Source organism: Nonomuraea sp. NPDC051941, assembly GCF_044593615.1.
On record NZ_JBIUCF010000013.1, the window covers coordinates 114249 to 169171 of the forward strand.

Sequence of the window (54923 nt, forward strand, 5' to 3'; positions counted from 1 at the left end):
CGAACGAGACGTTCCTCGGCTTGAGCGCCAGCTCGCTCTCCGGCACGCACACGTACTCGGCGAAGCCGCCCTGCTTGGGCATCGCGTACACCTCGTCGCCGGGGCGGAACCCGGTCACGTCCTTGCCGACCGCCTCCACCTCCCCGGCCACGTCGGCGCCCAGGACGCTGAACCGCGGGGCGCGCAGCCCCGGGCCGCCGCCGCCCATCACGCGGGCGACGTACGGCTCGCCGCGCAGGAAGTGCCAGTCGTAGGGCTGGACGGAGGTGGCGCGCACCCGGACCAGCACCTCGTCGTCGCCGGGAACGGGCTGGTCGATGTCGGTCAGGACGAGGGGTGAGCCGTACGCGGGAAGGACGAACGCTTTCATCGGTTTCTCCTTGTGGGGGACTCGCGACCAGTGTCGCCAGACCCGCCACGCCCGCTCTACGGCCGAAAGTACGACCTCTTCCCTGGCCGATCGGCCCGATCAGAGCCTGACGCGCTTGGTCTCGTACGCCCACATGGCGATCTCGACGCGGTTGCGGACGCCGAGCTTGAGCATGAGGCTCGCGATGTGGCTCTTGACCGTGCTGAGGGAGATGTGCAGCTCGTCGGCGATCTCGTTGTTGGTCCGCCCGCGGGCCACGGTGGCCAGGATCTCCTCCTCCCGGGTGGTCAGCGCCTCGCGGGGCTGCGCCGGCGGCGTGGCGCGCCCGGAGTAGGCGAAGGTCTGCAGCAGCCGGGCCGTGATGTTGGGGGCGATGAGCGCGTCGCCGTCGGCCGCGGCGCGGACGGCCTGGGCGAGCAGGTCCGGGCCGGCGTCCTTGAGCAGGAAGCCGCGGGCGCCGGCCCTGAGGGCGGCGTAGACGTACTCGTCGAGGTCGAAGGTGGTGATGACGACGACGGCGAGCGGATCGGCGACGCCCGGCCCGGCCAGGCGGCGGGTGGCCTCGATGCCGTCGAGGCGGGGCATCCGGATGTCGAACAGGCACACGTCGGGACGCAGCCGCTGCGCGAGCTCGACGGCCCGCCGCCCGTCGCCGGCCTCGCCGACGACCTCGATGCCGGGCTGCGCGTCGAGGATCATCCTGAGCCCGGTGCGGGCGATCTCCTGGTCGTCCGCGACGATCACCTGGATGTCGCGGTCCTGGGCGGTCACGTCGCCGCTCCCGTACGGGGCAGTACGGCGGTGACGGTCCAGCCGCGGCCGGGGTCGGGGCCGGCCTCGCAGGTGCCGCCGAGCAGGCCGGCGCGCTCGCTCATCCCGATGAGACCGTAGCCGGGCATCGGGTTCGCGGAGCTCGTCTCGCCGTCGTCGCTGACGCGCAGGCGCACCGACGTGTCGTCGGCGGCGACGCGGATCCGGATGCGGGTGGCGTGCCGGGCGTGCCGCCGGGCGTTGGTGACCGACTCCTGCGCGATGCGGTAGATCGCGGCGTCGACCGCCGGAGGCAGGTCGTCGAGGTCGCCCAGCATCTCCACCTCCACGGACGGGCCGAGGCGGACGCGCCCGGCGAGCTCTTCGAGATCGGTGATCCGCCGGCCGGGCGCCAGGTCCGCCGGCTCGTTGCGGCGCAGTACGCGGACCATGGCACGCATTTCGGCAAGGGTACGCGACGCCTCGGCCTCGATCACGCGGAGCGCGTCGATGGCGGCCTCCGGCTTCGAGGGCGCCGTGGCCAGGCCCGCCTGCGCCCGGATCGCCATGGCGGAGACGTGGTGGGCGACGATGTCGTGCAGGTCGCGGGCCAGCTGCTCGCGTTCGAGCAGCTTGACCTGGTCGAGCTCGCGCATCCGCGCCCTGGCCCGGAACCGGAACGCCGCCCCCAGCGCGACGGCCGAGAAGATGACGGCGAACGCGCCGACCGCGTCGGACGGGGCGAGGTCGTAGAAGGACGCCGAGACGCCGACGGACAGGAGCATGATCCCGAAGCCGAGCACGATCTCGTGCCCCGACCCCCACCGGTAGAGCGCGTACACGATGATCAGCAGGAACGCCATCGTGTACGTCTCGGCACGGTGACCGCCCGTCGCCAACGGGGCCAGCATCGTGGTGACGAAGGGGATCGCGAGCATCAGCAGCGGCCTGGTGCGCCGCCAGAGCAGCGTGAACACCAGCCCGACCGTGACGGTCACGGAGACGGCCCGCCACGGCAGGTCGGGGCGGACGACCCCTTCGAGCACCGCGAGCGGCACGAGCACCCCTACGAGCGCCCAGTCCCGCCAGACGCGTAACGGAGGATCGGGAGGACGGGGCTCGTTCCACAAGGAGCGAAACACGCCTTCATGGTAGTCACCACAGCAGGACGGCCGGGGCCCGTGACGATGGCGACGCCGTGCTCGGCCGTTTTCCGGCGCCGCGCTCCTCTGATCGCCGGCGTCAGGACGGCGGGTCTTCGGAGGCGGGCATCGTGAAGAATCTGAGGAACACCGGCCGCGCGCTGGGCGACGCGTCTTCCGGCGTCCGGCTGAATCTGGACAGCAGTTCCATGTACGCCTCGAAGAACTCGTCGAGCTCTTCCAGGGTCAGGTGAGTGAGCCCGCGGGACGCCTTCGCCCACTCGCCGTACCGCCGATGGTCGCGAAAGAAGCGCCGGGCGAGTTCCAGCTCCTGCTCGACCTTGAACTCGGTGATCTCGTCGAGGAGCTTCTGCGACTCCTCGTCCATCTCACCCGCCGAGGGCCACCTCAGGTCGGCGCTGATCTGCCGCCACCAGCGCTCCCTTCCGGTCGACCGCTCGGGGATCTCCTCGATGAACCCGTTGTGCTCAAGCTGGCGCAGGTGATAGCTGAGCGTCCCGGTGTTCTCGCCGAGCGCCCGGCCGAGCGTGGTGGACGTGGCCGGGCCGTGGATGCCGAGATGCTGCAGGATCCGCTGTCGCAGCGGATGGCCGAGTGCCTTGTGCGCACCTGGATCACTGAGCTGCCGGGTCGCCCGTCTGTTCGCCACGCCGCGAGCCTACAACCTTCAGCAACGTTGCAGAATTTTCACTGCAGCATTTTTTCTGCAGCATTTTTTCTGCAATACTCGGCCGCGATGCTCCCGATGCCGCCACAAGGGGACATTTGGGACGCGGAACACGGGAATGGACGAGGATGACATCAGACGAGCACACATCGGGACGACGCCCACTCGCTGCCGGACTCATGGCCCTGTGCGTGCTCCTGCTGATCGCCGTCGGCGCGATCAGGGACACCACCCCCACCGCGGTGAGCCCGGCCGACGCCCCCGTCCGGGAGTTCAGCGCGCAGCGGGCCTTCACCCAGGTCGAGCGCATCGCCGTCGCACCCCACCCCGTCGGCACGGCCGAGCACGCCCGGGTCCGGGACTACCTCGTCGGCGAGTTGCGACGGCTGGGCCTGCGGCCCGAGGTGCACGAGGCGGTGGGCATCTCACCGATCGACGACCCGGGCGACCCCGTCACCGCCGGGCGCGTCTTCAACATCGTCACCGTGATACCCGGGACCGCTTCCACCGGCCGGGTCTTCGTCACCGCTCACTACGACTCGGTCCCCGAGGGGCCGGGCGCCAACGACGACGGGGCCGGTACGGCGAGCGCGATCGAGACGGCCAGGGCGCTGGTCGCGGACGGCACCCGGTTGCGCAACGACGTCGTGTTCCTCATCACTGACGCCGAGGAGGCCGGGCTCCTGGGATCGGAGGCGTTCGTCAAGGACCACCCGCTCGCACAGGGGCGGAGCGTGGTGATCAACAACGAGGCGCGCGGCTCCAAGGGCCCGGTGCTGATGTTCCGGAGCACGGAGCCGAACTCCGGCCTGATCTCCATGTTCGGATCGGCGGCGCCCATGCCCGTGGCCGACTCCGTGTACGCCGAGCTCATGAAACTGCTCAACAACGACACCGACTTCACCGCCTTCCAACCTGGCGGGATGGACGTGCTCGACTCCGCCTACGCCAACGCGGGCACCCTGTACCACAGCGTTCTCGACGACCCCGCGCACGTTGATCTCGCGGCACTGCAGCAGATGGGCGACAACACGCTGGCGCTCGTGCGCGCGTTCGGCGGCACCGACCTTGCGCGGCTGACCACCGGGAACGACCTGGTCTACTTCAACGTCCCGCCCGGCCTGCTGGTCCGCTATCCGGCCTGGGCGGCCACCCTGCTGGGCGCGGTCGCCCTGCTGGCGGCACTGGCACTGATCTTTCTGACCCGCCGCCGCGGCGTGGTCACGTTGCGGCGCACGCTCCTTGGCACCGCGCTCGCCGCGATCCCGATCGGACTCGGGGTGGGTGTCGGTGTCTTCTTCTGGGACCTGCTCAAGGTGATCCGGCCCGAACTCGGTGGAACTGCCACCACGACGCCGTACCGGCCGGAGCTGTTGTGGCTCGCCGTACTGATGCTCGCGGGCACGATCCTGGCCGCGTGGTACGCGCTGCTGCGCCGTCGCGTCGGCACCACCGAACTGGCCCTCGGGATGCTGACCTGGGCGGCCCTGATCGGTCTCGGACTCGGCATCGTGTCGCCCGGAGCGTCACACCTCGCCGCCTGGCCCGCCTTGGGGGCGGCGCTGGGCGGGCTGGCCGCGCTCCGCCGCCCGCCGCGGTGGCGTGTCCTCGTCCTCGCCGCCGGTCTCGTCCCCGCCGCCCTGATCCTGCTGCCCAGCGCGTGGAACACCCTGCCGACGGGCCTGCAGTACGTGGGCTACGCCCCCATGCCGTTGGTGATCCTGTTCGGCGGCCTCCTGCTGCCGATGGTCGAGGCGGTGTGGCCTCGCAGGCGTTCCCCGCTGATCCCGCTGACCGCGCTGGTCATCTCGATCACTCTGGTGGCGGCGGGCCTGCTGGTCGAGCCGATCGACAAGGAGCACCCGCGGCGAACCAGTCTGGCGTACGGCCTCGACGCGGACACCGGCAAGGCCGTCTGGCTGACCGCAAAGAAGCCCGACCAGTGGGCCCGCCGCTATGGCGGCGCCGACGCGACCGGCCGGCCGCAGGCGGAGCTGTGGGGTGGCGGGTCCAAGCTCCTCAGCCCGGCGAAGGCCGCCGCGCTGCCGGCGCCCTCGCTTCGGGTGCTCGCGGACACGACCCGGCAGGGCATACGAACCGTGCGTGTCCGGATCCGCTCCGAGCGCGGAGCGGACACGGTCGGCTTGCGGGTGGACGGGGACACCGCGAGGGTGCGCTCGCTGACCGTCGAGGGCCGCTCCATCAAGGCCGATCCGGCGGGATTCGTCTTCCACGCCCCGGGGGCGGAGGGCGTCGAGGTGTCGCTGACGGTGACGGGCGGCAAGATCCGGCTGAGGGTCACCGATGTGAGCCCGAATCCCCGTGAGATGTCCGCACTTCCTGGCTTCATCACGCCACCGGATTGGCTGTTCCTCGGCGACGCCAAGATCTCCGTCACCAAGGCCTACACCATCTGACGCTGCTGCCCTCCGATTCGGGTACGCCCGCGCCTCCACCGTCCGCCGGTCCCTGGACACCCAGCTCGACCCCCTCACCCCGGCGGGTGCCGATGTCCTCTTCCCGGATCTCCGATCCCATGCCATCAGCCCAGGACCGCGCCGATCGCGGTCATGATGGGGATGGACAGGCCCGTGGTCAGCAGGACCGCGCTGCGGGCCAGGCGCCGGGCGGTGTCGTAGTTCACCGCGTACACGTAGATGTTCTGCGCCGTCGGCAGGGCGGCGAAGAGGGTGGCGGCCAGGAGCGCGCTGCCGTCGAGGCCGAGGATCAGGCGCGCGGTCAGGTAGGCGACGGCCGGTTGGACGAAGGCCTTGAGCGTGACCGCGAGAAAGATGTCCTTGCCGACGCCGTTCGCCTCGGGGGCCGCGGGGGTGCGCTGGGAGCCGTACAGGCTGAGGCCGTACGCGACGAGGGCGACGGGCACGGCCGCGCCGCCGAGCAGCTCGACCGGGCGCATGACCAGGACGGGCAGGGAGATCCCGGTGATCGCCAGCACGAGCCCGAGGAGGGAGGCGACCGTGAGGGGGTTGCGGAACGGGAGGAGCAGGGCCGCGCGCACCGAGCGGGCCCCCTTGTCGAGGATGAGGAAGGAGACCGGGGTGAGGACGATCAGCTGGAAGAGCAGGATCGGGGCGACCAGCGCGCCGTCGCCCAGCACGTAGATCGCGATGGGCACGCCGAGGTTGCCGGCGTTCACGTACGACGAGGCCAGCGCGCCGATCGTGGCCTCGCGGCGGTCGCGGCCCCAGGCCAGCCGCGCCACCAGCACGTAGACGAGCTGGACGCACGCCACCGCCACCACCTCGGTCAGCAGCACCGGCGAGAAGAGGATGTGGAGGTCCGCCTTGGACACCGTGGCGAACATCAGCGCCGGGGTCGCCACGAAGAAGGCCAGGCGCGACAGCACCAGCTCGTCGCTGGCCCGCAGCAGGCCCCCCATCCCGATCAGGTAGCCGATCACGGCAACGGACACCAGGGCGGCGAACGCCGCGACAACCCCCGACACTGACCAACCTCCGAAATGGGACGTTCAGCAGCGTATCGGGATAGTTGACCGGCGAAGCAGCGGGTCTACGCTGGCCCCATGCGAGTAGCGGTGATTGGCGCCAGCGGTCATATCGGCACGTACCTCATCCCCAGGCTGGTCGAAGGCGGACACGACGTCGTGGCCGTGAGCCGGGGCAAGCGGGAGCCCTACAGCCCGCACGGGGCCTGGCAGCGGATCACCCAGATCGCCGCCGACCGCGACGCGGAGGACGCCGACGGCACGTTCGGGCGGCGGATCGTGGAGCTGGAGGCCGACGTCGTCATCGACCTCATCTCCTTCACCGAGACCAGCGCCCGCGACCTGGCGGCGGCGCTGACCGGGAAGGTCCGGCAGTTCCTGCACTGCGGGACGATCTGGACGCACGGGCCGAGCAGCCGGGTGCCGACGACCGAGGACATGCCCAAGCGGCCGCTCGGCGAGTACGGCAAGCAGAAGGCCGCCATCGAGGCCCACCTCCTCGAACGCGCACACCGCGACGGCTTCCCCGCCACGATCATCCACCCGGGCCACATCACCGGCCCCGGCTGGGTGCCGGTCAACCCGGCGGGCAACGTCGATCCGGCCGTGTTCCAGACGCTGGCCGACGGCGGCGAGCTGGCGCTGCCGAACTTCGGCCTGGAGACCGTCCAGCACGTGCACGCCGACGACGTGGCGCGGCTGTTCGTGGACGCCATGGTCAACCCGTCGGTCTCCGTCGGCGAGAGCTTCCACTCCGTGGCCACCAGCGCTCTGACGCTGCGCGGTTACGCCGAGGCGGTGGCGGGCTGGTTCGGGCAGGAGGCGCGGCTGACGTTCCTGCCGTGGGAGCGGTGGCGCGAGACGGTCTCGGAGCGGGACGCGCAGATCACGCTCGACCACATCTCCTACAGCCCCCACTGCAGCATGGAGAAGGCCGAGCGGCTGCTGGGGCACCGGCCCCGTTACGCGCCGCTCGAGGCCATCTCCGAGGCGGTCGACTGGCTGGTCCGGGCGGGCACCATCACCCGCTGAGGCCGGTTCGGGGCCTCACCCCGCGCTGATCTCGTACGTACGGGTGACCGCCACGAGGTCGCCGTCCTCCCGGGTCGCCGCCACCACGCCCTTCGGCCTCGGGACGAATCCGGGCACCCGCTGGAGCCCGTCGGTCTCCGCGACGGCGGTCAGCCGGAACCGGTCCGCCCCCGGGACCCGCAGCGAGATCTCCGCTCCCGTGTCAGGCAGGCCGCGGAAGCGGATCTCGCCCGGCCACGTGTTGGAGCGGACCCCGGTGACGTCGACGCTCACCGGGGTCAGGCCGTCGGCGGCGGCCGTCGCCGCGGCGATCGGGCGCTCGACCCGTAGCGTGACCGAGCGCGCCGCCCTGCCGGCGGTCACGCGGAGCCGGACCGTGTCGCCGTCGCGGCCGAGCACGGTCACCCGGGGTTCGGCGGCGCCGGCCGCCGCCGGTGCCCGTCCCGTCCAGAGGGAGGTGCCGCGGGCGTAGCCGGGGGGCAGCGGCGTGGTGTCGTGGCCGGACACGTACCTCCTGGTCCAGGCGGGCGGCTCCGCGTCGGCGCTGACCCAGCTCGCGGTCCTGGTGTCGGCGTCCATCACGTACGCGAGGTGCGTGCGCAAGGGGTTGGCAGGGTCGAAGCCGTCCCGGGCCAGGCCGGTCGGCACCAGCAGCACCGCGAGCCCGGCGGCGGCGAGCGGGACCAGGGACTGCCTGCGCTCCGGCAGGCACAGCTCGGCGATCGGCAGCACCGTCAGCCCGAACACCGCCAGCACCAGCGCGGGCACCCCGCCGAGCGCGAGGCCCATCCCGTCGAACGCGGTCCTGGCCAGGGCGGGCAGCAGCGCCGCCGCCACGACCGCGCCCAGGGTCACCGCCGTCACCTGGAGCACCGCCGCCTGGCGGGCCGCGCCGCGCAGCAGGATCGCGGCCGTCCCGCCGAGCGCGCAGAACAGCGCGGGCAGCGTCAGCACGTACGACATGCCCGGCGCGACCTGGGCGCACAGCAGGCCGAGCGCGGCCGGCCAGGCCAGCGCGCCGACGGCCAATGCCGCGGGGCCGAGGCGTCGGCGCAGCGGCAGGTACCAGCAGAGCAGCGCCAGCGCGGCCAGGACCACGACGGCCGCCTGGAACGCCTGCGGGCGGTGCAGCAGCCCGCCCATCCCGTCGTAGGCGGGCCGCCAGGCCACCAGCACCTCCCACAACCCCTGCGCCAGGGCCGCCGCGAGCAGCAGCGGCACGACCCCCGACGCGGCGGCGACGGCGAGCCGGGGCAGGCTGAGCAGCCGCCTCCTGCGGGCCAGCACCGCCAGCCCCGCGACCGCCGCCGCCGCGAGCCCGGCCAGGGGCCAGACGAGCGCGTTCGGGTACGTGACCATGGTCCCGAAGATGCGGAAATAGGTGAGGTCGTGGTCCGCGTCCAGCGTTTCGAGGTCGGCGCCGCCGAGCGCGCGGGTCAGCGCCAGCATGTTCGAGCCGTGGTGCTGCAGGCTGCCCCGGTCGAGGTGGGCGAGGGAGTCGTCGGCGGTGTGGTAGCGGGAGGAGCCCTCGATGTAGGCGAAGTTCATGCCGGTGAAGCCGCTCTCGGCCATCGGGGTGAAGTCGGTGTTGTTCGGGAGCAGCCGGTACAGCTCGCCCATCGTGGAGTCGCCGCGCGGGTGCGGCACGGCGTCGGCGAACGTCTCGACCAGCCCGGCGTTGTTCCTGGACGTCTGGAACATCAGCGACGGCCCGCTCACGCCCCGGGCCTCCCAGTTGAGCAGCACCCCGCCCTTGCGGCCCAGCGGGTGCTCCCTGACGAACGCCTCGGCGCCCAGCACGCCGTCCTCCTCGCCGTCCGACATCAGCAGCACGAGGTCGTTGCGGAGCGCGGTGCCCTTGAGCGCCCGTACCGTCTCCAGCATGGCCGCGACCGCGGCGGCGTCGTCGGAGGCGCCCGGGCCCATGGCCGCGGAGTCGTAGTGCGCGGCGATCACCACCGTGCCGGTCGGGTCGCTGCCCTTCGCCGTGGCCACGATGTTGTCCACCTGCCCGAACGACGCCAGCCCGGCCGACGTGTTCGCGCCGATGGCCCGCTGCACCCGCACGTCGAGCCCCGCCGCGCGCAGTTGCCCGGTGAGGTAGTCCCTGGCCCGCTCACCGGCCCGGCTGCCGATCGGGCGCGGCTCGGTGGCGAACCTCTCCAGGTGGCGCAGCGCCCGCTCCGCGCTGAACTCCCCGTCCGGCGCCGAGGCGGGCAGGGGCTGCATGGTGCTGTCCGCCATGGCGGTCAGCATGATCACGCCGGCCAGCGCGAGCAGGGCGCACAGCCCCGCCAGCGCCCGGCGGGGGACGTCGAACAACTTTCCCGTCATGGCCAGGAACGCTAGGTACGCGGGCCATGGCGGCGGAATGATGCGCGCGCCCGGATCGACCTGCGGTTTTCCGCAGGTCTACCAGGCCACCTCCAGGGAGCTCATGCCGTACACGATGTGGGAGGAGCGGAAGTCCGCGGCGCCCGCCTCGCGCAGGCCCGGGAAGCGCTGGAGCAGCGCCGGGAAGGCGATCCGCAGCTCCATGCGCGCCAGCGGGGCGCCCAGGCAGTGGTGGATGCCGTGGCCGAAGGCGACGTGTCCGGGAGCGCCGCGGGAGATGTCGAACGTGCTCGCGTCGGACATGAGGGCGGGGTCGCGGTTCGCGGCGGGCAGGGCGCAGAGGACCAGCTCGCCGGGCTGGATGGTACGGCCGCTCAGCTCGACCTCCGCCGTCGCGACCTTGGTCGTGCCCGAGTTGACGATGCTCAGCCAGCGCAGCAGCTCCTCCACCGTGGCGTCGATGCGCTCGGGCTCCTTCCTGAGGAGTTCGAGCTGCTCGGGGTGGCGCAGCAGGGCCAGGGTGCCCAGGGCCAGCATGTTGGAGGTGGTCTCGTGGCCCGCGAACAGCAGCAGGCTGCCGATGCCGACGAGCTCGTCCGTGCTCAGGTCGTCGCCGTGCTCGCGTACCAGCATGCCGAGCAGTTCCTCGCCCGGGTCCTGCTGGATGCGCTGGACCAGGGCCTCCATGTACGCGCGCGCCTCGAACTGCAGCCCCAGCCGCTCCTCGCCGGGCACCGACAGGTCGAGCATCCTGCTGGTGCGGCGCTGGAAGCCGTCCCGCTCCTCGTACGGGACTCCGAGCAGCTCGCAGATGACCAGCGACGGGATAGGCAGCGAGAACGACGTGACCAGGTCGGCCGGCGAACCGGCGGTCTCCATGGCGTCCAGGTGGTCGTCCACGATGCGCCTGATCCGGGGCTCCAGCCGCTGCATCCGCCGGTTCGTGAACTCGGGGGTCAGCATCCTGCGCAGCCGCGTGTGCTCGGGCGCGTCCACGCCGAGGAGGTTGCCCGCCTGGATCTTGGCTAACTGCTCGGGAGTCATCTCGGGCGCTCCGGGGAGGCGCGCCACCGTCTGCTGGGCGATCCTGAACCGTTCGGCGTCGCCGAGGACCTCGCGGACCTCCGCGTACCTGGTGACGAGCCAGACGTCCAGGCCGAACGGGGTCGTGACGCGCCTGATCCCCTCCTCCTCCCTGAGCGCCGCCAGCTCGGGAGCCGGGTCGAACCCCACCCGCCGCATGTGCAGCGGCATTGTCGAGGACTCGGTCATGCAAACCCCTTGATGATCGTCGGTTGAGGCGTAAACCGTAACAACCCCCCAGGCCGGTCTCCAGTGCGCCCGCGCGGGGGTTGCGGTGGTGCGGGGGAAGGGACAGCATGCCCCTGTGGATGTGCCCGTGTTGGTCGCCGGAGGCGGGCCCGTGGGGCTGGCGGTCGCGGTGGAGCTGGCGTACCAGGGCGTGAGGTGCCTGGTGGTCGAGCCGCGCGAGGAGGTGTCGTGGCTGCGGCCCCGCGCGAAGACGACGTCGGCGCGTTCGATGGAGCTGCTGCGGAGATGGGGCCTGGCGGAGCGGGTGCGGGAGCGCGCCCCGCTGGCGGTCGCGTGGTCGGACCAGGCCGTGTTCGTCAGCAGCCTGCTCGGACGGGAGGTCACCAGGATCGGCGGGTGCTTCGGGCTGGACCTGGTGGGCTCCGACCTGGCGGCCGAGCCGGGCCAGCAGGTGCCGCAGCCGCTGGTGGAGGAGGTGCTGCGGGAGGCCGTCGGCGACGCGCTGCTGACCGGATGGCAGGTGGCCGGGCTGCGGGAGGACACCGACGGGGTGTCGGTGCGCATCGCGTCCGCCACGGGCGAGGAGCGTGAGGTACGCGCCCGGTACGTGGTCGGCTGCGACGGCCCGCGCAGCGTGACCAGGGCGGCCATCGGCGCCCGCTACGAGGGCCGCCAGGACGCCAGGCCCAACTTCAACATCGTCTTCCGCGCCCCCGGCCTGGCCGAGCGGATGCCGCACGGCCCCGCCGTGCACTACTGGGTGCTGAACCCGGCCCAGCCCGGCATCGTCGGCCGCCTCGACCTGGAGGACACCTGGTGGTGCATCGCCCAGGGCGTCTCCGCCGCCGGCGCGGATCCGATGCGGCTGGTCCGCAACCTGGCGGGTGCCGACATCGAGGCGGAGATCCTGGCCACCGACCCGTGGACCGCGCGGATGCTGCTGGCCGACCGGTACGGGAGCGAGCGCGTGTTCCTGGCGGGCGACGCGGCGCACCAGAATCCGCCGTACGGGGGACACGGGTTCAACACCGGGATCGGGGACGCGGTCAACCTCGGCTGGAAGCTGGCCGCCGTACTGCACGGATGGGCGCCCGCCACGTTACTGGCCACCTACGAGACCGAGCGCCGCCCGGTTGCCGCCGACACCATCGAGGCCGCCGCCGCGAACATGGCCACCCTCGCCCCCGAGCTGGCCGACCCGGCGCTGATGGGGGAGGAGGCCGAGTTCGAGAAGGTGCGGCCCGCCGTGGCGGAGGCGGTGCGCAGGACGAAGGACAGCGAGTTCCACAGCCTGGACCTGGTGCTCGGCTACACGTACGAGGGCTCGCCCATCGTCGCCGAGGGCACCGGGGAGCGGCTGCCGCACCGGTGGCTGGCACCCGGCGTGTCCCTGTACGACCGGCTGGGCCGGGGCTTCAGCGTGGTCGGGGACCAGCGCCTGCCGGGGGCCGTGGCGCTGGCCGAACAGGCGCGGGAGCTGGGGGTGCCGCTGCGGGCGGTGGACCTGCCGGGTGTTCCCCTGACGCTGGTCCGCCCCGACCAGCACGTGGCCTGGCGTGGCGACCACCCCGACGGCGCTCTGAGGCGGGCGCTCTGTCACCGGCCCGTCAGCAGCCACCCTTGACGATGGCCCGTCGTTCGACGCTGCATTGGGGCCCGTTGACGTTGTTGCCGCCGCTGATGGTGTTGTTGCTGTTCGCGGAGAAGTTGGCATTCTGGAAGTTGCCGCTGTTCACCTGCCGGCCCTTACCCCGGAAGTTGCCGCTGTTCCAGGAGTTGCCGCTGCCCTTGGGAAATCCGTGCCCGAGAGCGGGAAGGGCGGGCGGGAGCGACAACATCAGCGCGAGCTGCGCCGCGACCATCCCGGTCCGCCGCCTGAAGGCCGTCATCGCCGGTCACCGGGAAGTGGATTGGGAGCCATTGGTGTTGTTCCCGCCGTCGATGGTGTTGTTGCTGTTCACGGCGCCGTTCGCATTGTCGAAGTTGCCGCTGTTGATGGGATTTCCCTCATTGTGGTAGTTCCCGCTGTTGGTGGAGTTCCCGCTGTTCTCGGCGCCATTAACGCACTTGGTCGGAGAATTGGGTGACGGCGAGTTGTAGGCGATCAGCCGATTTCCGCAGAAAACTCCGGGAAGCGCTCTGAGTACCGTACCGAGATCCGCGCCGACCAGCTCGGTGAGCAGGGAGCTCCCGTCGGGTGGCGGCGCGGCCGACGCGGCGGTCGGGGCCAGCAGCACACCGCACCCGACCGCGACGCCCGCAACAATCCGCACCAATGCCCTCAATGCGTTTCCCGCCATTTCTCGCGACATGATCCACTGAAAGGTAGCACCGGGGGACGCCTTTTCATGGAAAGCCCTCGATAAACTCGGCGCAAAAACTACTTCCGGGTCCGGCCCGGCGGCAGGCTGAGCGTGAACACCGTGTTCCCCGGCTCGCTGCGTACCTCGACCCGCCCGTCGTGGGCCGCCGTGACCGCCGACACGATGGCCAGGCCCAGCCCGCTGCCGCCGGCCAGCCGGGAGCGCGACCCGTCGCCCCGCGCGAACCTGCCGAACACGTGGGGGAGCACGTGCCCGGGAATGCCCGGCCCGTCGTCCGCGACCTCGACGCACACCCGCTCCCCGAGCCGGACCGTCGCGGTGACCGTGGTGCCGGGCGGGGTGTGGGTACGGGCGTTCGCGAGGAGGTTGGTCACCACCTGGTGCAGGCGGTCGGCGTCCCCCAGGACCAGGGCGGGCTGGTCGGGCAGGCTGATCAGCCAGCGGTGGCGGGGCGCGGCCGCGTAGGCGTCGCCGACCGCGTTGACCACGATCGGCGACAGGTCCAGCTCCACCCGCTCCAGCGGGCGGCCCGCGTCCAGCCTGGCCAGCAGCAGCAGGTCCTCCACCAGCGTGGTCATCCGGCCCGCCTCCGAGCGGATACGGCCGAGCGCGTGCTCCGTCTGCGGCCCGTGCCACTCGCCGCTGCGCCTGGTCAGCTCCGCGTAGCCGACGATGGAGGCCAGCGGCGTGCGCAGCTCGTGGCTGGCGTCGGCGATGAAGCGCCGCAGCCTCGTCTCGCTCTCGTGCCGCACCGCGAGGGCGGTCTCGACGTGCCCGAGCATGCGGTTGAGCGCGCCGCCCACCTGCCCGACCTCGGTGTGCGGGTCGGTGTCCACCTCGGGCACGCGGGCCAGGCGCACGACGTCCCCGGTGGCCAGCGGCAGCTCCGACACCCTGGAAGCGGTGGCCGCGAGCCGCCCGAGCGGGCGTACGGCACGGCGTACGAGCAGGGTGCCGGCGGCGGCCGTCAGCGCGACGCCCGCCAGCGTGACGGCGGCCTCCACCACGACGAGCCTGGTCAGCATGGAGTCCACGGCGGTCATGGGCAGCCCGGTGACCAGCACGTCGCCGTCGGGCGTGCGGGCGGAGGCCATCCGGTAGGCGCCCAGCGGACCGAGGTCGACCGTCACGGGCTCGCGGGTGACGGCGGCGAGCGACGGCGGCGCCGGCAGCTCCCGCACGGTGGCGATGCCGGTCAGCACGGCGGCCCGCCGCACCACCCCCTGGCGGATCCGCGCGCCGAACGTGCCCTCGGCCTGACCGGGCGACAGCAGGAACGACACCTCCCGGGCCTGCGGCGGCGGGGCGTCCCGCTGCGCCGCCGCGCTGGTCGAGCGGCGGGCGGCCGAGGTGACCTGGCTGTCGAGCCGGTCGGTGAGGAAGTCGTGGAACAGCAGCGTCGTCGCGGTGGCGATGACGGCGCAGACGGTGACCAGCAGCGCGATCGAGGAGACCACCAGCTTGGTCTCCAGCGACATCGTCATCCGGCGGGTCGGAGCGTGTAACCCACTCCGCGCACGGTGTGGATCATCGGCTGCCGCTGCGCGTCGATCTTGCGCCGGAGGTAGGAGATGTACAGCTCGACGACGTTGCTCTGGCCGCCGAAGTCGTAGGCCCACACCCGGTCGAGGATCTGCGACTTGCTGAGCACCCGGCCCGGGTTGTGCATGAGGAAGCGCAGCAGCTCGAACTCCGTCGGCGTGAGCCTGATCTCCTTGCCGTCCCGCCGTACCTGGTGGCTGTCCTGGTCCATCGTGAGATCGCCGACCACGAGCCCGGCGTCGGCCCGCGCCTGGGCCGCGCCCGAGCGGCGCAGCAGGCCCCGCAGCCTGATGACGACCTCCTCCAGGCTGAACGGCTTCGTGACGTAGTCGTCGGCGCCGGCCCGCAGGCCGACGAGCCGGTCCTGGAGCGAGTCCAGCGCGGTCAGGAACAGGATCGGCACGCCCGGCAGCACCGCGCGCAGCCGGGGAAGGAGCTGGATCCCGTCCATGTCGGGCAGCATGACGTCCAGGACGATCGCGTCCGGGCGGAACCCGCGCGCCGCGCGGATGGCCTCGCTGCCGTTGTGCGCACTGCGGACGTCCCAGGACTCCTGGCGCATGACCATGGAAAGGAGCTCGGTCAGTGGAGGCTCGTCGTCCACGACGAGGATGTTGATCGAGCTGCCGTCCGATCGGCGCACGGGCTCGGACCGGGAGTTCGGGCTGGTCGTGTGCATATTCGTGACGATGACCTCCCTCTATGAAGGTTTGATGATGCCTGCTTGTGAATCGCCTGTGAGCTGGCGACGCGTGGAAGGGCCCGGCGGCGTGCCGGGCCCTCCCTATCCCTTTGAAACGCAATCAGAGCTATGCGAAGCCGTCAGTCACCTCTTATTCGGTCAGAAGAGCTTCCCGGACCAGACGTTGGCCGCGGAGGAGTAGACGCTGTAGGTCTCGGCGTCGAAGTACGGCGAGCTGATGTAGTCGACCCGGTCGTTCTCGTCCTGGTCGTAGAACGCGCTGGTCACGCCGTTGAGATAGCCGAGCCGCTTGGCGCTGCTGTACTTCAGCAGCCACGGCCCGCCGTCGGCGCCGGCGGTCATGGAGCACTTCAGCCCGACGTGCTCCTCGATCTTCTTGGCGGCCGAGCCAACGGTCTTGGCCGTGGTCGTGCCGTAGCACCACTTGGGCGTGACGCCGGTGAACGGCTTGTTGCCGTCGGGCTGCGCGGCCTGCGGGTAGCCGAACACGTAGTGCGCCTTCTTCAGCGGCTGGTTCCAGGAGATGCCCTGGCCGCCGACGTTGTCGCCCAGCCGGCCCGCGTCCGTGGCGTCGATCACGTGGTACGTGTTCGACGACCGGTCGTAGTAGCCGTGGTCGGCCTTCGTGGTGTCGGTGCCCGGCTTGGCCCGGTCGGCCTCGTACTCGGACCTGGTGACGGTCGAGTCCTTGACGGTCACGCCGTTGTAGACCGAGACGAACGCGTAGTCGCGGTCGTAGTCCTCGTACACGCTGTAGTCGTAGTGCACGAACGCCTGCTTGCCGACGTAGACGCCCCACGGGGCCTTGCCCTGGTAGTAGCCGGGCACGAAGACCCAGTTGTCCATGAGCTGTTCGTCGTTGGCGGTGTCGTACACGCAGTGGCCGGCCGTGGCGACCACGTTGGCGTACTTGCCCTGGATGGAGGAGGCCGAGCACCAGCGCTTCTTGCCCGCCGAGTCGACGAAGAAGACCTTGCCGACGGTCTTCGGCAGGTTGACGTTCTTCGACTTGCCGGTGGTCGTGGTGGTGCCGGTCGGGGCGACCGAGCCCGCCTTGGTGTCGGTGGACGGGGTGCCCGTGGAGGTGAGCTTGTCGACGTCGGTGGTGTCCTCCTCGACGTAGGTGGCGGCCTTCAGCGCGGCGCCGTTGTTCTCCAGCCAGTAGGCGGCGATGCCCTTGGCGGTGGTGATGCTGACGCTCTCGGTCGGCTTCACGTGCGGGGCGGCCTGCGCGCCGCCCGCCAGCGAGGCGCCGAGCAGCGCCGTGGCGGCCAGCCCGCCGCCGACGGGGGCGAGGGTGTGCTTGATCTTCAAGGGGATGCTCCTTGCTCGTCGCGGGAACGCCATGAGCGTTCGGTGCGTCTGTGAGGCAGGAAGGTATCCCTCTCAGCCCAGCCTTTATGTCCTCCTATGTCCGGATTTAGCTGGCACACAGCTCGCCGTGATCGTGCCGTGATCTCACGAAGATCGCCTCGCCGCGCCGATTCCCCAAGGCGGCCGCCGATCCTGAGAACGAACCCGGGAAGAATCTGAGAATCACATAAGAGAAATTATGTGTTGCAGATCACCGACCCCAGGTCGAGGCCGCTACCTGCGCTTATCCAATACATAAGGTGAGCACAGGCGTTTCTCAGGTTGGCTCGGCAGGGTGATTGGCGAGGGAAGACCTTCGGGGCTGAATTCAGATGTTCGGCCAGGTCCGTCCCGGATTGGATTCGTATCCAGTGCGCTTCTCCAAGCCTTTCGCCGTGACCCTCGCCAGCGCCGCTCTGCTGACGCTGCCCCTGTCGGGCGCCGCGTTCGCCGACGCCAGGCCGCAGCCGGCGGCCACCGCCAAGGCCCCGCAGCCGACGCACTCGAACCCCGTCACGCCCACTGTTACCCAGGACCAGTGGGTCAAGGGCCGCGACGACGCTCGCAGGTTCGCGCTGGAGGTCTCCGTCGACCCTGACCGGGTGCGCGCCGGCGACTCGTACGACGTGACGATCGCCGCCAAGGGCCTGCGCTCCGGCACGGCCGTCGTGACCAGCCCCGAGGGCAAGAGCTACCGCGTGACGCTCTCCGACGGCGAGGCCACCAAGACCCTGACCGTGCCGTCCAAGACCAAGCCCGGCAGCAAGACCGTGACCGTCAAGGTCGGCAACAAGACCGCCACGGCCTCCTTCGACGTGGTGGCCCCCCGCCCGCAGCGCCACCGCGACCACGACGGCAAGTAGTAGGTGCGCCAGGGGCCACCCACCCGTCACCCGTCTGGGTGGTGGGCCCGCTGACACCCGCCCCGGGACAAAGGGCTTCGCCAGGGGCGCTTCGCGCAGGGGCTCAGACGCCCTTATCCAGGCGCCTCCGGCACACCCCCCGCGCCTCCGGCGCCATCGGTCCCTGCCCGTTGACCGGTTGGACAGTGGGCCGTCTGCTGCCCACCCCGGACCGGCTCGCCTTCGGAGAATTCGTGGGCCGGGGAGCATGGGGAGATCCATTACCAGAGAACCGACGCGTGGGACCTCTCGGTCGCGCTCATGAATAAGCGTCACGCATAGGGCGCGACACCCATCATTACGGCCTCAGCTTTGACCCGAGCAGCGTAAGAATTCACGCGACAGCGATCGGGCCTGCCGGGTGGTGGACCCGTCTGATGCTGTTGGTGGTCGCACTTCATTTCGCGGGATAAATCAGGCTCAGGCTGCGGGAGCACGTGGACTGATTCGCACCTCCAGCTCGGCATCCAGAGCCCTGGCCAGTCGCTCGAGGACCGGCAGCGTCGGCACGGTGCCTCCTCCTTCGAAACGGGCCACTGCTGACTGCGTCATGTCAGCCGCACGAGCCAGCTCACTCTGGCTCCACCCACGAGATTCCCGCATCTGTCGTACCGTCCGACCGAGTTCGAAGGTGAGACGAGCCGCATCGTATGCCTCGGCCGCCCCGGGCTCGGACAGTCGTCGGTCACGGAGATCAGCCCAACCGGTCCGCTCGGTCATCACCACTCCTCGTCCACCGAGTGCGCCTCGCCCTTGCAGCAAGACAACGCCCGCCGCGCCCGGTCCACTTCTCGATCTTCCCTCATTCGCGTTTTTGCTAGAGCGTTCTACGGCACATGGCGGCTACGGATGGCCTGGGTTCAATCAACGTGAGGATGCCTCTGCTCTAGGTAGTCGTTGAGCTGCCGCCACTGCGTGGGGTGAATGTCCAGCAAGTGCAGTTCGCCCGGCTCAACCCACCGCACATCGCTCGCCTCGTCGTTGACCTCCGGCTGACCGCCGACCGGGCGGGCGATCAGCATGACCTCGTACTCCTGGCGGATCTCGCCGTCCGTGTAGGCGACAATGTGACCGGGGTCGGAGTAGATCCCAAGGATGCCCACCGGCTCGACCAAGACCCCGGTCTCCTCCTCGGTTTCCCGCACGGCGCACTGCGAGGGCGTCTCACCGATCTCCATCTTGCCCATCGGCAACGCCCACTGGCCCGTGTCGCGACGGCACTGCATGAGGATGCGCCCCGCGTCGTCCACGGTGACCGTCCCACAGGCCGGTACGAGACTGTTCGCCTTGGGTGCGCTCGGGTCGTTCCAGTACTCAACTCGTCCCATGAGATGCCTCTCAGATCTCCACGCCGGACCACGGAACGGCTCCGGCCCAGACGCGCTCGAACGACGACATGTAGTGCTCGGCCATCGTCCCGCCATCGAGGCGGCGGAAGTGGAAGGTCGGGTTGGCCGAGGCCGGTTCTCCGTATACGTGTGGATTGACCAGGACGTCATCGTCATAGCGGAACAGCAGGTTCTTCTTGAGTATCTTGGGCGCCGCGTCTGGGCCGATGCGTCGAGGGCCGTCGACCGCCGGCGCCGTGAAGACGACGTCGGATACGTTTACTCGTCGTCCGGGATGGCGGCCAGCGAATCGCGAGTGTGCCCGAAAGCGGCCAGCACCTCATCGAGCGAGATCCGCTCCCCCGTGTCAGTGGCCGACCGAGCGAGCACCAGCGCCAGATCCCGCAGATCGGCCGCCGCCTCCTCCAACTCGTTGAGCCGGCGGATGCTCACCACGGCCGCCACCGGCTGGTGCCGGCGGGTGACCACCAGATCGCTCCCCTGCTCCGCCCCGGCCACCAGGCGGGCAACCCCTCGCTGGGCCGCCTCGGTGACGCTCAACTCAGTAGCGTCGTGCAGGGCAGTCACGCACCAACTGTAACCGCGCGGTCCCTGGCCGCCGCCATCCGATCCGCCCACGAAGCGGTGGTCACGACGGCCGGGCCGGGGCGGTGCTCGAGCGCGTGACCAGCGCCGTGGGCAGCTCGATCCGGCCCGGAGCGCCGTCGGTGAGCAGTGCCGTCAGTGCCGCCGCGCCCAGCTCGGGCCAGGGCTGGCGGACCGTGGTGAGGGCCGGCGTGACGTGGGCGGCGGCCCAGGAGTCGTCGAAGCCGATCACGCTCACGTCGTCGGGCACGCGGAGCCCGTGCTCGCCCAGCGCCTGGTACACCCCGACGGCCATGGAGTCCGAGCAGGCGAAGACGGCGGTCGGCGGATGGGGGAGGGAGGCGAGCAGGCGGCGGGTGGCTCGTAAAGCGTCGCCCTGCTGAAAGTAGCCGCACACCTCCCACCGGGGGTCGGCCCGGAGCCCGGCGGCGGCCATGGCCTGGCGGTGGCCGGCCAGCCGTTCGGCCGCGCACGGGACCCCGGGACGGCCCGTGACGACGGCGATCCGCGAGTGGCCGAGGGCGATCAGGTGCTCGGTGGCCGCCCGCGCGCCGTCCAGGTTGGCCGAGGCGACGGCGGGCAGGCCGGACGGCGGCTTGCGGCGCGGGTCGACGATCACCGCGGGGATCCCCCGGTCGGCCAGCCAGGCCCGCTGCGCGGCGGTCGGCGACGTGCGCACGAGCAGGACGCCGGCGCTGTCGCGGGCGCCGATCCGGTCCAGCCACGCGGGCGGGGGCTGGCCGTGCTTGGTGCGGTCGCACACGGCCGAGACCACCAGGTCCACGCCTGCCCGCCAGGCCGCGTCCTCCACCCCGCCCAGGATCGCCAGCGCGTACGGTGAGTCGAGGGCCTGCAGCATGACGTCCACCATGCTCCCCCGCGCGGGCCTGACCCGCTGCCTGGGGTAGCCGCGCCGCTCCAGTACCTCGGCGACCAGCCGGCGGGTGTGGGCGGAGACGTCGGAGCGGCCGTTGAGAGCTTTGGAAACGGTTGCAACGGACACGCCGGCCTCGCGGGCGATCACGGCCAGTTTGGGCAACTGCTGGGGCTGGTCCTCGACCGTCATGACCCCCACTCTCCCCGCCGCGCCTGGGAATCGCCAGGCCAGCGCCCCGAAAATTTCGAATTTCAGGCATGACGGCCTGCTCCCGGCCCTCGGCGGGCACTCGGGCCATTTGACGCCAGGTACGTGCGGGTGCGACGTTTCCTGCAACCGATTGCAGCAGGTGCCGCCAAGGAGTGAGGGATGACGACCTACCGCAACCCCGTGCTGAACGCCGACTGGTCTGACCCTGACGTGATCCGCGTCGGCGCGGACTTCTACCTGACCGCCTCCACGTTCACCAAGGTCCCGGGCCTGCCGATCCTGCACTCGCGCGACCTGGTCAACTGGACGATCATCGGGCATGCCGTGACCAGCGGCTATGACGACGTGCGGCCGGGTTGCGGCGTGTGGGCGCCCTCGCTGCGCCATCACGACGGGCGGTTCTGGATCTTCTACGGCGACCCCGACGTGGGGATCCACGTGGTGAGCGCGGAGGACCCGCGGGGTCCGTGGACCGCGCCGCACGTGGTCAAGCCGGGCGCCGGGCTCATCGACCCGTGCCCGCTGTGGGACGACGACGGCCAGGCGTACCTGGTGCACGGCTGGGCCAAGAGCCGCGCCGGCGTCAACAACCGGCTCACCCTGCACCGCATGTCGCCGGACGCCCGCGAGGTGCTGGACGAGGGCACCCTGATCATTGACGCCGACCTGCTGCCCGGTTACCGGACGCTGGAGGGGCCCAAGCTCTACAAGCGCGACGGCACGTACTGGGTCTTCGCGCCGGCGGGCGGCGTGGAGCAGGGCTGGCAGTCGGTGTTCCGGGCGAGCTCGATCTTCGGCCCGTACGAGGACCGGATCGTGCTGGAGCAGGGCGGGACCGACGTGAACGGGCCGCACCAGGGCGGCTGGGTGGACACCCCGTCGGGCGAGCACTGGTTCATGCACTTCCAGGACCGCGGCGCCTACGGCCGGGTCGTCCACCTGCAGCCCATGGCCTGGGAGGACGGCTGGCCGGTCATGGGCGCGGACGGCGAGCCGGTGCCCGGCGGCCCCGTGCCCGTCCCCGGCGGCGCGCCGGCCGGGCCCGCCACCTCCGACGACTTCGCCGGGCCCGAGCTCGGCCTGCAGTGGAGCTGGCAGGCCAACCCCGACCCCTCCTGGTGGGAGCTGCGGGACGGCACCCTCCGCCTGGCCTGCGCGCCGGGGCCGGAGGACCTCAGGGAGCGCCCGTCCGTGCTCGGGCAGCGGCTGCCCGGCGACCCGTGCACGGTCACCACCGGCCTCACCCTGGACGGCGAGGGCAGGGCGGGGCTGGTCGTGCTCGGGTTCACCTACGCCTACGTCGGGCTGGAGCGCACGGCGGACGGGACCGCGCTGGTGTGCGGGGACATGGAAGGGGACATGGAAGGGGGCATGGAAGGGGGCATGGAGCCCCTGCCCGTCAAGGACGGCGCGCACGTCACCGTCGGCGCGCGGATCGGGGAGGACGCGCTCGTCACGTTCCTGGCCGACACCGGCGACGGGCTGCGCGAGGTCGGCGCTCCCTTCCAGGCCACGCAGAGCCGGTGGGTGGGGGCGGTGCTGGGCCTGTTCGCGGCGGGGGACGGCGCGGGCCGGGCGGTTTTCGACGCGTTCACCGTGGACGTCGAGAGGTAGCCTACGGGTACCCCTGAAGAGTAATCAGATGACTACGTCTGGTTACCATGGATGGTGCATATGCGCATCGAATGGTGCGTATCACTCCAGGGGGGCTGGAAATGACTGATGACACCCGGGCCGACAGAGCGGGGCTCGACACTGCGGAGGTGGACGGCGAGGAGGTGCTGCTGCACAGCCAGGACGACCCGGTGGCCGCCGCCGCCGTGGACGCGGCCGTCGAGAGCGAGCTGCTGGACGAGTCGTCCGTACAGGAGGCCGTCGAGGTCGAGTGGTCGGCGGCCAAGCGGGAGAGCGGGCGCCAGATCGCCGGGCTGTCGCCCCAGGCCCAGGACCGCGTACGGCGGCTGCAGAGCGAGCTCGGCACCATGGGCGCGGAGGTCTGGCCCGTCTCCAGGTGGTGGGGTTTCGAGATCCACCTCAACGAGAGCGCCGCGTTGCTGGCCGCCGAGATCCCGCAGCTCGTCGGCGAGACCGCGGCCACCGTGCTGGGCTCCTGGCTCGCCCCACACGTCGAGCGGCAGGTGCGCGCCAAGGCCGACTGGATCACCTCGGTCGCCCGGCCGTACGGCGTGAAGCTGGTCTCGCCGTGGGTCGCGCCCGCCATGATGGTGCCGGCCCGCGAGGACCGGCGCGACGGCGAGCGGCTGTACTGGACGGTTCACGAGCCCGGCGAGGGATGGACTCCTGACCAGACGTTCGTCGAGCACTTCAGCGTGTCGGCCCCGGCCCTCGCGGAGTTCCAGGACGGGCTGGTCCTCGTCCACCGCGGCGAGGCCGACGATCCCAGCCTGTGGTGGACGGTCTACGACGCCCAGGAAGGGTGGAGCGCGGACCGGAGACTGCCCGGGCACGTCAGCGACTCGGCCCCGGCGCTGGCGGCGTACGACGGGCGGCTCTACTGCGTGCACCGCGGCGACGGCGACGACAACCTGTGGTGGACGCGGTGGGACGGCTCCACCTGGAGCCCCGACGCCAAGCTCCCCGAGCACCCCAGCGCCTCCGCCCCCGCGCTGGCCACGTTCGACGGGCAGCTCTACTGCGTGCACGCCGGCACCGACTCCACCCTGTGGTGGACGCGGTGGGACGGCTCCTCGTGGAGCCCCTGCACCCAGCTGCCCCAGCACGCCTGCCGGTCCAACCCGGCGCTGGCCGTCTGGCGGGGCCACCTCTACTGCGTGCACACCGGCAAGGACTCCAGCCTGTGGTGGACGCGCTGGGACGGCTCCGCCTGGACGCCCGACCAGAAGCTGACCATGCACTCGGCCGCCGAGGGCCCCGCGCTGACCGTCTACAAGGACCGCCTCTACTGCGTCCACCGCGGCGCGAGCGACCAGCGCCTGTGGTGGACCGTCTTCGACGGCTCCTCGTGGAGCGCCGACGAGCGGCTGCCCGGCCATCACAGCGCCGAGGCCCCGGCCGCGATCGCCTACCGCGACCGGAACGCCACCCGCGACCAGCTCCTGGTCGTGCACCGCGGCACCCGCTAGACACGAAGAGGCGCCGGCCCGCGTGCGAGCCGGCGCCTCTTCGCCGCCGCTACCAGCCGGCGAGCTGCTCCAGGAACCAGTCGATCAGCACCTCGGACACGTTGCCGTGCTCGGTGTTGGCCGTGTCGCAGCAGAACGCGTCCAGGAATGTCTCGTCCTTCGGCAGCTCGGTGAGGTCCCTGTACAGGTCGGTCTGCCACTGGTACGGGTCCCTGGCCAGGGCGATGGCGCTGACCGCGGGCACGAAGCAGCTGTGGCGGAACCGATCCTGGACGGGCAGCCCGATCGCGTCGGCCACCCTGCCCCACGAGTCGAGCGTGCCGCCCGGCGCCCCGTCGAACGCGGCCACGTGCGAGGTGGCGCTCGTCCACGTCGGAGCCCCGAACTTGACCGTGCCGACGTTCTGCAGCTGGCCCATGTCCGGCTGGATCTTGGCCGTGAGCTGCAGCGGATCGTAGTGCAGGTCGAACACCGGCGTGCCCGGCGGCAGGTCGCGCCCCGTGCCGTCGCCGACCCCGTTGGCCAGGCCCAGCTTGTACGGGCGGATCGGGAACCAGCCGACCCGGCGCAGGTCGTCCAGGAAGTCCGTGCGCAGCGGGCTCGCGGTGGTCACGGGGCCCGAGTAGTCCTCGTTCTCGACCCAGGCCCACAGGAGCTGCTGCGCGGCCGGGCTGCGGATCAGCTCGGCCTGCCCGGGGCCGTTCGCGCTCGGCTCCAGCGATTCGTGCAGGTAGGCGAGCTGCTGGAGCACCAGCGGGATCCAGGCGCCGAGGTGCGGCGTGTCATAGGAGAAGTACTTGTCGGTCTGGTGGTCGGCACCCTCGGTCTCCATGCGCGCCAGCGCGTACCTGGTGACCATGCCGCCCATGCTGACGCCGCCGACGACCAGCGGGAGGTCGCCCTGCCGCTCCCGGATGGCCCGCTGGACGCAGGTGACCGCCACGGCGGCGTTGGCCTGGATGTACGTCTGACGCTGGTCGAAGCCCAGGAGGATGACGTCGATGCCCATGGTCCGGAGCTGGTCCAGGAACCCGGGGCTGCGCTCGCTGTTGAAGTGGGCCCACAACGCGTCCAGGTCGCTGGGCCCGTAACCGAAGCCGTCGGCGAAGATCAGCGGCCGGGTCAGCGCGGCGTGCCCGTCGGCCAGATAGATCGCGGCCCGCCCGGTGGCCGTGCGCCCCAGGTGCGGCTTGTCGCCCACCAGCTCCCAGACGCGGTCGGGCCTGGGCGCCTCGCTCACGCGGGGATGCGGGGTCGAGAACCAGACCCCCTGCTCGCCGAGCGCGTCCACGATCCGCTCGGACTGCTCCTCTGTCAGGCTGCTCCTGACCGACTGGGCTCTGCTCTCGACGTCGATTCTCGGTTCGTGCGCCATGTCGATCCTCTCGCTAGGTGCCGGACCCCAAAAGGGCCACTGACCACACCATATGGTCACTGTGGGTAATTGACCGCGTACCCGAAGTGGGTGGCGCGTCCGGTCAATCCACCTGCGGCCGGAGATCGACGGTGAGCGTGCCGGCCTCCGACCTGACCTCGGTGCCGAGGTCGGCGCAGGCGGCGGTGAAGCGGGCCCGGATCCAGCGGGTCTCCATGTCGTTCGCGATCCTGGTACGGCAGTAGTCCAGCGCGATGGGGACGGCGCGCAGCCGTACCGGGCCTCGCTCGTCCAGGGTGACCAGGAAGATCAGCCCGAGGTCGTTGCGGAGCTCGGGGTCCACGATGTAGTCGTCGATGAGGTCGCCCAGGTCGTACAGGACCGGTCCGGCCACCCCGTGGAAGACGTGCGCGGAATGCCCGGCCACCAGGGACGCGCCGGCCTTCACCAGGGCCCGGGCGGCGCGGCGGACGTGCGTGACGGGCTTGGAGGTCATGTTCGGGCCCCAGTGGACGCAGACCAGGACGAGGTCGGCGTCCAGGCTCCCGATCGTGCCCGTGAGCCGGTCCGGCACCCCGGATCCGAGGTCGGCGTACGCGACGCCGGGCCTGCGCTCGGTGGCCGCGAACTCGGGGGGATGGTCGGTGATACCCAGCACCGCCAGGCGGAGGTCCCCCACCTTCAGCTCGGCGGGCTCCCAGGCCCGGGCCAGGTCGGCGCCCGCGCCCACGGTGCGGATCCCGGCAGCCGCCAGGTGGTCGAGGGTGTCGAGGAGGGCCTCGTGGCCGTAGTCCAGGGCGTGGTTGTTGGCCAGCGTGACCGCGTGCACGCCCAGCTCCGCCAGCATCGCCGCGGCCTGGGGCGGGGCGCGGAAGTGGAACGCCTTGCGCAGCGGGTCCCAGCGCCGGCCGCGGGCCGAGACGCAGCATTCGAGGTTGAACAGGACCAGATCGGCCCGGGAGAGCACCGAGCGCACGCCGGTGTCGAAGAAGTCGGCCGGGTCGGCGGTCAGGCTCAGCCGCTCGGCCACGCCGCGGCCGAGCATGGTGTCGCCCGCGAGCGCCAGCGTGACCGATTCCCCGGCGCCCGGGCCCGGCATGGTCCCCGTTCCGTCGGTCATGTCCACCCAGCTTCCCCGTCCGATGGCTTCGACACGCCCTCTGACCTGCGACGGAACCGTTCATGACGGAAGATTGCGGGTACGGGATGAATTTGGAGGAGGGGGACGACGGTGTCCCTCACGTCACGGAGGTGAGAAAGCAGTGGCTTTGCCGATAAGGCGCAATCGCGGAGCGATGCAGGCGGGTGTTCCCTGGCAGAGGCGGTCCTGGGATCCCTTCACCGAGTTCGAGCAGCTGTGGGATCAGATGGGGCGGCTCTTCGAGCAGGGCGCGGAGAGCGACATGGCCGCCTGGCGGCCGGTGGCGGAGACCGAGGAGACCCCGGACGCCTACATCGTGCGGGCGGAGCTTCCCGGCCTGAAGCGGGACGACATCAACGTCGAGGTCAACGACAGCGAGCTGTGCGTGTCCGGGGAGATCAACGAGGAGGACAAGGGCCAGATGCTGCGCCGGCGCACCGGACGGTTCGTCTACCGGACGATCCTGCCGAGCGACGCCGACACCGAGCACATCGGCGGCGAGCTGACGGACGGCATCCTGATCCTGCGCGTTCCCAAGACCGAGAAGGGCCGCGCCCGCCGCATCGAGATCAAGGGCTGACACCGGGGGAGGCGCATGGCCGGCACGCAGGCGTTCTGGATCGGCGCCGCGCGAGGGCGCGACGGCGCGGAGCCGGGCAGCGCGCAGGAGCGCTACGGCGAGGAGCTGCGCAGATGGCGGCATGCCTTCGAAGCCGTGCACGGCGAGCCGGCCGCGGGCGGCGTCACTCTGGACCCGCTGCACTTCGCACTGGGCGCGTGGGAGGTGGCCACGCGCCCGGTGGCGGAGCACGCCTACGTGCGCCGCCACCCGCGGGTGCTGGACGCGACCTGTCACCGCCCGGAGGAGGTTCCGGGCCTGCTGGCGGTGGTCGAGCTGGCCGCCCCGCTCCCGTTCCCGCTGCCGCGGGGCTGGTCGAGCTGGCAGCGCCAGGAGCCCACCTACGTGCCGCCGCCGTACGAGCGGCCGACCGCGCTGAGCACGCTGGAGCTCCGGGTGCCGCTGCCGGTCGAGCGCCTGCCCACGCCCACCCACGCGCGGGCCGCGGGCCTGCCGAACCTCGACGACGCCCAGGCCTCGCTCGAAGCGCTCCTGGCCGAGCTGAACGCCGTGGTCAACCCGTTCCTGCACGAGCTGGAGGAAGCCGATCCGGTGAGGTGATCCAGGATGAACAGGCGCGACAACGATCCCGAGGACGAGTTCTTCGCTCCCGTGCTGCGCGAGCCGCCACCTCCCGAGGAGATCACCTCCTCCGGCGTGGTGAGCGACACCGGCGTGCCCGACGTGCACGGAGGCGGCCATGGCGAGTGGCCGCAGGCGCCGCCGCCGTCGAACTGGCTCGGCGTGCGCCTGCTGGCGGCCGCGCTCGGGCTGCTGGTGGGGGTGGTCCTGACCGTGCTGGCCCTGCTGGCCGCGCGGCCGCTGCTCGCCGTGCCGCCTGCCCTCGTGGCGCTGGGGGCCGCCGTGTATCTGGTGACGTTCAGCGTGCGGCGCTCGCACGCCGACGGCGGCCCTCCGACGTTCGGATGAGCGCCCTCTGGGTAAGCGCCCAGTTTGAGGTCAGTCGGGGCAGAGGAGCAGAGATGTCTCTCGTCGATCTTGAATGCGTCCGCCGGTTGCTGCAGTCGGAGGAACCCGACGCCACGTTGGTGTTCGTCCAGGGTGACTGCGTGGTCCTGCCGGCCGACGAGGTGGATGACGCGCACAAGGGCCTGGTCATCGCGCACCGCGACGAGCTCGCGGCCCGGCTGCCGGCGGGCGGGCTGAGCGAGGAGGCCCTGGAGGACCTGGCGACCAGGCTGGACAACATCGCCCGCGACCTGGGCGCCTAGCCCGCTATTTCCCGTTCTCCAGGTAGTGCAGGACGGCCGCCACGCGCCGGTCGGTCCGGTCGGTCGGCGCCAGGTCGAGCTTGGAGAAGATGCTGCGGATGTGCTTGTGCACGGCGCCGTCGGTGACGAACAGCCGCTCGGCGATGGCGGCGTTGCCCAGGCCCTCGGCCATCAGCGCCAGCACGTCTCGCTCGCGCGGGCTGAGCCGGTCGAGCCGGCTGTCGGGCCTGCTGCGGGCCAGCAGCTGCGCGACGACCTCCGGATCGATGGCCGTGCCCCCCTCCGCCACGCGGTGCAGCGCGCCCATGAACTCCTCGACCCGCCCGACCCGCTCTTTGAGCATGTAGCCCAGCCGGGCGCTGCCGTGGGCGAGCAGGTCGGTGGCGAACGCCTGCTCCACGTACGCCGACAGCACGAGCACGGCCAGCTCCGGTTGGCGCCGCCGGGCCTCGACGGCCGCGACGATGCCCTCGTCGGTGTGGGTCGGGGGCATCCGGACGTCCACGATGGCGGCGTCCGGCTGGTGGGCGTCGATCGCGGTCAGGAAGCCGTCCGGGTCGGGCGCGGTGGCCACGACGTCCAGCCCCTCCGCCCGCAGCAGCAGCGCGAGACCCTCGCGCAGGAGCGGGTCGTCCTCGGCGATCACAATCCGCATGGGAGGCTCACATTCATGGTGGTAGGTCCGCCTTCTGGGCTGGTCAGCGCGAAGGTCCCGTCGAGGGCCTCGGCACGGCGGCGGATCCCGGCCAGCCCCGACCCGCTCCGCTCGTCCGCTCCGCCGCGGCCGTCGTCGGTGATCCGGAGGTCCAGCCGGTCGTCGTGCCGCCGGATCGTGACGGTGGCGTGCCGCGCCTGGCTGTACTTGGCGATGTTGGTGAGCCCTTCGGCCACCACGAAGTAGGCCGTGGCCTCGACGGACGCGGCGCACCTGCCGGGCATGTCGACGTCGATCCGGCAGGGGACGGGGCAGGCGGCGGCCAGGCCTGTCAGCGCGTCGGCGAGGCTCCGGTCCGTCAGCACCGGGGGCAGGATGCTGCGGGAGACCGCGCGGAGCTCGGCCAGGGCCTGCTCGGCGGCGTCCTGCGCGCGTTCGAGCATGGCGTCGGCGGTGGCCGGGTCGCGGGCCAGCGCGCGGCGGGCCGCGCCGAGCATGACGTTGACGGCGACGAGCCGGTTCTGCGTGCCGTCGTGCAGCGATCTCTCGATCCGCCGCAGCTCGGCGGCGTGCGCGTCGAGCGCCTCCGCGCGGGTCGCGGTGAGCTGGGCGACCCGCAGCGCCAGGTCGGTGCTGGGATCGGCGGCCAGCAGCCGCCGCCCCGGCCACGCCTGCAGGCGCGCCATGCCGGGGACGAGGGCCAGGGTCAGCGCGATCCAGCCCACGCTCAGCGCGCCGACCGCGAGGGCGCCCGGGAGGTCGCGCACCACCCAGAGGTCCACACCCGCCCCGTCCGGCATCAGCCGCCACCACAGCGGGAACGTGAGGTCGCGTACCGCGCTGAGCGGCAGCGTCATGCCGACCGCCCCGAGCAGCAGCCCGAAGAACCCGTGGATCAGCACCCAGTACAGCTCGCGCCGGCTCGCCGGGTTCGTGATCGCCGCCCGCAACTCGGACGGGACCGGGTCGGGACTGATGACGACGTCAGGCCCCCAGCGGGACAGCCGCCCCCGCTCCCGGTCGGCGACGACGCGCAGCACGTGCAGAGCGGTGGGCACGAAGAGCAGGCCCACGCCGACGAGGCAGGCCAGCGCGGTGATGACCACGACGAACACGGCCAGGATCGCCAGGATCGCGGTGCCGACGCCGCCGACGAGGTGTTCGAGGGCGTCGAGGGTGGCGCGGGTCCGGGCCACCATGTCCCGCCGGCGTAAGGGCCCCGCGTCGGGAGTCGGCATCCTCAGACCCTAGGGCATCTCCCAGGACGAAGAGGTGATGGCGGACGAACAGTACAGCCTGCTGTACCTCGGGCTGTCTCACTGGCGGGATCGCCCGTGGCGACGGCGATCCGTAGCGTCTTGGGGTGTCACCCGATCTTGTGAGGAGCACGCCATGAACCCCGTCCGTATCCCCCGCCCCGTGCTGTGGCTGCTGCTGGCGATCTTCGCGGTCGGCAACATGGTCACCTCCACCTCCGATCTCAACATGTTCGTCGGCATCGGGTTTGGCCTGGCCACGATGGCCTGCGCGGCCGCGCTGATCCAGCAGCACTACGCGCAGCGGCGCGGCTGAGCGACGGATTCGTCCTCACTCCTGAGAGGGAGCCGCGGAATCGCCCTCACCGGCGATGCCCGAGGACCCCCGCGAGGCCGAGGATCGTCCCCATGAACTCCCGTATCCCCTTCATCGCCGCGCCCCTGCTCGTGCTCGCCTACGGCGTGATCCGGATCCTCGACGGCCTCGACGGCAGCCGGGGTCCCGGCATCGCGTGGACCACCGGCCACCTCGCCTTCATGGCGGCACTCGTCCTGTTCGTCCCGGTCTTCTGGCAGATGCGGCGGATGGCCGGGGGGAACGCGCTGGCCACCGCGAGCGCGACGGCCGGGACCGTCGGCGTCGTGGCGCTGCTCGCACAGTTCGGCATCGACATCGTGGTCGGGTTCATGTCAGCCGACAACGAGGCGATGGGCGTGCTGTTCGACCGGGTCCAGAGTGTCCCCGGCGTCTCGGCCGTCGTCTACGACGTCGTCCCGCTCCTGTTCTTCGCCGGCCAGCTCGCCCTCGTCGTGCAGCTCGCGGCGCTGCGCCGGGTCAGGGTGTGGACGCCCCTCCTGGTCATGGTCGACCTCATCCTGCCGTTCATCGAGAAGGACCTCATCCCGCTCGGCGCCCTCTGCCTGCTGGTCTCGTTCGTCCCCGTCGCTCGCCAGGTCCCCGCCACGCCCAGGCCCGCCGCCGCGCTCGCATGACGTACGAGGCAAGATGGGATGTCGTGTCCGATCTACGGTTCTTTGCGGCGATTCGCCGGTGGTCGAGCTCGCTGCCGCCGATCTGGGTGGACGCGGCGCTCGCGCTGCTGGTGCTGGTCGCGCAGCTGTGGCCGCTGTTCACCCGCGAGAACCCGTACGGCGGGCCCTGGCACTGGTGGGGCTACGCGGTCGTGGTCACCGCCGCGGTGCCGCTGATCTGGCGGCGCCGCGCGCCGGTGACCGTCCTGGCCGCCAGCCTCATCGCGACCGGCCTCTACGACGTCGTCGACGAGGTGGCCGCGCAGCCCATCTGGTACGGCTCGCTCATGGCGCTCTACACCGTGGCCGCCTACTCCGCCAGGTGGCCCCGCCTGATCATGCTGGCTTTCACGATCGCCGGCGGCCTGCTCATCGTCGGCTCCTCCGAGACCGCGATGCGCGGCGTCGTGCTCTTCACCGCCGCCTACGCCATCGGCCGGGCCGCCGCAGCCTCCCGGGCCCACGCCGCCGCGCTTGAGGAACGCGCCGTCCAGCTGGCCCGCGAGCGCCAGGCCGAGGCCGAGCGGGCCGCCGAACGCGAGCGGGCCAGGATCGCCCGCGACATGCACGACATCCTGGCCCACGCGGTCAGCCTCATGGTCGTCCAGGCCGAAGCCGGACCGGTGGTGGTCAGGAGCGACCCCGCCAGGGCGGAGGCCGTCTTCGACGCGATCGCCGCCGCGGGGCGCGACGCCATGGTCCAGCTCCGCCGCATGCTGAGCGTGCTCAAGGAGGAAGAGGGCCCGCGGGCGCCGCAGCCGACGATCGCCGCGCTCACCACCCTGGCCGAACAGGTCAGGGCCACCGGTCTCGACGTGACATACTCCAGCTCCGGCGAGCCGGGGCCGCTGACTCCCGACACGGAGATCGCCGCCTACCGGATCACCCAGGAAGCCCTCACCAACATCGTCAAGCACGCGGGCGCGGCCCGTGCCGACATCAGACTCACCTGGCAGGACGACACCCTCATGATCGACATCGCCGACGACGGTCGCGGCTCGGGAAGCTCGCTCCCCTCGGGCGGCAACGGCCTGATCGGCATCCGCGAGCGGGCCGCGGCCTGCGGCGGCACCGCCGACTTCGGCCGGCGCCCCGACGGGCCGGGCTTCCGGGTCCTCGTACGGCTCCCGCTGGCCGGCCGGGCGGTGGCGGCATGAGCGTGCGCGTGGTGGTCGCGGACGACCAGGAGCTGGTACGCGCCGGATTCAGCATGATCCTCGACGCCCAGCCGGACATCGAGGTCGTCGCCGAGGCGGGAGACGGCGAGCAGGCCGTCGCCGCCGTCCGTGAGCACAGTCCCGACCTGCTGCTGCTCGACATCCGCATGCCGGTCATGGACGGCATCGAGGCGGCCAGGATCGTGTGCGCGGACAGCGGCTGCCGCGTCCTCATGCTGACCACGTTCGACCTGGACGACTACGTCTACGACGCGCTGCGCGCGGGGGCGAGCGGGTTCCTGCTGAAGGACGTCCGCCGCGACGACCTCATCCACGCCGTACGGGTGGTGGCGGCCGGCGAGTCGCTGCTCGCGCCGTCGGTCACCACGAAGCTGATCGCCGAGTTCACCGCCAGAGCGGCCGCCCGTCCGGCCGTGCCGCCGACGGAGCGGCTGGCCGTGCTCACGGCACGCGAGCAGGAGACGCTGCGCATGATCGCCCGCGGCCTGTCCAACGCGGAGATCGCGCAGGCCATGGTCGTCAGCGAGCACACCGTGAAGACCCACGTCAGCAACGTCCTGACCAAGCTGGGGCTGCGGGACCGGGTGCAGGCGGTGATCGCCGCCTACGAGAGCGGCCTGATCGTCCCCGGGGGCGGGTGATCAGGCGGCACTGGCGATAGCGTATGCGTCGGATCCTTCGGGAAGGAGAACGCTTTTGCTGGGCACTCACGTGCATGCCTACCTCAGGTCGATGGCGGGGGACCGGGCGGTCCGGTGCGGGCCGTTCACGATCAAGTTCGACGAGCACGACGACGCGCTCCCGTTCAACTACGCCGTTCCCGACGACGACGCCGCGCCCACGGCCGACGAGGTCGCCGAGCTGGTCGAGGCGTTCCGCGCGCGGGCCAGGACGCCCCGCCTGGAATACGTGCCGCAGGTGTCCCCGAAGGTGGAGGACGCCCTTCTCGCGGCCGGGTTCGCCCAGGAGGGGCGTTATCCGCTGCTGGTGTGCCCGCCGGACGAGGTGGTGGAGCGGCCGGTGGACGTACGGGTCGCGCTCGTGACCGAGGATGCCGACCTCTTGCGGGTCGCGCGGGTGATGAACGAGGCGTTCGACGCGCCGGAGCCCACCGAGCACGACATCGCGCGGTTCCGGCGGGTCCTCGACGGCGGCGGCCTGATCGCCGCCGCCTTCGACGCCGGGGAGGCCGTCGGCGCCGGGCAGCTCGGCCGCCCGCACCAGGGGGTCGCCGAGGTCGCGGGCATCGCGGTGCTGCCCTCGCACCGGCGGCGCGGCATCGCGGGAGCGGTCACGGCGCTGCTGACCCGCGAGGGAGCGGGCGCCGGGGTCACGACCCCGTTCCTCACCCCGGCCGACGACGGCGCCGCGCGGGTCTACGCCCGCGTCGGCTACCGCAAGGTCGGCGAGGCCCTGTACATCTCCCTCCGCTGACGCTTACTCGGCCGACGCGCTCAGGTCGAGCAGGGCGAGGCGCTCCGGGTCGTTGAGGATCTCCAGGGCGGTGATCCTGCCGTCGGTGATCGTGAAGCCGAGCACCGACCGGGGCCGGCCGTTCTCCCTGCCGACGAGCCCGACCATGCCGTTGACCAGCACCGGCTCGACCGTGTAGGCGCGGCTGAACCGCCGGAAGTTCGTCGCCTCGCCGGCCACGGCCGCCGCGCCGATGATCGTCCGCATCCCGCCTCAAGGACGGGGTGGCCGCCAGGCGGGCCGAGCTGGTCGGGGAGCTGCGTGTCAGCGGGCGCAAGCCGTACACGTTCCTGACCGCGGGGGAGCGGGCGGCGGACGCCTTCGACGAGGGGACCCTGGCCCGGCTGCGCGAACTCAAGCGCGCCCGCGACCCGCAGGGCGTGTTCCGCGCGAACTTCCCGGTCGATGCCTGACCGGGAAGTTCGCGGAAGACGGGTTACTTCTTCTCCTCCATGGTCACGGTCACGGTGTCGGTCTTACCGTCCCGCTGGTACGTGACCGGCACCTGCTGGCCGACCTTGAACCCGCGAACCTGGCCCACCACCGTGTCGCCGCCGGAGACCGCCGTGTCACCGATCTTGGTGATCAGGTCTCCCTGCTTCAGCCCGGCCTTCTCGGCCGGGCTGCCGGCGCTCACCTGGCGGATCAGCGCGCCGGGCACGTCGCCGGTGGCGTCGGTGACGCTCACCCCGAGGAAGGCGTGGGTCACCTTGCCGTTGCTGATGAGCTGCTCGGAGACCTGCTTGGCGGTGTTCACGGGGATCGCGAAGCCGAGATTGACGCCGTCCGCGGCGACCGCGCTGTTGATGCCGACCAGCTCGCCGGCCGCGTTCACCAGGGCGCCGCCGGAGTTGCCCGGGTTGATCGCCGCGTCCGTCTGGATCATGCCGCCGAGCGTGGTCGGCTCCTCCGCCTGGCTCTGCTGCTGCCCGCCCAATCCCGGCGGGAGCTGCTGGTCGCCCCGGCCGCCGCCGGCCGTCACGGTACGGTCGAGCGCGCTGATGATGCCGGACGTCACCGTCCCGTCCAGGCCGAGCGGGCTGCCGATGGCCAGCACGTCGTCCCCCACCTTGAGCTGGTCGCTGTCGCCCAGCGTGACCTTGGCCAGCCCCGACACACCCTCGGCCCGGATGACGGCGAGGTCGGTGGCCGGGTCGGTGCCGACCACGGTGGCCTTGGCCGTCTTGCCGTCACTGAACTTGACCGTCAGCTGCTTGCCCTGGCCGCTCACCACGTGGTTGTTGGTGAGGATCAGCCCGTCCTCCGACAGCACCACGCCGGAGCCCTCGGCGGACTGCCCCTGGATCATCACGACCGACGGCTGCACCTTCTCCGCGACCTGCGCGACCGTGAGCTGGCCGGAGGCCGAACGGAAGACCGGGCTCGCCACGGTCTTGGTGACTGTCGGGATCGGCTGCCCGGCGCCGGCGACGTAGGCGCCGACGGCGCCGCCCCCGAGCGCGGTCGCCGTCAGCGCCGCGAACGCCGCCAGCGCCAGCCCGGCGACCGCCTTGCGCGTGAGCACGAACCCGGCCCGTCGCTGCGGCGGCGGAGGAGGCGGCAGCACCGGCCCGGGCCGGGTGAAGGTCCCGGTGGTGGGCGGCTTGTCACCGAACTGGCTCCAACCGCCGGCGCTGTCCTCGCGAGGGGCGTTCGCGTCCATGTCATCTCCTAGAGTCCCGATGACACCAGCGTGACGAACGGCGGGTAAGTCCTGCTTAAGCCCAAGATCTCGGTGCCCGGCGCACCCTGACGCCCGCCTTATCGCCGCAGGCCGCGACGGTCTCGCCCCGGGCGGAACAGCCGGAAAAATCTAGCCGGCCATCGCCGCGATGCCCGACGTCAGCATGGCGATCACCGACTCGAACAGCTCGTCGGGCGGCTCCGCCGCGGCCTCCCCCGCCAGGCGCCGCAGGTGCGGCAGCTCCGCCGACGCCGGCAGCCCCGTCCAGCTCGCCGGGTCGGCGCCGGCCGGCGGATGGTCGTGCCAGGAGTCCCACACCTCGGCGAACCCGGCGACCTGGAGCACGGTGATCGTCCAGGCCCGGTACGCGTCCTGCGGCGCCAGTCCGATGTCCAGGAAGAAGCCCACGAGCGCGTCGTCGGCACGCAGATGGCCGGGCGCCACCAGGTAGGTGAGGTCCTCCGTGTGGGCCAGGGCCAGCATGCCGCGGTGCGAGCGGTACCAGCCCCGCAGGTCCCTGCAGTAGTCGCCCAGGCTCTCCCGCCAGCGCGCCGGGTCCAGGCGCGGCCGCGGCCGGTCGGCCTGGCAGACGGCCATGACCTCGCGCAGCAGGTCGTCCCGGTCGGCCACGTAGTTGTACAGGGCCCGCGGCGAGACCTCGAGCTCGGCGGCGACGTTGCGCATGGTCAGCTCGGCCGGACCGGACGCGCCGAGGATCCGCAGGGCGGCGCGGGCGATGCGCTCCCTGGTCAGGGTGGGTCTGCCCTTCCGCGATTCGGGACGCCTGCGCCGTTCTTGCACGGGAACATGCTAGCCAGACGCTTGAACTTCACACAGCGTTGACTTTAAGCCGCCAGGCCTCCCAAACTTAGGTGAGGCTGACCAAGGAGGAGCGGCATGGATTGGTCCCTCGTTGTCGGTTACGCGCTCGCCTACGGGCTGGTGATGAGCGTGCTCTTCACTGCCGGGGTGTTCGCCGGGGCGGCGTTGAGCAGGGATTTCCTGCTCAACGACTACCCGGAGGCCGTCCAGGAGCGTTACGGCAGGCCCAAGAGCGAGCGGGGCCGGCGGGTGGCGTTGTGGTTCGGAGTGATCTTCTGGGGCGGGTGCTGCCTGCCGCTCATGGCGGGGGCGATCCTGCACCTGCGGTCGGCGCTGGGCTCGGACCTGGGGTTCGCGGCGGCGGGGGTGGCCGGGGCGGTCATGTTCGCCACGCTGTCGCTGTTCGACCTGGTGGTGCTCGACTGGATCGTGCTCGTGGGGCTGCGGCCCGGGCTCCTGGTGCTGCCGGGCACCGAGGGCATGCCCGAGTATCGCGACCTGGGCTTCCACGCGGTCGAGGCACTCAAGGGCAGCCCGTTGGTCGTGGTCGTGGGGCTGGCCGTCGGAGGCGTGGTCGCCCTGGCCGAGGCGCTCGCCTGAACGATCAATCGCTAGACTGGCCGGGACAACATCAACTCAAGCTTGTCAGCGCCTGGTAGGTCGGTGGAGCGCGCTGGCGTGCTCGCTCGGTCGCGAGCACGGCCAGTCACGCCTCCGGGCGAGATCGCGGCCGTGTACGGACCGAGCACCGTACCGAAAGGACCGCAATGTCCACCGACCAGTTCGGGCTCTCCGACGGCGACTACGTTCCCGACCCCGATGGCGACACCGCCCTCCTCCTCGACGGCTTCTACGACCATCTCGCCCGCGAGCACGGCGATCTCGTCGCCGCCATGCGGGCACGTCACGAGGAGCTCGAAGCGGCGAACCGGCACCTGATCGTCGACGAGCCCGCCCGCCACAACCTGCGCATGACCCTGGCCCTCGTGGCCGCTTACGAGCTGCTGCTGCCCAGGCTGGGCCGGCCGGCGACGATCGACGCCGTGCGCGCGGCGTTCGTCGAGCCGCTCGGCGAGGCCACCCGGCAGGGCACCCTGGCCATGCTGGACACCGCTCCCGACCCCTTCCTGGCCATGGTGGCGGTGTCCAAGTCGCGCGAGGAGCACACGTTCGGCAAGGGGTTCGTCTTCGACCGGCCGGCCGACGACGACCGGCGCTACCACGTCGACGTCCGCCGGTGCTTCTACCACGACGTGCTGACCGCCAACGGGGCTCCCGAGCTGACCCCGGTCATGTGCGCGTTCGACGCCAACTGGATCGAGGCCATCGAGCCTGACAGGCACGGCTTCGCCTTCGAGCGCCGCACCACCATCGGCCTGGGCGGCAGCCACTGCCCGTTCCACTTCACCCGCAACCAGGACTGACCCGGTAGGGGCGGGCCCGCGTCCGGACGCGGTCCCGCCTCGGTTGCGTACGCCACTCCCTTGTGCGTACAGTGTTCGCATGACGAGAACGACGTACTCGCGGTCTGGGAGAGTCTGATGCAAGCACGTGATTCGCGCCGCTGGCTGATCCTGGTGGTGCTGTGTCTCAGCACGCTCGTGCTGGTGATCGACAACATGGTGCTCTCGGTGGCGATCCCGCCGCTGACCGCCGACCTGGGGGCGAGCGCGCAGGACATCCAGTGGATCCTGGACTCGTACATCCTGGTCTTCGCCGGGTTGCTGCTGACGGCGGGCAGCCTGTCCGACCGGTTCGGCAGGCGCAGGGTCATGGTCATCGGGCTGGCCCTGTTCGGGGTGGCCTCGCTGGCGGCCGCCTACGCCGCCGATCCGGTGACGCTGATCGCCGCCCGTACGGTGATGGGCATCGGCGGCGCGCTCATCATGCCGAGCACCCTGTCGATCCTGATCACCGTGTTCGACGAGCAGGAGAGGCGCAAGGCGATGGCCGCCTGGAGCGCGGTCGCCATGGTCGGCCTGGTCGGCGGCCCGGTGCTGGGCGGCGCGCTGATCGCCTGGTTCTGGTGGGGCGCCGTCTTCCTGATCAACGTGCCGATCGCGGCGCTGGCCATCGTCGCCTCGCTGGTGCTCATGCCCGAGTCCAAGGGTCCGCAGACCAAGCCCGACCCGATCGGCGCCGTATTGTCGGTGGCCGGCATGTCGGCGCTGGTCTGGACGATCATCGAGCTGCCGCACGGACTGTCCGTGCCGGCGCTGGCCGTGGCGGTCGTCGCGCTCGCCGGGTTCGTGATCTGGGAGCTGCGTACGCCGCACCCCATGGTCCCGCTCCGCCTGTTCCGCAACCGCACCTTCAGCGGCGGCAGCTTCTCGCTCACCCTGGTCCAGATCGGCAACGGCGGCCTGCTGCTGGTGCTCACCCAGTACCTGCAGTACGTCCTCGGCTACACGCCCACCGAGTCGGGCCTGGCCTTCATCCCGATGGCCGTCGCCTCCCTGGCCTGCAACACCCTCGGCGCGACCCTCGGCGCGCGGATCGGCAACCGTCGGCTGATCGTCACCGGGTTCGCCGTGAGCGCCGGTGGATTCGCGCTGCTGAGCACCCTCGACACGTCGAGCGGCCTGGCCACCGCAGCCGTTTCGCTGCTCCTCATGGGAGCCGGCGGCGGCCTGGCCATGCCCGCCGCTGTCTCCGCCCTCATGGGCACGATCCCGGCCGAGCACGCCGGCGTCGGCTCGGCACTGAACGACACCATCCAGCAGGCCGGCGCCGCCCTCGGCATCGCTGTCCTGGGCAGCGTGCTCGCCAGCGCCTACACCGCGGCCATGCCCGCGACCGCGCCGGCGGCGGCCCGCCTCTCGATCGGGAGCGCGCTCGGCCTCGGCGACGCCGGGATCGCGGCCGCCGCCCGCGACGCCTTCACCACGGCCATGTCGTCCGCCTTCCTCATCAGCGCCGCCGGCGTGGTGGCGGCCGCCGTACTGGCCCTGCTGGTGATGCCCAAGAAGACCGCCTCGATCTAAGGAGAATGATCATGAACCTGAACTGGAACGCCACGGGCGACTGGGGCACGCTGGACTCGACCGGCCGCGCCTTCTACGTCGAGCACTGGCAGCGGCGGCTCGACGAGCTGTGCGCCGCCCACCACGTGCCCGGCGCGACCCTGGCCGTGCTGACCGGCGGGAACATCCACGAGCTGGCCACCGGCGTGCTGAACCGCGCGACCGGCGTGCCGACGACCCCCGACTCGGTGTTCCTGTCCGGCTCGATCGCCAAGGTCCACACCGCGACGCTGATCATGCGGCTCGTCGGCGAGGGCCGGCTGGACCTGGACGCCCGGGTGGTGGACGTGCTGCCGGAGTTCGCCACTCCCGACGAGGAGGCCACCAAGGTGATCACCGTCCGGCAGCTGCTCAGCCACACCGGCGGGGTCACCAACGACTTCAATCACGACTCGGGCCGGGGCGACGACTGCCTGGCCAAGTACGTCGAGGCGGCCCGGGGCGTGGCCCTGGACTGCCGGCCCGGCACGGCCGTCTCCTACGGCAGCCTCGGCTACGTCGTGCTCGGCCGCCTCGTCGAGGTGCTGACCGGCAAGACCTGGGACCAGGCGCTGCGGGACCTGGTGTTCACGCCGCTCGGGCTCGAACGCTCCATGACGCTGCCGGAGGAGGCGCTCCGGTTCCGCGCGGCGATGAGCCACCTGGGGGAGCCGGGCCAGGACCCCGACCCGGCGCCCGCCTGGGACATGATGCCGCGCTCGGCCGGCCCGTACGGGCGGATCATCACCTCGTCCGGCGACCTCGTCCGCTTCGCTCAGATGCACCTGGCCGGCGGCCTGGCCCCCGACGGCACGCGCGTGATGCCCGCGGACGCGGTGGCGGCCATGCAGCGGCGCGAGGTGGACGTCCCGGACAAGTGGACTGTCAGCGCGGACGGCTGGGGCCTGGGCTGGACGCTCTACGACTGGGATGGCGTCTTCGGCTACGGCCACGACGGCGCCGCCATCGGCCAGTACGCCTACCTGCGCGTCGTCCCGCAGGCCGGCGTGGCCGTCGCGCTCATGACCAACGGGGGCGGGGCCCGGCAGGTGTACGCCGCCCTGTTCCGCGAGCTGCTGGCCGAGCTGGCCGGGGTACGCATGCCGGACCCGTTCGGCCCGCCGGCGCAGCCGATCGCGGTGGACATGACACCGTTCGTGGGCACGTACAAGCGCGAGGGCGTCGTCATCACGATCAGCCCGAGCCGGATCCGGTACGAGTTCGTCGATGGCATGAAGGACCTGTCGCCGCCGCTGGAGGCCGATCTGACCCCGGTCTCGGAGACGGTGTTCGCAGCCTCGGGCATCGGGGCTTCGTTCAGCGAGGACTACATGCCCGTCGTCTTCTCGACCCTGCCCGACGGGACCCCGGTGTGCTACGTCGGGATGCGCGCCACGCCAAAGGTGTCCGGCTGACCGACGGCACTGCCTGGCGTCGAGCAGCCCGCCACCGGGGCTCCTTGCCGCTGAGCCACCGGCGTTGGGCCGCCTGCCATCGACCCGCCCGCCATCGACCCGCCCGCCACGGGGTCGCCTGCCGCGGGGTCGCTCGCCGCCGGGCCTTATGGCGTCAGGCCGTTTGCCGTTGGGGCCTGGACCGTTGGGCGGGGGCAGGGGCGTCGTGGGGTCAGACGCGGAGCAGGGACGGCCAGGTCTTCGGGCCGACGACGCCGTCCGCGCCGATGCCCTCCGCCTGCTGGAAGCCGCGGACCAGCTCGACCAGCCCCGGGTCGCAGCGGGTGGACTTGAGCCAGTCCTCCAGCCCCACCTGCGCGTAAGCGGACATGGGAACTCGGCCCCGGGCGAACAGGCAGCCTCTGACGGTCTTGACGTCAAAGCTGTCGTCACCCGGCCGGATCATAGGCAGTTGCTTCACGATCTCCTCCGTCCAGGACGATGGGTCAGGCGCGGGGGCGCCTTGGATGAGGGCGGCGACGGCGGCCCGGAAGTCGTTCATGTCGATGGAGTGCGGGTCAGGCTTGGAGGTGTTGACCTCCCGGTGCGCCTTCACGCGCGAGGCGGGCAGCCCGAACTCGCGGCACAGCTCCGCGCACAGCCGGATGTACGCGTCCTTCTGGACGTCGGGCCAGGGCTGGGTGCCGTCGTTCTCCGCCTCGATGCCGAGGGAGGCGGAGTTGGTGTGCATCGTCGACGTCGAAGGCGCGTTGTGCCAGCAACGCCCGGCGGCGATGACGTAGATGTGGCCGGATCTCCCGAGCCCGAACTGGGACAGCGGCCCGTCGAGGCCGGGGCGGCCGTCGCGGACCACCGCGAGCGACGGGTAGTCGCCGCCGCCGGCGGGGCCCGCGGTGTGGTGGCACACGACGCCCTGCACCTGGGGCTGCGGGCCGTGGCCGCGGGTCTGCCACCCGGCCACTTCGGTCACGGGGAATCCTGTGCGGCGGGCGACGTCGGCCAGCTGGGTCAGGTACGGCATAGGGGACCTCCCTCAAGCTTTTCGATGAGTCTCGCAACCGCCGATTAACGAAAAGTAGTCATGAGATTGCTATATGTGATCACAGCAGGGTAAAGGCGTGATCGCCGCGCTGAGCGGGGTTTCGGGGCGACACGGCACCGTCGCGCGGGCGATGGGCTGGGAGACGTCGTCGCTGGTCAGACGTCCTGTGCGGATCCATCGCCGGGTGCTGCGGGCGGTGACGGGGTGGATGACTACGGCTTTCCTGGTGATGCGAGAGCGGATGCTGACGGATCTTTAGCATGCCCTACTTGCCCGCGATCGAGGGAATCGAACGGGGATGCGCGATGCCGCAGCTCAGCCCGAGGCGGCCCGCCAGGGCGCCGGTACGGTGGCCGCGTAGGCGACCTCGCGAGCCCCCGTGAACGCGGCAAGCTCGGTCGCCGCCGCCCCGACGGCCCGGACGGAGACCTCGTCGCCCGGGAGGCCGGGCTCCGGGAACAGGCCCTCGATCTCCAGCACCTGCTTGCGCCGGTCGAAGCGGGGCACCAGTCGCCCGATGAGCCGCTCGCCGTGCAGGATCGGCATGATGTAGTAGCCGTAGAGCCGCTTGTGCTTGGGCACGTACATCTCCGTACGGAACTCGAAGCCCCACAGCCGCTCGGTGCGCGCCCGATCGCAGATGAGGTTGTCGAACGGCGACAGCAGCGTGGTGCGCGGCTGCCACTCGCGCTCCAGCAGCCCGAGGACGTCACGGTGCACGTGCCAGCGCTCGGTGCCGCCCTCGACCTCGGCGGGCACCACGCGGCCGGAGCGCTGGAGCTCGTCCAGGACCTCGGGGAGCTCGGGGTAGCGGTCGCGGATGAAGTGGCGTTCGATGTCGGCCACGCGGGCCACGCCGAGGGCGCGCAGCGCGTGCTCGGCCGCCAGTGACACCGCCTCCCGCCGGGGCAGCGGCGTGGCGTCGGCCCAGGCGGGCAGCCAGCGCTCGGCCAGGTCCCAGTGGCGGGTGCGGCCCGCCCGGCCGGCCACCATGATGTTGCCCTGGAACCACAGGAAGTCGAGCATCCGCTCGACGCTGCGGCCGTTGGTCCACCCGCTCGACTGCCAGGGCACGCTCGTGAGGTCGTCGAACGCCCCCGGCGGCAGCGGACCGGCCGTGCGTAAGCGGTCGAGGACGTGCCGCCGCAGCTCGTCGTTGGCCTCCATCCAGCCGCGCACCCGCTGCGCGTGCGGGGACTCGCCCGTCGCGTAGCCGCGCATCATGACGTGGTGGATCGGATAGTCCTCCGCCAGCACGATCGACGCGGCGTGCGCCCAGTATTCGAAGAGCCAGCGCTCCTGCCACAGCAGCGTGTCGAGGTCGGCGCGGTCGTAGCCGCCGAGCCTGCTCCAGAGCACCAGGAAGTGGCTGCGGGCCACCGCGTCGATCGGGTCGAGCTGCAGGCACCGCAGCGTGCGCAGCACCTGCCGCAGCCCGTCGAGACCGCCGCCGGGACGCGGGCCGGCCAGGTGCTGGCACGTCACCGCCAGGCGTCGCGCGCTCTCCAGGCTGAGGGCCAGCGGGTTCGGCATGCCGGCAGTTTACTCGAAAACACGTTCGTACGAGACGGGTTCAGAGCATCTTCGACAGCGTCTCGGCGCCCACGGCGACCAGCGTCACGGCCACCGAGACCACGGCCACGACGAGGAACGGAACGGCCCTGGAATCGGCGCTGTTCGACGTCGTATATTCCTGCACGAATCTGGAGCAGACCGTGACGCAGCCGATGGCGCCCGTCACGACCACACCGGCGACGCTCGTCCCCCCGACCATGTCGGCGACCAGGAAGAAGTAGATCAGCTCGAAGGCGGCCAGCGTGATCGCCGTGACCGGTCCCCACTCCCGCCACACCGAGCGGCGCTGCGCGGCGTCCGCCCTGGCCTGGCGCGCCATCCGCCGGCGCTGCCGCTGGGTCAGGCGCCGGCGCTTCTCCGGAGGCACCGACACGAACCTGCCCGCCTGCCGGCGGGCGCGCCTTCTCAGCCGCCGCTCACTCGTGACCATGTCCGCCTTTCCCCCGGGAACCCCGTTCTGATGAGAAAACGAGTCAGGCGAACGCGGGGTTCCGGTCAGAGCCGGCGCAGGCCGCGGATCAGCGCGTCGAGCGCGGCGGGGTAGGAGTGGGCCGGCGGCGTGGCGTACCCGACGACCAGCGACGGCGGGTGCCGGTCGCGGTCGCCGCGCATGTACTCGCCCAGCGGGTGCACGTCGACCGAGGCCGCCCGCGCCGCCTCCACGACGGCCCGCTCCGACGGCGCGGAGGGCAGTTCGAGCAGGGCGTGCAGGCCGGCGTCGATGCCGCGTACCCGGACGTCCGGCAGGCCGGATCGCACGGCGGCGACCAGCGTGTCCCGGCGCCGCTGGTAGCCGCGGCGCATCGTGCGCAGGTGGCGGTCGTAGTCGCCCAGCTCGATCATGCGCGCGAGGGCCAGCTGCTCCAGGGGCCGGGTCTCGCGCGCCCGCCGCTTGGCCTCCGTGAGCGGCTCCAGCAGCAGCGGCGGGCAGGCGATCCAGCCCAGCCGGACGGCGGGGCCGATGGTCTTGCTGGTCGAGCCCGCGTACACGATCCTGGACGGGCGGCGGGACTGGAGCGCGGCGATCGGATGCCGGTCATAGCGAAACTCGCCGTCGTAGTCGTCCTCGACGATCCAGCCGAGGTTGTCGTCCGCCCATTCCAGCAGCTCGGAGCGGCGCTCCGGCGCCATGCTCACGCCCAGCGGGAACTGGTGCGCCGGCGTGCAGACGGCCACCTCGGCGCCCGAGTCGCGCAGCGCGTCCACGCGCAGGCCCGCCGCGTCCACGGGGACGGCGGCGACGCGCAGCCGGCCGGCCAGGAGGCGGACGTGGTCGCCGATGGCCGGGTCCTCCATGCCCGCCGTACGCACGCCCAGCTCGGTGAAGACCTCCGCCAGCAGGCCGAGCGCCTGCGTGTACCCGGAGCAGACGATCAGGTTGGCGGGATCGACCCGGACGCCGCGGGTCCGGCCGAGATACGACGCCAGCGCCGTGCGCAGCTCGATGCGCCCCCGCGGGTCGCCGAACCCGAACACCTCGGTCGGCGCCTCCCGGAGGACGTGCCGCATCGCACGGGCCCACGCCTCGCGGGGGAACGCGTACGCGTCCGGCCGCCCGGGCCGCAGGTCGAAGCGCCCCGACGCGGCCTCTGCCGAGCCCGCCGACCTCCCGGAACGAACCGGGGCCTCCGCGGTGCCCGCCGCCACGCGAGTGCCCGAGCCCTGCCGCGCCGTCAGCCAGCCCTCGGCCACCAGCTGCTCGTACGCCTGCGTCACCGTCCCCCGCGACAGCCCCAGCTGGGAGGCGAGATCGCGGCTCGACGGCAGGCGCGTGCCGGCCACGAGCCGCCCGCCGCGGATCGCGGACCGCAGCGCCTCCTCCAGCGCCCTGCCACGAGAACCCCAGCCGGGCAGCTCCAGCAGGAGCTCGGGCCCGAGCGCGTCGGTCATGTAAATGGTCCAATTTTCCGGCCGATGACTGGACCATAATACTGGGACAGTTGTCTCCTAGCCTGGCCGTGCGAGCGTCGATCCGCCCGACCGCCCACGCCGCCCAACGCAAGGAAACCTCTCGCATGCACGTCTTCGTCGCCGGTGCCGCCGGCGCCATCGGCCGTTACCTCGTCCCCCTGCTGGTCGAGGCCGGTCACCGCGTCACGGGCAGCTCCCGTGCCGACTCCGGCCTCGACCGGCTGCGCGCTCAAGGCGCCGACGCCATACGGCTGGACGTCTTCGACGCCGAGGCGGTCGCCCGCGCGGTGGCCGAGGCCGCGCCCGACGCGATCGTCCACCAGTTGACCGCGCTGAACGGCGGCACCCCCGCCGACAACGGCCGCATCCGCAGGATCGGCACCCGCAACCTGGTCGACGCCGCCAAGCGGGCCGGCGTGCGCCGCATCGTCGCCCAGTCCATCGCCTGGGCGTACGAGGCGGGCGACGCCCCGGCCACGGAGGACACGCCGCTGGACGTGACCGCGCCCGCGCCGCGCTCGGGCGTCGTCGGCGGCGTCCGGGCGCTCGAAGAGGCCGTCGCGGAGCTGGACGAGCACGTCGTGCTGCGCTACGGCCTCTTCTACGGACCCGGCACGTGGTACCGGCCCGGCGGCCTCGTGGCGGACGTGCTGCGCAACGGCGGCCCCACCGGCGACCCGGCCTCGGTCTTCCTCAGCGGCCTGGCCGCCGACGCCGCGGTCAGCTCGTTCGTGCACGTCGAGGACGCGGCCGAGGCGACCGTCGCCGCGCTGCGCTGGCCGAGCGGGACCGTCAACATCGTGGACGACGAGCCCGCCCCCGCCCGCGAGTGGCTGCCCGCGCTGGCCGCCGCCGTCGGGGCTCCCGCCCCCGCTCCCACCGACGGGCGGGCCGGCTGGCAGCGCGGCGCCGACAACGGCCTCGCCCGCTCGCTCGGGTGGCGGCCGCGGCATGCCACCTGGCGCACCGGGTTCGGGAGCTAGGCCGGGTCCGGCCAGACGCGAACGGACTGGCGTTGTCCGGATGTGGCCGGACTTGCCCACGGGCTCGCGCGCACCATGTTGCGGGTACGCGACATCGGGAGGTCCACCTTGCAACCGCCGCTCTTCCTGGAGACGGACCCGGCCGTGGAGGAGCCGGGGTTCGATCCCACGTTCGCCGGCGCGCGCCGCATCCGGCTCGACGCCACCTCATGGGTCGAGCACGTCCCCGGCTGGCTGCGCGGCAGCCGGCACCTGCTCGACTCGCTGCTGGAGAAGGCCGGCTGGGAGCAGCGCGACCGGTGGATGTTCGACAAGAAGTACGTCGAGCCGCGGCTCACCGCCGAGTACACCGACCTGGCCGAGGTGCCCGAGCCCTTGCTCCTCGCGATCACCGCCGCGCTGTCGGAGCATTATGGCGTCCCGTACGACGGGCTCTGGGTGAACCTCTACCGTGACCACCGCGACAGCACCGGGTGGCACGGCGACTGGCAGACGTGCCGGCGCGACGAGTGCGTGGTCCCGGTGCTCAGCCTCGGGGCGACGCGCCGGTTCCTGCTCAAGCCGAGGACCGGCGGGCGCAGCGTCGCGCTGACGCCGGCCGGTGGGGATCTGGTGGTGATGGGCGGGCGGTGCCAGCGCGACTGGCGGCACTGCGTGCCCAAGCAGACGGCTCCGGCCGGGGTCCGGATCAGCGTCAACTTCTCCAGCCGCCTCCAGGCCACGCGCGCATGACGTACATCTAGGGCATGACCACGTACTCCGCCGTCGTCACCACCGGCATCTACTGCCGGCCTGGTTGCGGAGCCAAGCCGTTGCTCCGCAACACGCGCACGTACGAGCACCCGGCCGCCGCCGAGGCCGCGGGGTTCCGGGCGTGCCTGCGCTGCCGGCCGTACCGGGTGGCGGCCTCGATCGAGGCCGGCACGCCCGAGCTGGTGTGCCGTGCGTGGCAGCTGATCATCGACGGCGTGCTGGACGACGGCACCGAGGCGGCGCTGGCGGCGCGCATCGGCATGTCGCCGCGGCACCTGCGCCGGCTGTTCCTCAGGCACCTGGGCGCGACGCCCGACCAGCTCGCGCGTTCGCGGCGGGCGCACTTCGCCCGGCGGCTCCTGGACGACTCCGAGCTGACGGTGCTCGACGTGGCCTTCGCCTCGGGGTTCGGGAGCCTGCGGCAGTTCAACCGGACCATGCGGGAGGTGTTCCGCGCCGCGCCGTCCGACCTGCGCGAGCGGCGGCGGCGCGCCGACCGGCTGGTGGCCGACGGCGGGCTGGTGCTGCGGCTGCCGTTCGTGCCCGGCTACGACTGGGTCGCCGTGCGGGACTTCCTCGCCGTACGGGCCGTGCCGGGGGTCGAGGAGGTGGACGGCGACACCTATCGGCGCACGATCACCGTGGACGGCGCGCCCGGGGTGTTGGAGGTGTCGCCGGGCGGCGAGGGACACCTGCTGCTGCGGGCCCACCTGCCGTACTGGGAGGGGCTGATCCACGTGGTGGGGCAGGTCACGCGGCTGCTCGGCGTGGAGGCCGACCACGGGGCGGGGGTGGCGGCGCTGTCGGCCGATCCGGTGCTCGGACCGCTGATACGGGCCCGGCCGAGGCTCGCCGTGCCGGGGGCCTGGAGCGCCCTGGAGGTTGGGGTACGGGCCGTGCTCGGGCGCGGCAGGACAGCGGGGGAGACGGCGGACCGGCTCGGGGCGTTCGTGGCCACGCTGGGGACGAGGGTGCCCGGGCTGCCGGGCGGCCTCACGCACACTTTCCCGGAGGCGACCGCGATCGCGACGGAGGCGTCCGTGACCGCCGCGGAGGCGTCCATGATCGGGGCGGAGGCGTCCGTGGTCGGGGCGCTCGCGGCCGACGTGGCCGGTGAGCACGAGGCGCTCGGTCACGGCACGGGACCGGACACGATGGCGGCCCTGCCGTACGCGGATCGCGACCTACGCCACGACCTGGCCTTCCGGCTCGGGCACCCCGACGCGTTCCCCCTGGCCGACCCCTCTCTCCGCGCCGCACTCGACGATCTCGGCCTCGACCCCGCCGCCTGCCTGGAACGGTGGAGCCCCTGGAGCTCGCTGGCGGCGGCCCACCTGATGGCCCACGGCGACGCCCTCCAGCGCTCCACCTGCCGGGATGCCCGCTAGTCCGCGCCCCACCAGCCGCGGCGGGCGGCGAGCAGCCCGGCCTGGAAGCGGGTGCGCGCGCCGAGCCGGTCCATCAGCTCGCTGACCCGCCGATGCACGGTCCGCAGGCTCACGCCGAGCTGGCGCGCGACCGCCTCGTCCTTGAGCCCGGCCGCGAGCAGCGTGAACAGCTCCGGGTCGGGCAGCTCGGCCGGGCCGGAGGGGAGCGTCGCGAGCGGCTTGGCGGGCAGCGGCAGCGCCGACCGCCACAGGACCTCGAACAGCGTGACCAGCGCGTCGAGCAGCGTCGAGGAGTGCACGATGACCGCGCTGTCGGCGTGCGAGGTCGCGGCCGTGCTCAGCGGCAGGATGGCGGTCCTCCGGTCGGCGATGGCCAGCTTCATGGGGACCTCGGGGCTGATCCTGGCCTGCTCGCCGGCGGCCACGGCCTCCTGGGCGAGGCGCAGCTTGCCGGGGATCTCCAGGGCCGCGGCGTCGTAGATGCCGCGCACCAGGAGGCCGTGCGCGAGGCGGTCCATCTCGGCGACGTTCTGCTGGCCGGGGTCCTGCGCGTACGGCGGCCGGTCCAGCACCAGGAGCTCCTCGGTCGCGGTCTGCTGCAGCTGGGTGAACCGCTGCACCACCGCCGCCTGACCCTGCACGACCTCGACCAGCTCCTCGGGGGCCTGGTTCTCCGTACGCGGCGTCTCGGCGAGCAGCGCGAGGGCGGCCAGCCGCGCCTGGGCCAGCCCCTCCTCCCGGCGCGAGATCAGGGCGGCCACCGCGACGTCGGGCCGGGTCGGCAGGAACCGGACCGGACGGCCCGCCATGCGGCTGACCAGGCCCAGCGCCTCCAGCCGGGAGCAGGCGCGGCGCAGGGCCACCGTGGTGCGGCCGGTGTGCGCGGCCAGCTCGGGCAGCGTTGCGCGGGGCCGGCGCAGCAGGTCGCGGTAGATCCGCTCGTCCTCGGCGTCCACCCCGACGGCGGCGAGCGCGTTCTCGTCCGTATCCATGATCGGCAAGTGTGTCAGATACCTGCCATGTCACAAATCCGCTCTTCGTCGGCCTAGCCCGTGCGCTCCCGTCCCCGATAGGACGGATCCGTAAGTCCGGCCTGTTCGGGGAGGCAGTGTTGAAGAAGGCATTCACCATCGGAGTCACGACCGCGCTTGTGGTCCTGTCGGCCGCCGGGCCCGCCGCCGCGGACGACGAGCCCTTCGGCCGCTGGCGTCAGCCGGCCTGCGGGACCGTCAACGGCGACGGCTCGGTGACGTACACGCGCAACGACGGCAGGACGATCGCGCCGACCAGCCAGGTGCTGCGGCCGGTCGTCTACACCACCGGGCTCGTCGCCCTCGACCGTCCTGACGAACTGCTCGCCATGTCGAACAACGCGCTGCTGACCTCGCAGGACGCGGGCTGTACCTGGGCGACGGTCGGCAAGGTGAACGGCAGGAACACCGAGCTGGTCGCGGCCCGCGGCGGCCGGGCCTACGCCTGGGACCGCGACGGCAACCTCACCCTCGCCACGTCCGGCGCCGTCACCCAGCTCACCTCACCCGCCGGCGAGGTGGCCGGGCTCGGCGTCGACCGCTACCGCGGCGACCGCCTGCGGGTCTCCGACGGCCGCGGGCAGCTCCACGAGTCGCGGGACGGCGGGCGCACCTGGCGGACCGTCGGGGTGCCCGCCTGGGCGCAGGGCGATCTCGTGCTGGTCTACACGGCGGTGTTCGACCCGTACGACCTGAACCACGTGGTGGTGGGCGGCTCCGATACCGGCGCCCGCGTCACCTTCGACGGCGGCCGGACCTGGACCGCCTCCACCGGCCTGAGCAAGACCGGCGGCAAGGTCAACGTGTTCAGCGCCGCGATCTCCCCGGCCGCCCCCAACGTCGTGTACGCGATGGGCCTCGACATCGGGGAGGCCGACGGGGGCGCGCCGTCCGGCGGGCGGCACATCTACCGCTCGTTCGACGGGGGCCGGCGCTTCGCCCCGGTCGTGGACCACGGCGACGGGGTCACCCTCGCCAACGGCCCGCTGCTCGCGCCCCACCCGACGGACCCGGGGGTGCTGTACTTCGACTTCGGCACGGGATGGGCGGCGACCGGCACCGACATCTACAAGTACGACGCCCGCCGGAACCGGGTCACCGTCAACCACAACGCCTACGACCGGGTCACCTCCATCGCGTTCAACCCGTCGAACCCCGGAGTGATGTACCTGGGGGTCGCCGAGGAGGTCTAGCGACCCGCCCCACCCCGCCGACGCCACCCCTGTCCTCTCAAAGACCCAGGCCACGTGCGGGACACCACGCTGTCTTGTCCCGGTTGCTGCTGAAGCGAATGGTTAAGGAGCGCTTGTCTGTTCTTGAGATACCCGTGGTGCTACGGTGTGTGCCGTTCCCGATCGCATGCGTGAAAAGGGCACACCACCCCCCGCTCTGAGGACTCCCAGAACATGCAAGCAGACGTACCTCAACGGACGACACAGCGAAGGCTCTCCCCGAAGGAGCTGGCGGTCACCGCCTCTCTGGGCACGTTGATCGTCACCGCCGGTCTGTGGCTGTGGGCGATCCTGGCCGCCCCGGCCGGCGCCATGGGGCTGATGGCGACCGTCGGCGGAGGCTCGGCCCTGCTGCTGGCCGGCGCCGCCGGCGCGGCCGTGCACTACGCCGCCACCGCCCGCCAGCTGCGCGAGCAGGCCAGGTGGGCGGAGGCGCGCTATATGTGGCTGCGCCGCGAGAACGCGCGGGTGGCCGAGGAGGCGCTGCCCGCGCTCGGGCGCCAGGTACGCGAGGGCGTGCCGCTCGCCGACGCGCTCACCAGCGTGTCGCGGATCGTGGAGACCTCGGTGCAGCCGCTCGTCCAGGCGATCGGCAGCGAGCTGGACCTGCTCCAGCGCGACCGCGCCGCCGCCCAGAAGGCACGCGCGGTGGCGGAGACCAACGCCCGCGCGGCCCGCCAGGCGATGGAGGACGAGATCTCGCGGCTGTCCGCCGAGACGATGCCGGAGCTCGTACGGCGGATCCGGACGGACCGGATGTCGGTCCGCGCGGCACTGGCCGAAGTGGGCCAGCCCGCGTACGGCCCGCTGCGTGACCTGCTCGGCGAGACGGCGGAGCAGCTCGGCGAGAGCGAGCGCGGGGGCGCCGCGGTCATGGCCGCCTGCGCCGGCGCCGCGGCCCGGGTACAGGCCCAGGCGACCAGCCTGCTCGCCCAGCTGCGCGGCCTGGAGGAGCAGTACGGCGAGCACGAGGAGATCCTCAGCGACCTGCTCGACCTCGACCACCGGGTCTCCCAGCTCAGCCGCCTGGCCGACAACATCGCCCTGCTGAGCGGCGGCCGGTCCGGGCGGCGGTGGACGCGGCCGATCGTCATGGAGAGCATCCTGCGCGGCGCCATGGGCCGCATCGGCGCCTACCGCCGCATCCGGCTCCACTCCACCAGCACCGTCGCCGTGGCCGGGTACGCCGCGGAAGGCGTGATGCACACGCTGGCCGAGCTGATGGACAACGCCGCCACGTTCTCGGCGCACGGCACGGAGGTGCACGTGTACGCGGACGAGGAGGACGCCGGTGTGGTGATCACGATCGACGACAGCGGCCTCGGCATGCGGCCGCGCGAGCGGCACCACGCGACCAAGCTCGTGTCCGAGCCGCTCGACCTGCGCACGCTCTCCGGCACCAGGCTGGGCCTCGCGGTGGTGGGGCGCCTGGTCGACAAGTACGGCCTCACGGTGAGCTTCCGGCCGTCGGCCCGCGGCGGCACCGGGGTCGTGGTGCTGATCCCGCGCGTACTGATCACGCAGCCCAGTACGGCTGCCGCGCAGCCGCCGGCCGTGCCCGCGCAGGCCGCGCCGCCCACGGAGTCCGTGCCCGCGGAGGAGCATCCGACCGGCGAGGAGCTGCTGCCCAGGCGGCAGCGCGGGCAGACGCTGGCCGAGGCGATGAAGGCGCGGCAGGCGCCGGCGGCCCGGCCGGTGGCGCGCGAGGGGCGCGACTCGGCGGCCAGGTTCGCCGCGTTCCGCCAGGCGGGCGGCCGCAACCGGACAACGTCTCCGCCGGCCGAATCCCCGGCCACTGCTCCAGCCGCGGACGATGCGTGAGCACGCGCCGTCGGTCACCGGAACTTATCGGATCACAGTAAGGAGGCAGGGGCGGCCCCTCCGGCGCCCGCGCCGGACGCCCGCCCCGTCGTTTCGATGAGCACTATCGACGCTGCAGGCACCACCGATCGCGAGCTCGACTGGCTGCTTGAGAACCTCAAGGAGAAGACCCCCGGGGTCAGGTACGTCCTCGTCCTGACCAGGGACGGACTCAAGATGTGCGTCACCGCCGGCCTGGAGCGGGACCGCGCCGACCAGCTCGCGGCCCTGGCCGCGGGCATCCAGAGCCTGTCGCTGAGCGCCTCCGCCGAGTTCGGCGACGGCATCGGCGCGGGGCAGGCGATGGTGGAGTTCGCCGGCGGGCTGCTGCTCATCGTGCCGGCCGGCGAGGGCGCCCACCTCGCCGTGGTGGCCGACGAGGACGGCGACGTGGGCCTGATCGCGCACAACATGAACGAGATGGTCGAGCAGATCGGCGTCTTCCTCTCCGCGGCGCCGCGGAGAGCGCAGCCAGGCGTCGATCGCCCATGACGCCGCGCCCGATCGACCGGGAGAACCCGGACCGGCTCTACACGGTCACCGGCGGCCGCACCCGCGCCGACGAGAACGCGTTCGACTCGGTCTCCCTGATCGTCAGCGAGTGCGAGCCGGCCCCCGGCATGCAGTCGGAGCACGTCAGGATCCTCCAGCTGACCCGGCAGCCGACGGCGGTGGTGGAGATCTCCGCCGAGCTGCGGCTGCCGGTGAGCGTGGTGAAGATCCTGCTGCGCGACCTGCTGGACACCGGCCGCATCACCGTCCGTCACCCGTCGGCCGCCCTCCAGTTCGGGCGGCCGGATCCCGAAACTCTGAGGCAGGTGCTCAGTGCCCTCCAAGACCTCTGACGACGTACGTACACCGCTCCGCGAAACCGCCCTGGACGCACTGAAGATCGTGGTTGTCGGCGGCTTCGGCGTGGGCAAGACGACCATGGTCGGCTCGGTGAGCGAGATCCGCCCGCTGAGCACCGAGGAGGTCATGACCCAGGCCAGCGTGGGCATCGACGACGCCAGCCGGGTGCGGGAGAAGACCACCACCACGGTGGCCTTCGACTTCGGCCGGATCACGGTGACGCCGGACAAGGTCCTGTACCTGTTCGGAGCGCCGGGGCAGGAGCGCTTCTGGTTCGTGTGGGATCAGCTCTTCGCGGGCAGCCTGGGCGCGGTCGTCCTGGTGGACACCAGGCGCGTGGAGGACTCGTGGTACTCCATCGACCGGCTTGAGCACCACCGGATGCCGTTCGTCGTGGCCGTCAACCGCTTCGCCGACGGGCCCTCGCTGGACGCCGTGCGCGACGCGCTCGCGCTGTCGCCCGACGTGCCGCTCATCGAGTGCGACGCGCGGAAGCGGTCCTCGTCCAAGCACGTGCTCATCACGCTCGTGGAGCACATCACCCGTATGAACGCCCGTTCGGCCCCGGAGAGCACGTCGTGACCAACCCACTGCTGGAGGGCTACACCGGCCACGCCGACGCCGTGCGGATGTACGGGCCCGAGGTCTTCGCCGACCCGTCCGCGGTGTACGAGGAGATGCGCCGCAAGCACGGCCCGATCGTGCCGATCCTGCTCGACGACGACGTACCGGCCTGGCTCGTGGCCGGCTACCGCGAGCTGCACCACGTGACCAGCCAGCCGCAGCTCTTCGGCCGCGACCCCAGGCGCTGGAACCTGAAGGACCGGATCCCCGAGGACTGGCCGTCGCGGGCGTACCTGGAGTGGACGCCGTCCCTGATGTTCACCGAGGGCGCCGAGCGCAAGCGGCGCGGCGGCGCCATCGGCGACGCGCTGGACACCATCGACCGCACCGAGCTGACCGCGATCTGCGAGCAGGTCGCCGACCTCCTGATCGACGAGTTCGCCGGGTACGGCCGGGCCGACCTGATCGCCCAGTACGCCTACCGGACCCCGGCCCAGGTCATCGCCCGGCTCTACGGCCTGGCGGAGTCCGAGCTGCCGGAGCTGATCGAGGACCTGGGCTTCATGCTGGACGGCGGCGAGGAGTCCTTCGCCGGGTTCCTCCGCGTCCAGGACCGCATGGGCGGGCTGATGGCCGCCAAGCGCGACCGGCCGGGGCACGACCTCACTTCTTACCTGCTGGCGCATCCGGCCGGGCTGTCCGAGCTGGAGATCATCCAGGACCTGCTGGTGCTGATAGCGGCCTCCCACGCCGCCACCGCCAACTGGATCGGCAACACGCTGCGGCTCATGCTGATCGACGACGACTTCTCGATGACGCTCCAGGGCGGTCGCAGCAGCGTCGGC

General features: G+C 72.0%; 58 protein-coding genes (2 of these 58 cut by a window edge). 30 read left to right on the forward strand and 28 right to left on the reverse strand.

Annotated features, from left to right (window positions below):
- The 4 genes from ACIHFD_RS22750 to ACIHFD_RS22765 form a co-directional block, all read right to left on the reverse strand.
- Positions 1–370, reverse strand: partial view of an NAD(P)-dependent alcohol dehydrogenase gene (locus ACIHFD_RS22750; protein WP_397368592.1) — the start only. Its footprint begins 614 nt before the window's first position; the window shows 370 of its 984 coding nt (coding positions 1–370); it begins with the start codon at positions 368–370; its stop codon lies off the left edge, out of view.
- Positions 371–469: 99 nt separating this feature from the next.
- A complete protein-coding gene (locus ACIHFD_RS22755) occupies positions 470–1141 on the reverse strand; it encodes a response regulator transcription factor (protein ID WP_350723518.1) in 672 nt (223 codons plus the stop codon).
- Positions 1138–2262: a sensor histidine kinase gene (locus tag ACIHFD_RS22760; RefSeq protein WP_397368593.1), complete on the reverse strand. Its 1125-nt coding sequence runs from the start codon at positions 2260–2262 to the stop codon at positions 1138–1140. The genes ACIHFD_RS22755 and ACIHFD_RS22760 overlap by 4 nt, the downstream gene beginning before the upstream one ends.
- 100 nt (positions 2263–2362) lie before the next feature.
- Positions 2363–2932, reverse strand: a complete 570-nt coding sequence (locus tag ACIHFD_RS22765; RefSeq protein ID WP_397368594.1) for an ArsR/SmtB family transcription factor — start codon at positions 2930–2932, stop codon at positions 2363–2365.
- Positions 2933–3141: 209 nt separating this feature from the next.
- On the opposite strand from ACIHFD_RS22765, the gene ACIHFD_RS22770 reads away from it, so the two are divergent.
- On the forward strand, positions 3142–5367 hold the full coding sequence (locus tag ACIHFD_RS22770; RefSeq protein ID WP_397368595.1) for a M20/M25/M40 family metallo-hydrolase: 2226 nt from the start codon (positions 3142–3144) through the stop codon (positions 5365–5367).
- 125 nt (positions 5368–5492) lie between these two features.
- On the opposite strand, the gene ACIHFD_RS22775 is transcribed toward ACIHFD_RS22770, so the two are convergent.
- A complete protein-coding gene (locus ACIHFD_RS22775) occupies positions 5493–6416 on the reverse strand; it encodes an AEC family transporter (RefSeq protein ID WP_397368596.1) in 924 nt (307 codons plus the stop codon).
- A 78-nt stretch (positions 6417–6494) separates the two neighbouring features.
- Here ACIHFD_RS22775 and ACIHFD_RS22780 point away from each other — a divergent pair, with 78 nt between their 5' ends.
- Positions 6495–7448, forward strand: a complete 954-nt coding sequence (locus tag ACIHFD_RS22780; protein ID WP_397368597.1) for an NAD-dependent epimerase/dehydratase family protein — start codon at positions 6495–6497, stop codon at positions 7446–7448.
- A 15-nt stretch (positions 7449–7463) separates the two neighbouring features.
- Here ACIHFD_RS22780 and ACIHFD_RS22785 read toward each other — a convergent pair whose 3' ends face one another.
- Together ACIHFD_RS22785 and ACIHFD_RS22790 are read right to left on the reverse strand one after the other, a co-directional pair.
- The gene (locus ACIHFD_RS22785; RefSeq protein ID WP_397368598.1) at positions 7464–9782 is read right to left on the reverse strand and encodes a M28 family peptidase; all 2319 of its coding nucleotides are present in this window, start codon (positions 9780–9782) and stop codon (positions 7464–7466) included.
- 78 nt (positions 9783–9860) lie between these two features.
- On the reverse strand, positions 9861–11054 hold the full coding sequence (locus ACIHFD_RS22790; RefSeq protein WP_397368599.1) for a cytochrome P450: 1194 nt from the start codon (positions 11052–11054) through the stop codon (positions 9861–9863).
- Between the two features lie 115 nt (positions 11055–11169).
- Here ACIHFD_RS22790 and ACIHFD_RS22795 point away from each other — a divergent pair, with 115 nt between their 5' ends.
- A complete protein-coding gene (locus tag ACIHFD_RS22795) occupies positions 11170–12678 on the forward strand; it encodes an FAD-dependent monooxygenase (RefSeq protein WP_397368600.1) in 1509 nt (502 codons plus the stop codon).
- On the opposite strand, the gene ACIHFD_RS22800 is transcribed toward ACIHFD_RS22795, so the two are convergent.
- From ACIHFD_RS22800 to ACIHFD_RS22820, 5 genes are all read right to left on the reverse strand, one after another.
- Entirely contained in the window at positions 12662–12943 is a 282-nt protein-coding gene (locus ACIHFD_RS22800) for a hypothetical protein (RefSeq protein WP_397368601.1), read from the reverse strand. The two genes, ACIHFD_RS22795 and ACIHFD_RS22800, sit on opposite strands and share 17 nt — an antisense overlap.
- A 6-nt stretch (positions 12944–12949) precedes the next feature.
- Positions 12950–13366, reverse strand: coding sequence for a hypothetical protein (locus tag ACIHFD_RS22805; protein ID WP_397368602.1), 417 nt, complete (start codon positions 13364–13366; stop codon positions 12950–12952).
- 68 nt (positions 13367–13434) lie between these two features.
- The gene (locus ACIHFD_RS22810) at positions 13435–14862 is read right to left on the reverse strand and encodes a sensor histidine kinase (protein WP_397368603.1); all 1428 of its coding nucleotides are present in this window, start codon (positions 14860–14862) and stop codon (positions 13435–13437) included.
- Positions 14859–15599, reverse strand: a complete 741-nt coding sequence (locus ACIHFD_RS22815; protein WP_397368604.1) for a response regulator transcription factor — start codon at positions 15597–15599, stop codon at positions 14859–14861. The genes ACIHFD_RS22810 and ACIHFD_RS22815 overlap by 4 nt, the downstream gene beginning before the upstream one ends.
- Before the next feature lie 162 nt (positions 15600–15761).
- Positions 15762–16937, reverse strand: a complete 1176-nt coding sequence (locus tag ACIHFD_RS22820; RefSeq protein WP_350723495.1) for a hypothetical protein — start codon at positions 16935–16937, stop codon at positions 15762–15764.
- Positions 16938–17371: 434 nt separating this feature from the next.
- Between ACIHFD_RS22820 and ACIHFD_RS22825 the strand changes: the two genes are divergently transcribed.
- Positions 17372–17839 carry a hypothetical protein gene (locus tag ACIHFD_RS22825; protein ID WP_397368605.1) on the forward strand — a complete coding sequence of 156 codons (468 nt, stop codon included), beginning with the start codon at positions 17372–17374 and terminating at the stop codon, positions 17837–17839.
- A gap of 459 nt (positions 17840–18298) precedes the next feature.
- Here the strand turns inward: ACIHFD_RS22825 and ACIHFD_RS22830 are convergent, their stop codons facing one another.
- The 4 genes from ACIHFD_RS22830 to ACIHFD_RS22845 form a co-directional block, all read right to left on the reverse strand.
- Positions 18299–18598, reverse strand: coding sequence for a helix-turn-helix domain-containing protein (locus ACIHFD_RS22830; RefSeq protein WP_397368606.1), 300 nt, complete (start codon positions 18596–18598; stop codon positions 18299–18301).
- A 140-nt stretch (positions 18599–18738) separates the two neighbouring features.
- Positions 18739–19206 carry an NUDIX domain-containing protein gene (locus tag ACIHFD_RS22835; protein ID WP_355193822.1) on the reverse strand — a complete coding sequence of 156 codons (468 nt, stop codon included), beginning with the start codon at positions 19204–19206 and terminating at the stop codon, positions 18739–18741.
- Positions 19207–19485: 279 nt separating this feature from the next.
- Positions 19486–19794 carry a type II toxin-antitoxin system prevent-host-death family antitoxin gene (locus tag ACIHFD_RS22840; protein ID WP_397368607.1) on the reverse strand — a complete coding sequence of 103 codons (309 nt, stop codon included), beginning with the start codon at positions 19792–19794 and terminating at the stop codon, positions 19486–19488.
- A 61-nt stretch (positions 19795–19855) separates the two neighbouring features.
- Positions 19856–20878 (reverse strand): LacI family DNA-binding transcriptional regulator, encoded by a 1023-nt coding sequence (locus ACIHFD_RS22845; protein WP_397368608.1) that lies wholly within the window; start codon positions 20876–20878, stop codon positions 19856–19858.
- A gap of 180 nt (positions 20879–21058) precedes the next feature.
- Between ACIHFD_RS22845 and ACIHFD_RS22850 the strand changes: the two genes are divergently transcribed.
- Both ACIHFD_RS22850 and ACIHFD_RS22855 read left to right on the forward strand, forming a co-directional pair.
- Entirely contained in the window at positions 21059–22513 is a 1455-nt protein-coding gene (locus ACIHFD_RS22850) for a glycoside hydrolase 43 family protein (RefSeq protein WP_397368609.1), read from the forward strand.
- Positions 22514–22614: 101 nt separating this feature from the next.
- Positions 22615–24003, forward strand: coding sequence for a hypothetical protein (locus ACIHFD_RS22855; RefSeq protein ID WP_397368610.1), 1389 nt, complete (start codon positions 22615–22617; stop codon positions 24001–24003).
- 49 nt (positions 24004–24052) lie between these two features.
- Here ACIHFD_RS22855 and ACIHFD_RS22860 read toward each other — a convergent pair whose 3' ends face one another.
- Positions 24053–25378 (reverse strand): hypothetical protein, encoded by a 1326-nt coding sequence (locus tag ACIHFD_RS22860; protein WP_397368611.1) that lies wholly within the window; start codon positions 25376–25378, stop codon positions 24053–24055.
- 103 nt (positions 25379–25481) lie between these two features.
- Positions 25482–26498: a CapA family protein gene (locus tag ACIHFD_RS22865; RefSeq protein WP_397368612.1), complete on the reverse strand. Its 1017-nt coding sequence runs from the start codon at positions 26496–26498 to the stop codon at positions 25482–25484.
- A gap of 175 nt (positions 26499–26673) precedes the next feature.
- Between ACIHFD_RS22865 and ACIHFD_RS22870 the strand changes: the two genes are divergently transcribed.
- Genes ACIHFD_RS22870 through ACIHFD_RS22885 form a run of 4 tightly spaced genes read left to right on the forward strand, consistent with a single transcriptional unit; the run spans position 26674 to position 28370 of the window.
- Positions 26674–27099 carry an Hsp20/alpha crystallin family protein gene (locus ACIHFD_RS22870; protein WP_350723475.1) on the forward strand — a complete coding sequence of 142 codons (426 nt, stop codon included), beginning with the start codon at positions 26674–26676 and terminating at the stop codon, positions 27097–27099.
- Positions 27100–27114: 15 nt separating this feature from the next.
- Positions 27115–27699 (forward strand): hypothetical protein, encoded by a 585-nt coding sequence (locus ACIHFD_RS22875; protein WP_363978112.1) that lies wholly within the window; start codon positions 27115–27117, stop codon positions 27697–27699.
- Between the two features lie 6 nt (positions 27700–27705).
- On the forward strand, positions 27706–28068 hold the full coding sequence (locus ACIHFD_RS22880) for a hypothetical protein (protein ID WP_350723471.1): 363 nt from the start codon (positions 27706–27708) through the stop codon (positions 28066–28068).
- A gap of 53 nt (positions 28069–28121) precedes the next feature.
- On the forward strand, positions 28122–28370 hold the full coding sequence (locus ACIHFD_RS22885; RefSeq protein ID WP_397368613.1) for a hypothetical protein: 249 nt from the start codon (positions 28122–28124) through the stop codon (positions 28368–28370).
- Positions 28371–28374: 4 nt separating this feature from the next.
- Here the strand turns inward: ACIHFD_RS22885 and ACIHFD_RS22890 are convergent, their stop codons facing one another.
- Complete coding sequence (locus ACIHFD_RS22890) at positions 28375–29025, reverse strand: response regulator (RefSeq protein WP_397368614.1); 651 nt, start codon at positions 29023–29025, stop codon at positions 28375–28377.
- Positions 29013–30263: a sensor histidine kinase gene (locus ACIHFD_RS22895; protein ID WP_397368615.1), complete on the reverse strand. Its 1251-nt coding sequence runs from the start codon at positions 30261–30263 to the stop codon at positions 29013–29015. The genes ACIHFD_RS22890 and ACIHFD_RS22895 overlap by 13 nt, the downstream gene beginning before the upstream one ends.
- A gap of 154 nt (positions 30264–30417) precedes the next feature.
- Here ACIHFD_RS22895 and ACIHFD_RS22900 point away from each other — a divergent pair, with 154 nt between their 5' ends.
- The 5 genes from ACIHFD_RS22900 to ACIHFD_RS22920 all read left to right on the forward strand — a co-directional run bounded on the left by ACIHFD_RS22900 (position 30418) and on the right by ACIHFD_RS22920 (position 33925).
- Positions 30418–30597, forward strand: a complete 180-nt coding sequence (locus ACIHFD_RS22900; RefSeq protein ID WP_363978124.1) for a hypothetical protein — start codon at positions 30418–30420, stop codon at positions 30595–30597.
- Positions 30598–30689: 92 nt separating this feature from the next.
- A complete protein-coding gene (locus tag ACIHFD_RS22905) occupies positions 30690–31274 on the forward strand; it encodes a hypothetical protein (RefSeq protein ID WP_397368616.1) in 585 nt (194 codons plus the stop codon).
- A 23-nt stretch (positions 31275–31297) separates the two neighbouring features.
- Entirely contained in the window at positions 31298–32470 is a 1173-nt protein-coding gene (locus ACIHFD_RS22910) for a sensor histidine kinase (RefSeq protein ID WP_397368617.1), read from the forward strand.
- Positions 32467–33132, forward strand: coding sequence for a response regulator transcription factor (locus ACIHFD_RS22915; RefSeq protein WP_363978133.1), 666 nt, complete (start codon positions 32467–32469; stop codon positions 33130–33132). Before ACIHFD_RS22910 ends, ACIHFD_RS22915 begins: the two co-directional genes overlap by 4 nt.
- Before the next feature lie 55 nt (positions 33133–33187).
- Positions 33188–33925 carry a GNAT family N-acetyltransferase gene (locus ACIHFD_RS22920; RefSeq protein ID WP_397368618.1) on the forward strand — a complete coding sequence of 246 codons (738 nt, stop codon included), beginning with the start codon at positions 33188–33190 and terminating at the stop codon, positions 33923–33925.
- A 3-nt stretch (positions 33926–33928) separates the two neighbouring features.
- Here the strand turns inward: ACIHFD_RS22920 and ACIHFD_RS22925 are convergent, their stop codons facing one another.
- A complete protein-coding gene (locus tag ACIHFD_RS22925) occupies positions 33929–34171 on the reverse strand; it encodes a hypothetical protein (RefSeq protein WP_397368619.1) in 243 nt (80 codons plus the stop codon).
- Between the two features lie 17 nt (positions 34172–34188).
- Here ACIHFD_RS22925 and ACIHFD_RS22930 point away from each other — a divergent pair, with 17 nt between their 5' ends.
- Positions 34189–34377 carry a BBE domain-containing protein gene (locus ACIHFD_RS22930; protein ID WP_397368620.1) on the forward strand — a complete coding sequence of 63 codons (189 nt, stop codon included), beginning with the start codon at positions 34189–34191 and terminating at the stop codon, positions 34375–34377.
- A gap of 23 nt (positions 34378–34400) precedes the next feature.
- On the opposite strand, the gene ACIHFD_RS22935 is transcribed toward ACIHFD_RS22930, so the two are convergent.
- Positions 34401–35627 (reverse strand): S1C family serine protease, encoded by a 1227-nt coding sequence (locus ACIHFD_RS22935; RefSeq protein WP_397368621.1) that lies wholly within the window; start codon positions 35625–35627, stop codon positions 34401–34403.
- Between the two features lie 150 nt (positions 35628–35777).
- The gene (locus tag ACIHFD_RS22940; protein WP_397368622.1) at positions 35778–36449 is read right to left on the reverse strand and encodes a TetR/AcrR family transcriptional regulator; all 672 of its coding nucleotides are present in this window, start codon (positions 36447–36449) and stop codon (positions 35778–35780) included.
- A 96-nt stretch (positions 36450–36545) separates the two neighbouring features.
- On the opposite strand from ACIHFD_RS22940, the gene ACIHFD_RS22945 reads away from it, so the two are divergent.
- The 4 genes from ACIHFD_RS22945 (at position 36546) to ACIHFD_RS22960 (ending at position 40887) form a co-directional block, all read left to right on the forward strand.
- Positions 36546–37070: a hypothetical protein gene (locus ACIHFD_RS22945; RefSeq protein ID WP_397368623.1), complete on the forward strand. Its 525-nt coding sequence runs from the start codon at positions 36546–36548 to the stop codon at positions 37068–37070.
- Between the two features lie 167 nt (positions 37071–37237).
- Entirely contained in the window at positions 37238–37894 is a 657-nt protein-coding gene (locus ACIHFD_RS22950; protein ID WP_397368624.1) for an L-2-amino-thiazoline-4-carboxylic acid hydrolase, read from the forward strand.
- Between the two features lie 117 nt (positions 37895–38011).
- Positions 38012–39454 carry an MFS transporter gene (locus tag ACIHFD_RS22955; RefSeq protein ID WP_397368625.1) on the forward strand — a complete coding sequence of 481 codons (1443 nt, stop codon included), beginning with the start codon at positions 38012–38014 and terminating at the stop codon, positions 39452–39454.
- 11 nt (positions 39455–39465) lie between these two features.
- A complete protein-coding gene (locus ACIHFD_RS22960) occupies positions 39466–40887 on the forward strand; it encodes a serine hydrolase domain-containing protein (RefSeq protein ID WP_397368626.1) in 1422 nt (473 codons plus the stop codon).
- A 211-nt stretch (positions 40888–41098) separates the two neighbouring features.
- On the opposite strand, the gene ACIHFD_RS22965 is transcribed toward ACIHFD_RS22960, so the two are convergent.
- Positions 41099–41908 carry an N-acetylmuramoyl-L-alanine amidase gene (locus ACIHFD_RS22965; RefSeq protein ID WP_397368627.1) on the reverse strand — a complete coding sequence of 270 codons (810 nt, stop codon included), beginning with the start codon at positions 41906–41908 and terminating at the stop codon, positions 41099–41101.
- 97 nt (positions 41909–42005) lie between these two features.
- Here ACIHFD_RS22965 and ACIHFD_RS22970 point away from each other — a divergent pair, with 97 nt between their 5' ends.
- The gene (locus tag ACIHFD_RS22970) at positions 42006–42188 is read left to right on the forward strand and encodes a hypothetical protein (RefSeq protein WP_397368628.1); all 183 of its coding nucleotides are present in this window, start codon (positions 42006–42008) and stop codon (positions 42186–42188) included.
- Between the two features lie 56 nt (positions 42189–42244).
- Here the strand turns inward: ACIHFD_RS22970 and ACIHFD_RS22975 are convergent, their stop codons facing one another.
- The 3 genes from ACIHFD_RS22975 to ACIHFD_RS22985 form a co-directional block, all read right to left on the reverse strand.
- Positions 42245–43462 carry a winged helix-turn-helix domain-containing protein gene (locus tag ACIHFD_RS22975; protein WP_397368629.1) on the reverse strand — a complete coding sequence of 406 codons (1218 nt, stop codon included), beginning with the start codon at positions 43460–43462 and terminating at the stop codon, positions 42245–42247.
- A 40-nt stretch (positions 43463–43502) separates the two neighbouring features.
- A complete protein-coding gene (locus tag ACIHFD_RS22980) occupies positions 43503–43934 on the reverse strand; it encodes a hypothetical protein (protein ID WP_397368630.1) in 432 nt (143 codons plus the stop codon).
- A 65-nt stretch (positions 43935–43999) separates the two neighbouring features.
- Positions 44000–45394: a PLP-dependent aminotransferase family protein gene (locus ACIHFD_RS22985; protein ID WP_397368631.1), complete on the reverse strand. Its 1395-nt coding sequence runs from the start codon at positions 45392–45394 to the stop codon at positions 44000–44002.
- A 125-nt stretch (positions 45395–45519) separates the two neighbouring features.
- On the opposite strand from ACIHFD_RS22985, the gene ACIHFD_RS22990 reads away from it, so the two are divergent.
- From ACIHFD_RS22990 to ACIHFD_RS23000, 3 genes are read left to right on the forward strand one after another with little or no spacing between them, the layout of a single operon-like run.
- The gene (locus tag ACIHFD_RS22990; RefSeq protein WP_397368632.1) at positions 45520–46398 is read left to right on the forward strand and encodes an NAD-dependent epimerase/dehydratase family protein; all 879 of its coding nucleotides are present in this window, start codon (positions 45520–45522) and stop codon (positions 46396–46398) included.
- 42 nt (positions 46399–46440) lie between these two features.
- The gene (locus tag ACIHFD_RS22995) at positions 46441–47130 is read left to right on the forward strand and encodes an alpha-ketoglutarate-dependent dioxygenase AlkB (RefSeq protein ID WP_397368633.1); all 690 of its coding nucleotides are present in this window, start codon (positions 46441–46443) and stop codon (positions 47128–47130) included.
- 14 nt (positions 47131–47144) lie between these two features.
- Positions 47145–48539 (forward strand): AlkA N-terminal domain-containing protein, encoded by a 1395-nt coding sequence (locus tag ACIHFD_RS23000; RefSeq protein ID WP_397368634.1) that lies wholly within the window; start codon positions 47145–47147, stop codon positions 48537–48539.
- Here ACIHFD_RS23000 and ACIHFD_RS23005 read toward each other — a convergent pair.
- On the reverse strand, positions 48536–49531 hold the full coding sequence (locus tag ACIHFD_RS23005; RefSeq protein WP_363978179.1) for a helix-turn-helix transcriptional regulator: 996 nt from the start codon (positions 49529–49531) through the stop codon (positions 48536–48538). The genes ACIHFD_RS23000 and ACIHFD_RS23005 overlap by 4 nt on opposite strands.
- Positions 49532–49650: 119 nt before the next feature.
- Between ACIHFD_RS23005 and ACIHFD_RS23010 the strand changes: the two genes are divergently transcribed.
- From ACIHFD_RS23010 to ACIHFD_RS23035, 6 genes are all read left to right on the forward strand, one after another.
- Positions 49651–50763: a WD40/YVTN/BNR-like repeat-containing protein gene (locus ACIHFD_RS23010; protein WP_397368635.1), complete on the forward strand. Its 1113-nt coding sequence runs from the start codon at positions 49651–49653 to the stop codon at positions 50761–50763.
- Between the two features lie 213 nt (positions 50764–50976).
- Positions 50977–52623, forward strand: a complete 1647-nt coding sequence (locus ACIHFD_RS23015) for a sensor histidine kinase (RefSeq protein WP_397368636.1) — start codon at positions 50977–50979, stop codon at positions 52621–52623.
- Between the two features lie 96 nt (positions 52624–52719).
- The gene (locus ACIHFD_RS23020) at positions 52720–53154 is read left to right on the forward strand and encodes a roadblock/LC7 domain-containing protein (protein WP_350723423.1); all 435 of its coding nucleotides are present in this window, start codon (positions 52720–52722) and stop codon (positions 53152–53154) included.
- Positions 53151–53507 carry a DUF742 domain-containing protein gene (locus ACIHFD_RS23025; RefSeq protein ID WP_350723421.1) on the forward strand — a complete coding sequence of 119 codons (357 nt, stop codon included), beginning with the start codon at positions 53151–53153 and terminating at the stop codon, positions 53505–53507. Before ACIHFD_RS23020 ends, ACIHFD_RS23025 begins: the two co-directional genes overlap by 4 nt.
- Positions 53488–54096, forward strand: coding sequence for an ATP/GTP-binding protein (locus tag ACIHFD_RS23030; protein WP_350723419.1), 609 nt, complete (start codon positions 53488–53490; stop codon positions 54094–54096). Before ACIHFD_RS23025 ends, ACIHFD_RS23030 begins: the two co-directional genes overlap by 20 nt.
- Positions 54093–54923, forward strand: partial view of a cytochrome P450 gene (locus ACIHFD_RS23035; RefSeq protein WP_397368637.1) — the 5' portion only. It continues 435 nt past the right edge of the window; the window shows 831 of its 1266 coding nt (coding positions 1–831); its start codon is at positions 54093–54095; the stop codon falls past the right edge of the window. The genes ACIHFD_RS23030 and ACIHFD_RS23035 overlap by 4 nt, the downstream gene beginning before the upstream one ends.

Coding starts and splice junctions, on each gene's coding strand:
- ACIHFD_RS22780 (WP_397368597.1), top strand. CDS start 6,495: ATGCGAGTAGCGGTGATTGGCGCCAGCGGTCATATCGGCACGTACCTC.
- ACIHFD_RS22785 (WP_397368598.1), bottom strand. CDS start 9,782: ATGACGGGAAAGTTGTTCGACGTCCCCCGCCGGGCGCTGGCGGGGCTG.
- ACIHFD_RS22790 (WP_397368599.1), bottom strand. CDS start 11,054: ATGACCGAGTCCTCGACAATGCCGCTGCACATGCGGCGGGTGGGGTTC.
- ACIHFD_RS22800 (WP_397368601.1), bottom strand. CDS start 12,943: ATGACGGCCTTCAGGCGGCGGACCGGGATGGTCGCGGCGCAGCTCGCG.
- ACIHFD_RS22805 (WP_397368602.1), bottom strand. CDS start 13,366: ATGTCGCGAGAAATGGCGGGAAACGCATTGAGGGCATTGGTGCGGATT.
- ACIHFD_RS22810 (WP_397368603.1), bottom strand. CDS start 14,862: ATGACGATGTCGCTGGAGACCAAGCTGGTGGTCTCCTCGATCGCGCTG.
- ACIHFD_RS22815 (WP_397368604.1), bottom strand. CDS start 15,599: ATGCACACGACCAGCCCGAACTCCCGGTCCGAGCCCGTGCGCCGATCG.
- ACIHFD_RS22830 (WP_397368606.1), bottom strand. CDS start 18,598: ATGACCGAGCGGACCGGTTGGGCTGATCTCCGTGACCGACGACTGTCC.
- ACIHFD_RS22835 (WP_355193822.1), bottom strand. CDS start 19,206: ATGGGACGAGTTGAGTACTGGAACGACCCGAGCGCACCCAAGGCGAAC.
- ACIHFD_RS22845 (WP_397368608.1), bottom strand. CDS start 20,878: ATGACGGTCGAGGACCAGCCCCAGCAGTTGCCCAAACTGGCCGTGATC.
- ACIHFD_RS22850 (WP_397368609.1), top strand. CDS start 21,059: ATGACGACCTACCGCAACCCCGTGCTGAACGCCGACTGGTCTGACCCT.
- ACIHFD_RS22855 (WP_397368610.1), top strand. CDS start 22,615: ATGACTGATGACACCCGGGCCGACAGAGCGGGGCTCGACACTGCGGAG.
- ACIHFD_RS22860 (WP_397368611.1), bottom strand. CDS start 25,378: ATGGCGCACGAACCGAGAATCGACGTCGAGAGCAGAGCCCAGTCGGTC.
- ACIHFD_RS22865 (WP_397368612.1), bottom strand. CDS start 26,498: ATGACCGACGGAACGGGGACCATGCCGGGCCCGGGCGCCGGGGAATCG.
- ACIHFD_RS22870 (WP_350723475.1), top strand. CDS start 26,674: ATGCAGGCGGGTGTTCCCTGGCAGAGGCGGTCCTGGGATCCCTTCACC.
- ACIHFD_RS22875 (WP_363978112.1), top strand. CDS start 27,115: ATGGCCGGCACGCAGGCGTTCTGGATCGGCGCCGCGCGAGGGCGCGAC.
- ACIHFD_RS22880 (WP_350723471.1), top strand. CDS start 27,706: ATGAACAGGCGCGACAACGATCCCGAGGACGAGTTCTTCGCTCCCGTG.
- ACIHFD_RS22885 (WP_397368613.1), top strand. CDS start 28,122: ATGTCTCTCGTCGATCTTGAATGCGTCCGCCGGTTGCTGCAGTCGGAG.
- ACIHFD_RS22890 (WP_397368614.1), bottom strand. CDS start 29,025: ATGCGGATTGTGATCGCCGAGGACGACCCGCTCCTGCGCGAGGGTCTC.
- ACIHFD_RS22895 (WP_397368615.1), bottom strand. CDS start 30,263: ATGCCGACTCCCGACGCGGGGCCCTTACGCCGGCGGGACATGGTGGCC.
- ACIHFD_RS22900 (WP_363978124.1), top strand. CDS start 30,418: ATGAACCCCGTCCGTATCCCCCGCCCCGTGCTGTGGCTGCTGCTGGCG.
- ACIHFD_RS22905 (WP_397368616.1), top strand. CDS start 30,690: ATGAACTCCCGTATCCCCTTCATCGCCGCGCCCCTGCTCGTGCTCGCC.
- ACIHFD_RS22915 (WP_363978133.1), top strand. CDS start 32,467: ATGAGCGTGCGCGTGGTGGTCGCGGACGACCAGGAGCTGGTACGCGCC.
- ACIHFD_RS22925 (WP_397368619.1), bottom strand. CDS start 34,171: ATGCGGACGATCATCGGCGCGGCGGCCGTGGCCGGCGAGGCGACGAAC.
- ACIHFD_RS22935 (WP_397368621.1), bottom strand. CDS start 35,627: ATGGACGCGAACGCCCCTCGCGAGGACAGCGCCGGCGGTTGGAGCCAG.
- ACIHFD_RS22945 (WP_397368623.1), top strand. CDS start 36,546: ATGGATTGGTCCCTCGTTGTCGGTTACGCGCTCGCCTACGGGCTGGTG.
- ACIHFD_RS22950 (WP_397368624.1), top strand. CDS start 37,238: ATGTCCACCGACCAGTTCGGGCTCTCCGACGGCGACTACGTTCCCGAC.
- ACIHFD_RS22955 (WP_397368625.1), top strand. CDS start 38,012: ATGCAAGCACGTGATTCGCGCCGCTGGCTGATCCTGGTGGTGCTGTGT.
- ACIHFD_RS22960 (WP_397368626.1), top strand. CDS start 39,466: ATGAACCTGAACTGGAACGCCACGGGCGACTGGGGCACGCTGGACTCG.
- ACIHFD_RS22965 (WP_397368627.1), bottom strand. CDS start 41,908: ATGCCGTACCTGACCCAGCTGGCCGACGTCGCCCGCCGCACAGGATTC.
- ACIHFD_RS22975 (WP_397368629.1), bottom strand. CDS start 43,462: ATGCCGAACCCGCTGGCCCTCAGCCTGGAGAGCGCGCGACGCCTGGCG.
- ACIHFD_RS22980 (WP_397368630.1), bottom strand. CDS start 43,934: ATGGTCACGAGTGAGCGGCGGCTGAGAAGGCGCGCCCGCCGGCAGGCG.
- ACIHFD_RS22985 (WP_397368631.1), bottom strand. CDS start 45,394: ATGACCGACGCGCTCGGGCCCGAGCTCCTGCTGGAGCTGCCCGGCTGG.
- ACIHFD_RS22990 (WP_397368632.1), top strand. CDS start 45,520: ATGCACGTCTTCGTCGCCGGTGCCGCCGGCGCCATCGGCCGTTACCTC.
- ACIHFD_RS23000 (WP_397368634.1), top strand. CDS start 47,145: ATGACCACGTACTCCGCCGTCGTCACCACCGGCATCTACTGCCGGCCT.
- ACIHFD_RS23005 (WP_363978179.1), bottom strand. CDS start 49,531: ATGGATACGGACGAGAACGCGCTCGCCGCCGTCGGGGTGGACGCCGAG.
- ACIHFD_RS23015 (WP_397368636.1), top strand. CDS start 50,977: ATGCAAGCAGACGTACCTCAACGGACGACACAGCGAAGGCTCTCCCCG.
- ACIHFD_RS23020 (WP_350723423.1), top strand. CDS start 52,720: ATGAGCACTATCGACGCTGCAGGCACCACCGATCGCGAGCTCGACTGG.
- ACIHFD_RS23025 (WP_350723421.1), top strand. CDS start 53,151: ATGACGCCGCGCCCGATCGACCGGGAGAACCCGGACCGGCTCTACACG.